This window comes from Micromonospora sp. U56 (genome assembly GCF_018070095.1).
GTDB classification, from domain to species: domain Bacteria; phylum Actinomycetota; class Actinomycetes; order Mycobacteriales; family Micromonosporaceae; genus Micromonospora; species Micromonospora purpureochromogenes.
Map to the genome: position 1 here is coordinate 1 of NZ_JAGPYL010000036.1, position 52,464 is coordinate 52,464.

Here is a 52,464-nt window from a genome sequence, read left to right on the forward strand (position 1 = left end):
CTACTACGACGAACTCCGCGCCCGCGAAATCGGACACAACGCTGCACTACGGCAGATCGGCAACCGCCTCGTCGGCATCCTCCACGGCTGCCTCAAGACCGCCACCCGCTACGACCAGACAACCGCCTGGTCACACCGAACCCAACCCGCCGCTGCTTGACATCCAAGCTCCTGGGATGTCTGACCCCACCCAACGCCCCCGCCCCCAGGGGCGAGCCGGGCACGGCCAGCGCGGGCTCCGGCCGCGGTGATCAAGACGTCTGCGTCGGGAAACCGGCCCGCCGAGACGGAAACTTCTTGATCACCGAGCGAGCCCGTGGAATGGGGCGACGGGACTGTCAGGCGCGGAGGCGGCGGACGAGTTTGCGGAGGCCGGCCTGCCAGCCGTCGGGGTCCTGGGCGCGGCGCAGGGCGTACGCGGCGACCTCGGGGTGCGGCAGGATCAGGAAGCGCTCCTCGGCCAGCCCGGCGATGGCCGCGTCGGCCACCTGATCGGGGGTGAGCACCGCGCCGGAGGCCGCGATCACCCGGGCGCCGAGGTGGCCGGCGGCCAGCCCGTCGGCGAGCATCGGCGTGTCCACTCCCTGTGGGCAGAGCGCGCTGACCCGGATGCCCTGGTCGCGGTAGGTGATCGCCAGCCACTCGGCGAACCCGACGGCCGCGTGCTTGGTGGCGGTGTACGGGGCGTCGCCCACGGCGGTCAGCACCCCGGCCGCCGAGCAGGTGTGCAGCAGGTAGCCCTCGCCCCGGGCCAGCATCGCCGGCAGCACCGCGCGGGCGGCGTACACGTGGGACAGCACGTTGACCCGCCAGGACCGGTCCCAGTCCGCGTCGGCCGCCGCCACGCCCCCGCCGGTGGCCACGCCCGCGTTGGCGCAGAACAGGTCGATCCGGCCGTACCGTCGCTCGGTGTCGGCGACCAGCTCGCGGACCTGGTCCTCGTCGGTGACGTCCACGGCGACGGCCCGGGCGATCGGGCCGACGCGCTCGGCCACCGCGCCGGTGGCGGTGGCGTCCAGGTCGGCCAGCACCAGCGCCGCCGCGCCCTCGGCGGCGAACCGGCGCGCCAGCGCCGAACCGATGCCGCCGGCCGCTCCGGTGATCACCGCCACCCGGTCGGTCAGGTTCACGCCCGCTCCTCCCCCGCCGGCCCGAGCCGGGCGATCAGGTCGCCCAGCGCGGCGGCGCCGCCGGACGTCAGCTCCGGGGTGGGCAGCAGCGCGAGCACCGGCACGTCCACCCCCGCCTCGGCGTAGCGGCGCACCTCGGCGCGGCACCGCTCGGGCGAGCCGTGCAGCACCAGCGCGTCGACCACCTCGTCGGGGACGGCCGCGCCGGCGCCCCGCCGGTCCCCGGCGGCCCAGGCCGTCCACATCGGGCCCAGCGCGCTCTCCCGGCCCAGCCAGCGGTGGAACTCGGCGTACGCCGGCACGGTCAGGTAGCTGGTGATCAACCGCCGGCCGAGGGCGCGGGCGTAGCCGGCGTCCTCGGTGGGGCAGACGAAGATCCGGGCGACCACCTCGAAGCCGGGGCCGCGTCCGCCCAGCTCGGCGAGGGTCTTCGGCACGTCGTCGGCGGCGAGCCAGTTGAGGATCACCCCGTCGGCCTCCGCGGCGGCCAGCCGGAGCATCCCGGGGCGCAGCGCGGCCAGCAGCACCGGCGGCGGCACCGCCGGTGGGCGTTCGAGGGTGAACCGGCGGACGGCGAAGGTGTCGAACGCTCCGTCCACCGTCTCCCCGCGCAGCGCCGTCCTGAGGAAGCGCAGCACGTCCCGGGTACGCCGGAACGGCTCGGTGAACGGGATCGCGTTCCAGTCGTCGACCAGCACCGGCGAGGAGGCGCCGATGCCGAGCGCGAAGCGCCCCGGGGCGGCCTCGGCGAGCGCGGCGGCGCTCATCGCCAGCAGCCCCGGCCCCCGGGTGAAGACCGGGGCGATCGCGGTGCCGAGGCGCAGCCGCGGCTGCCAGGCGGCGGCGAGGGCGAGCGGGGTGAACGCGTCGGCGCCGTTGACCTCCGAGGACCAGACGTCGGTGAACCCGGCCCGGTCGAGGGCCGCGTAGACCGCGGCGTGGTCGGCGAGGGGGACGCCGCCCAGCGGCACCGTCATGCCCCATCGGTTCGTCATCCGGTCGATCGTGCCCGCTCGCCCGCCCGGGAACAAGAGCCGGGAACACCGCGGCACTCGACGCGTTCCGCGCGCCCGCCGGGACGGACGGCGGTGCCCGCACGAGATCTGCTCTACCGGCCCGGGCCATCCCGGTCGGACCGGGCCAATGGCCAGAAGGTGGTGTGGGCCACTGCGGTCGGTGGCGTGAGCCATCGCCGGTCGGTGTTGTGGGCCACTCCGGTCCCGGGCGCCAGCGCGTCGCGTTCGGCGGGGACTCCCGGTGCCCCACGGCGACGCTAACCTTCACCGGTGACCTTCTCCCTCGTCGCCCGGTCCGCCGACGGCCGCCTGCACGGCGTCGCCGTGGCCAGCAGGTTCCTCGCCGCCGGCGCCCTGGTGCCAGGGGCCGAGGCCGAGGTGGGCGCGGTCGCCAGCCAGGCCCACGCCAACCTCTCCTACCGGCCGAACGGGCTGGCGCTGCTGCGCGCGGGCGCCCCCGCCGCCGACGTGATCGCCCAACTGGTCGCCGCCGATCCGGGCCGGGACGACCGGCAGCTCGGTGTGGTCGGCGCCACCGGCCCCGGCGCCACCTGGACCGGCCCGCGCTGCGGCGGCTGGGCCGGTGGCCTGGCCGGCGACGGCTGGGCGGCCCAGGGCAACATCCTGGCCGGCCCGCAGGTCGTCGAGGCGGTGCGCGACGGTTGGCTGGCCGGGGAGGCGCTGCCGTTCCCGCAGCGCCTGCTCGCCGCCCTGCGCGCCGGTGAGCAGGCCGGGGGCGACCGGCGCGGTCGCCAGAGCGCGGCCCTCCTGGTGGTCGAGCGCGGCGGTGGGTACGCGGGCACCGGTGACAACCTGGTCGACCTGCGGGTGGACGACCACCTCGACCCGGTCGGGGAGCTGCACCGGCTGCTCGACATCCACACCATGCTCTTCGGCAAGCCCGACCCGGCCACCCTGCTGGAGCTGGCCGGCCCGCTCGCCGACGAGGTGGCCGGTCTGCTGGCCGCCGCCGGCCACCCGGTCGGCGGCGCCGGGCTGACGGCCGCCGTCCACCCGGTGGGCGCCGCGGCGCCCGCCACGGTCGCGCTGGAGGAGGCGCTCGCTTCCTGGGCGGGCTGGGAGAACCTCGAGGAACGGCTGGTGCCGGGGCACATCGACCCGATCGTCCTGGCGCATCTGCGCCGCACGGTCGCCGCGGTCCCCGCGCCCCGCATCGGCGACTGACCGGTCCACGGCGACCCGCTGCCCTGCCCGGCACGCCGCTGCCCTGCCGGGCACGGCGACCCGCTCCTCTGCCCGGCAGGCGACCCACCTGCCCTGCCGGCGCGGCGACCGACCGCCCTGGGCGCGAGCCTGCCGCGGAGCCGGCGACCCGGCCGGCCGGCGGACGGGTCAGCCGGCGAAGGAGAGCCAGCGGAAATCCGCCGCCGCGATCTCGGCGCGCTCGGCCTCTGTGAGCGCCAGCCGCCCGGTGGTCTTGCGGATCAGGGTGAGTGGGTCCCAGCCCAGCCGCGCCGGCACGGGCCGGCCGCCGGTGAGCAGGTCGGCGACCACCCGGGCGGCGGTCGGGGTCAGCCACGGCCGCCGGTCCAGCGCCCGGGCCAGGTCGAGGCCGTGCACGCCGACCTCCACCACCCGGGTGACCAGGAAGTCGGACAGGGTCATCGCGTCGCCGTGCCGGGTGCGGACCACCCGGTCGGCGGGCTGCGCTGCGACGGCGGAGTCGGTGCCCCGCCAGGCGGCGGTGAAGGCCCCGGCCGTCGCCGCCGCGTCGGCCGGTCGACGGGCCTCCCGGCGGGCGCTGTCGACCCGCGCGGCGTCGACCTCCGGGGTGAACTTCGCCGCGCCGAAGTAGCTGGCGGCGTCCACCTCCGCCCGGGGCGGGGCCGGCGCGGCGAGCATGTCGACCAGGCGGCCGGCGCCGGTGCTGACGTGGGCGACGAGGTCGCGGACGGCCCAGGGTGGGCAGGGGGTCGGGCGGTCCAGGTCCGCCTCGGTCAGGGTGCGCAGCACCCCGTCGAGCCGGGCGCACTCGTCCCGGAACGCCGTTCGTACCGTCTGCACCGGGCCGGTCCTTTCCCGCGCGCGCCGTCGTCGTGCTCGTACCGTTACCTTTCAGTGCGCTCTAGCGCGCACGTGATCGGCAGTCCTACCTTGCGGTAGGGCGGTCCCGGTCTGACCCGCGGTCGCGGTGCCGGGTTGACGCTTCACAGCCACCGGCCCGCCAGAGCGGGTCTTACGGTCGGCTCCACGTCCAGCCACCGGGCCACTCCCGGCGGTGTCGAACTCAGCCGCCAGAGCGGCCAGGTTCAGGGCGGCGTTGTGGTCCCGGTCGAGGACCAGGCCGCACACCTCACACTCGTACTCACGCTCGGACAGGGCCAGCTTGGTTTTCACCGCGCCGCAGCCCGAGCAGGTCTTGGAGGACGGATACCAGCGGTCGGCCACGATCAGTCGGCCACCGTTCCACTGGGTCTTGTACGTCAGTTGCCGGCGCAGCTCGGCGAATCCGGCGTCGGCGATGCGTCGGGCCAGGCGCCGGTTGGCGAGCATGCCTATGACATTGAGGTCTTCGACCACGATCGTGCCGTGCTCGCGAGCTAGCCGGGTGGTGAGCTTGTGCAAGCCGTCGCGGCGTAGGTTCGCCACCCGGGCGTGAGCCCGGCCGAGCCGGGCTTGGCCGCGCTGCCACCGGTTCGACGGCCGGCGCCCGGTGCGCCGGTGCGGACCAACCTTGCGCGACACGCTCCGGCCGAGCGCACGCAGCCTGCGCTGCGCCTGGTCGAGGTGTCGGGGGTTCGGTTCGAGCTGCCCGGTGGACAGGACGGCGAGGTGCTTGACGCCGACGTCCACACCCACCACCGACCCGGGCCGGGCCGGGCGGCGTTGCGCTCGCTCTATCTCCACCGTGAATGCGACGTGCCAGCGTCCGCCGTCGCGCCGCACAGTGGCGGACATGATCCGGGCAGTGCCCGTGTCGAGACGGCGCGCGAGCTTGCGGGCCGACTCGTGCAGCTTCAACCGGCCCAGCCGGGGCAACACGACGTGCTTGCGGCCCGGCTCGACCCGGATCGCGCCAGTGGTAAACCGCACAGACGGCGTCGACCTGCGGCGCGACTTGAACCGGGGGAACCCGACCGGCTTCCCGGCCCGCTTACCCGAGCGGGAGTCGGACCAGTTCTTCAACCCGCGGCAAGGGCGTCCAGGCCAGTGTTGAACGCCTCCTTCGAGCACTCGGCCCACCACGGCGCCACCTCGGACTTGGCTGCGTTCCACGCCTTACGCAACGCGGGCAGCGACCACGACACGGCGGGGATCAGATCATCATCCGAGATCCCGTAGGAACGCTCGGCCGCCCGCTGATCCATCACGGCCTTGACCCGTGCCAGTGCCCAGTTGTGGGCGACACGTGCCGCCCCGGCGTGCGCCAGGACGGCACGTTCCTGGCCGGGCGTGAGGTCGAGCGCGAACCGGTATGCCTGGATCGTCTTCACCCCGGGTCGTCCCCTGTGGCGGCTTCGACTGCCCGGCGGGCACGGTTCGCGGCGGCGCGGCGGCCGTAAAGGCGGGCGCACAACGATGTCAGGATCTCCGTCACGTCGCGCACCAGGTCGTCGTCCACCTCGGCCGGGTCCACGACCAACAGGCGCCGGCCATGACCGACAAGCGCTGCCTCAACATACTCGGCCCCGAAGCGGGCGAACCGATCGCGGTGCTCGACCACGATCGTCTGCACGGCCGGGTCGCACAGCAGCGCGAGGAACTTCTTGCGGTGCCCGTTGAGGTCCGAGCCGACCTCGGTCACCACACGGGACACTGCAAGCTGCCGCCCGGTCGCCCACGCTGCGACCCGGGCCACCTGCCGGTCCAGGTCGCCGCGCTGGTCGGCGGACGAGACGCAGGCATACACCACGACCTGCCCAGCTCCGGTGGCCGCGGACGTGACAGGCTCCCCAACCATGATCAGGCGGCCGAGCCGGTACGTGGGAACGGGCAACGTGCCGGTCTCGTAGCGCCGACGCGCGGTCGCGTACGAGATTCCGGTCGCCGCCGCCCACTCCTTCAAGTTCACACCGCCATTATAGCCCACTGCTGAGCGCTAAAGCAGACTAACCCTGCCAACAGTTGCTGAACCTGCCACGTCGGTTTCGGCCGGCCGGTCGCGGGTACGCGCCGGGCCGACGAGAGGGGGCGGGCGACAGATGGCCGGCATCATGCTGCGTAGCACCGCGTTCAACGACCACGACCAGTTGCCGGGGCGGTTCTCGCGAGACGGTGGGAACGCGTCACCGCCGTTGCAGTGGTCCGACGTGCCGGAATCCGCGACCGAGCTGCTGCTGCTGGTCGAGGACCCGGACGCCGGGCGGAGTCCGTTCCTGCACTGGCTGGTCACCGGGATCTCCCCGACGTCCGGCGGGGTCGGGGAGGGCATGGTCCCCGAGGGCGGCCGGGAGTGGCCCAACGGCTTCGGCACCACCGGGTGGGGTGGGCCGCACCCGCCGCAGGCCGACGAGGCACACCGCTACTTCTTCCGGCTGTACGCCCTGGAACGCCCCGTCGACCTGGCCGGCGCCCCGCAGGCCGCCGACGTGCACGCGGCACTGGCCGGCCGGGAGCTGGCCAGCGGCACCATGGTCGGGACGTACCGGCGCTGATCAGCCCTTGTAGCGGGGCACCAGGCGGTGCATCGGGAGCAGCACCAGCGCGGCCGCCACCGCCATCGTGCCGGCGATGCCGGCGGCGCTGCCCGCGTACCCGATGAAGAGCGGGCGGCGGCTCAGCTCGTCGGCCGGCACCTGCTGCTGGTCGAGCAGCCAGGACAGGGCCAGGCCGCTGGCGACGACGGCCGCCAGGCCGCCCAGCCCGAGCAGGGCCGCGGCGAGCCGGTGGGCGTCCTCGGCGGAGACCTGCGCCTGCTCGCGTTGGAAGACCAGCAGGAACAGCCCGGCCAGCGCGGCCCAGACGCCGACCACGAGGAACGCCGCCACGGCGTCGCTGGGCCGGTGCCAGCCGGCGGAGAGGGTGGCCACGCCGGCGATGGCGGCGTACGCGACGCCGAGGAACGCCGCGAGCGGGCGCGCCTTGGGCGGCAGCACCAGGATCAGCGCCAGCGCCACCGAGGCGGCGATGGTGGCGTGCCCGCTGGGCAGGCTGTTGCCGGCGGCGTCCCGTTCCGGGTCGATGCCCAGCGCCGGCCGGTCGAGGACGTACTTGAGCAGTTGGGTGCTGACGTTCGCGCCCGCGATCAGCAGGGTGGCCGCGACGGCGAGCGCCTTGCGGCCACGGATCAGCGCGATGAAGCCGATCACGGCGGTGGCGGCGAGCAGCGACACCACCGACATCGCGTTGAGGATCCGGTTGACCGGCCCATCGATGCGGTCCTGGCCGATCTGGTTGCCGGTCAACGCGACCGTGTCCAGCCACTGGCCGGTCCCGGTGTGCACGGCGAAGCGCCACAGCACCATGAGAGCGGCCGCCTGGACCAGAGCCAGTACGACCAACCAGACCGCGGTCCAACCCCTTGCCGTCGCGCGCACCCGCACACCGTAGCGGCACTCCCGGCAGGTCGCTCGGCGGGACACCGGTGCGTCCCGGCTAGGTTGGGGCCGGACCACGGGAGGTGACGGTGGGCGGTACGGCGGAACGGGAGCCGGCGGTCGCGGAGCGGCCGGAGTCGCTGGCGGACCTGCTGGGCGGGCGGCGCGGTGCGGTGGACGCGACCCTGCCGCCGGTGGCGTTCACCCTCGGCTGGCTGCTGACCGGGCGGTCCATCGCCGGCGGGGTGGCGGCGGCCGTGCTGGTCGGCACGGCGGTGGCCGGGTGGCGGCTGCGCCGGGGCGACCGGCCCAGGTCGGTGCTGGTCGGGCTGCTCGCCGTCTGCGTCGCCGCGTTGATCGCGCTCTACACCGGACGGGCGGCCGACTTCTTCCTGGTGCAGCTCTTCTCCAACGCGGCCAGCGCGCTGGTCTGGGTGGTCAGCATCGTGGTGCGCTGGCCGCTGCTCGGGGTGGTGGTCGGGGTGGCGCTGCGGCAGCGGGACCGGTGGCGGCGGGACCGGGCGCTGCTGCGGGCGTACTCGCGGGGCAGCTGGGTCTGGGCGGCGACGTACGCGTTGCGGGTGGCGGTGTTCCTGCCGTTGTACCTCGGCGGTCAGGTGGTCGCGCTGACGGTGGCCCGGGCGGCGCTGACCTGGCCGCTGGTGGCGGCGGCGCTGACGGTGAGCTGGGTGCTCATCCGGCGGTCGCTGCCGGCCGGCCACCCGGGGCTGCGGCACCCGATCACCCCGGACGGAAGCTGAACCGGGGAAAATTAAGGGAGAGGCCGCCACGGGGGGAGCGGCCTCTCCGAGAAACACGGTACTCCGTCGCACGGCGTCGTGTGATCCCGCGACGCCCTCTTTTTTCGCGGCTTTTCCCCGACGCACGCCGCGGCGGGCGGTGGGGTGGGTCGCCCGATCCGCTGCGTCGACCGAACCGTCGACCCACCCCCGGCCCGACCGTGGGAGTCGGGCCGCCCGCCGACCGGGCGGTCCGCTCCCCCGGGCCCGGTCGGCCCCCGGGTGGGTGGCGCCGCGCCACCCACCCGGGAGGGTCACCTCACCCGTTCGGGAACAGGTTGCCGTAGTCGGCGTACGCCATGGCGACGTCGGCCTGGGCCCAGAACCGGTGGTAGTTGAAGGCCGGCTCGGCGCCACCGTTGAGGTAGGCCTGCACCTTCGGCCAGTCGGGGTCGTTCTTGTAGAACGACCGGATGTCCAGGAAGCTCTTGCCGGCGGCGATGGCGTCGCCGTTGGGCATCTTCCCGGTCCAGCCGGACGGGACGTAGAGGCCCTGTCCGTCGGCGGCGGTGTAGACGTCGTCGAAGCGCCGGTAGTCGCCGCGCTTCTCGGTGGTGGAGACGCCCTTGGCGTCGCTGGCCGCGTGGAGGGCGTCCAGCAGCCCCTTGGCGGTGTTCTTGGCCGACACGTTGCCCGACTTCGCCGCGTACGCGATCAGGGTGCGGGCGTAGGCGGCGGCGACGCCGACGTCCTGGCCCTTCACCGTCACCTCGACGTGCAGGTTGGTGTTCGCCTGCGGGTTGGCCGGGTCCCAGTTGTTGGGCTGGCCGGTCCACTTCATGTCGGACGGGATCGACCAGTTGGTGCCCACCGTGGTGTTGGCGATGGCCCACGGGACCCACTTGTCCAGCAGCGCCTTGGCCTTGGCGTTGCCGGTCTGCAGGTACAGCTCGGCGATCCGCTGCATCGACCAGGCCTGCATGCCGAACCACTGGTTGGACGGCGGGTCGTTGTAAACCGGGTCGACGTCGTAGTACATGCCGTAGAAGGTGGCGGTGCCGGCCGGCGGCTGGGCGTAGCTGCCGTCCCAGCTGTTGGTCGCGCCACCGGCGATGCCACCCTCGGCGGACTGGAGCCAGGTGTAGAACTCCAACTGCCGGTCGAAGCTCTTCTGCCAGTCGGCGACCGCGGTCGGCGACTTGGGCTTCAGCTCCGCCACGTTGGTCAGCGCCCAGGCCGCGAACGGGTTCTGGTAGCCGAAGTGGTTGTGGCTGGAGCCGATCCGCCAGGACCAGTTCTGGCTGGGGTCGTACGCGCCGCCCCAGGCGTAGTACCAGGACATCAGGTAGTGCGCCGAGTCCCGGCCGCTACCGGCCGGGCAGGTGCTGGCCCCGACGCAGTTGCCGATCTTCTTGAAGTACTTGTCGAACATCGCGTAGCGCAGGTAGTCACCCATTTTGGCGGCCTTCGCCACGGTGGCCGCGACGTCGGCCTCCCGGCCCTGGGCCTTGGCCCAGGTCAGCGCCCAGTACGCGGCCTGCACGGCGCGGGCGTCGGCGTCCGGGGCGTTGGTGTACTTCCACTGCTTCGCGGGGGCGCTGCCCTCCTTGACGAACAGGTCCAGGTAGCCGTACTGCCCGCCGTGGGCGAAGGTGTCGCAGGAGGGCTGCGGAATGGTCTCCCACACCGACTCCTGGGTGCCCCGCTGGAAGGTGTTGATGTACGCCGGCCGGGTGGTGCCGTCGCCGCAGCGGCCGAAGCCGTAGGTGTTGTCGACGTCCAGCAGCCAGTGCATGCCGTAGATGTCACCGGTGCCGTGGGTGCTCTGCAGTTCCGAGCGGAGCGGGTCCTGGCCGACCGCGACGGAGGGCTGCAGCTGCGACGGGTACTGGTTGGGCAGGTTGTACTCGGCGGCGTACTGGGCGGTGCCCGCCGCGCCGGCGGTGGGCTGGTCCGAATGATTCGGAATTATATATTTCTCCATGACGGTCCAGGCGTTGTTGAACGGGGCCCAGTTCTGGGTGACCCGGCCGTACTGCGCCTCCAGCCAGAGCCAGAAGCTGAACGCCTCCGAGGTGGTCTCGTGGCCGTGGTCGGGCGCCTCGACGATCAGCGTCTCCACCGAGTGGTACGGCACGTTCTCCGGGCTGAAGTACCCGGAGTTCTTGATCTTGCCGTACTGGTCGAGGAACCGCTTGATGTAGGCGTTGTCGCCGCCCGGGGTGTCGTTGTCGATCTCCGTGACGGCGATCGCCAGCGGCGCGAAGCCGGTGGCCGAGGCCGTGACGGTGGCGGTGCCGCCCAGGGTGTCCGCGTCCTCGGCCGCGGCGACGGTGGCCGTCACCCCGGTGTTCCAGTTGGCCGGGGTGAGCGTGACGGTCGCCGGGGTCACCGTGACGTCGGTGTCGCCGGTGCGGGTGAGGGTCACCGGCACGTTGGCGCTGGGCGCGGCGCTGAGCTTCAGGTTGACCGTGCCGGTGCCGCCCTCGGTCACGCTGACCGCCGACGGGGTGGCCACCAGCACCGGACCGGAGGCGGGGTTGACGGTGAACGCCTTCTCCGCCACCGCGACGCCGTTGGCGTTGTCGTACGCCTTGGCCTGCGCGGTGTAACTGCCGGCCGGCAGGTCCTCCAGCGTGTAGCCGTACGGGGCGGTGGTGTCGGTGTTGACCAGCAGGCCGTTGCGGTAGAACTCAACCTTGGCGATCGTCCCGTCCGGGTCGCTGGCGGTGGCGGTGAGCGGTACGTCGGCCGGCGCCTCGAACGGCCCGGTCGGCAGCCCCAGCGACACCGTCGGCGGCTGGTTGGCCGGGGTGCCGTTGCAGGCGATCCCGTTGAGGGTGAAGGCGGTGGGCTTCGGGTTGCTGCCGGAGTACGCGCCGTTGAACCCGATGGTGGTCGACGCGCCGGTGCCGAGGTTGCCGTTCCACGACTCGTTGGTCGAGGTGACCTCGCTGCCGGTCTGGCTCCATTTCGCCGACCAGCCCTGGGTGACGCGCTGGGAGCTGTTCGGGAAGGAGAACTTGAGCGTCCAGCCGGTGAGCGCGTCGCCCAGGTTTTTGACGGTGACGTTGGCGGTGAAGCCGGTGTTCCAGTCGTTGGTCGCGTAGACCACGTCGCAGGCGGGGGCGGCCTGCGCGGCGCCGGCCGGCAGGGTCACCCCGCCGATGGCCAGCGCGGTGGCGGCGAACATCGCCGTCCGGCGACGTCTTGCCCAGAGTCTCATGTGCGCGGTGTCTCCTTGGAGGAGGGCCGGAGCCTGACGGGGCCGCCGGCGAGGCGCCTCCACGCGAGCAGGGAACGCGGGGGGACGGAGGCGCCCGGGGAAGGTGGTCGGTGCGGAACTGCGCCGGTCTGCCCCCCTGGGGCGGCGGCGGTTCCTCGGGGTGCCGTCCGGAGATCCGGATGCCCTCGGCGACCCACGCTCACGCGAGCTGGCTCCGTTGCGTCGATTCGACAGTCTGCCATGGAAGCGCTCCCACGACAACACGCAGGTGGGACGGCGATCGATGTTTCGATCTCGTTTTGGGGCTTTCACAAACCCGTGACGGGCGTTACAGTCGCTGCATCGTCGATGGGAGCGCTTCCATCGACGGGGATGCAATTGTTCGACGACCGTGGTCGCCCGGCCGCGGCGCAAGCCAAGAGGCTGACGACGGGCCAGCCCGGACACCGTCGCCAGCCGACACCCGCCAGTGACGGAGGGAGGTGGAACCAGAGCCACTCGCGTGGCCCGGCTCCCGCGCGACACGCACGGCGGACGCCAATTCGACTCGTGCGTGTGTGCACCAAGGTGGGGACGGGGGTTGCCCTCCCCCGTCCCCACACTAAACCCCGGTAGTCGACGGGAAAAGAGGCCGACGGGACAGGCGCGTACGCCGCCCGATCGGCCTCGCTCGCTATCTGCGCCCCGCCCGGCGCGTCGGACGACCGACGGCGCCCGTCACATCTCACTTCCCCCATCCCGGCCGCCTCCGCGCGGCCCTCTAGGCTGGCGGTCCGCCCCCGAGGCGGCCGGAACGCCGCATGCCGGTGCTGGGAGCGCTCCCGGCCGTCGGGGTGGCCCGCACCCTGAGGAGAAACACCGATGTCGATGCTCACCCGACGGCGACTGCTGCACCGCGCCGCGCTCTCCGCCACCGCCGGGCTCTCCCCGGTCGGGGCCGCCGTGGCCGGCGCGGCCGCCGCGACCGCCGCCGTGACGGCCGGCTGCGACACCCCGCCGGACAGGAACCCGACCGCCACCCCCGGCGCGGGCACCCTGCGCTTCCCACGCGACTTCGGCTGGGGCGCGGCCACCTCGGCCTACCAGATCGAGGGCGCCGCCAAGGAGGACGGGCGCGGCGAGTCGATCTGGGACACCTTCAGCCGTACTCCGGGGCGGACCCGCAACGGCGACACCGGCGACGTGGCCGCGGACCACTACCACCGCTGGTCCGAGGACCTGGACCTGATGCGCGACCTCGGCCTGCGCAGCTACCGGTTCTCCGTCTCCTGGCCCCGCATCCAGGCCGACGGCACCGGCCGACCCAACCAGCGCGGCCTCGACTTCTACCGCCGGCTCGTCGACGGCCTGCACGAGCGCGGCATCGCGCCCATGGTCACCCTCTTCCACTGGGACCTGCCCCAGGCGTTGCAGGACGCCGGCGGCTGGGAGAACCGGGACACCGCGTACCGCTTCGCCGACTACGCCGACGCCGTGTTCCGGGGCCTGGGTGACCAGGTGCCGGTGTGGCTGACCGTCAACGAGCCGAAGACCGTGGTGCAGAACGGCTACCTCTGGGGCCACCACGCCCCGGGCCGGCGGGATCCGGACGCCGCGTACCTGGTCGCCCACCACCTCCAGCTCGCGCACGGGCTGGCGGTGCGCGCCCTGCGCGCCACCGGCTCCACCGCACGCATCGGGCCCGCGTTCAACCTGCACCCGTGCTACCCGGCCGACGACACCCCGGCCGCGGCGGCCGCGACCCGGCTCTACGACGGCTACGAGAACCGGCTGTACCTGGACTCCGTGCTCACCGGCGCGTACCCGGCCGACGTGCTGGCCGACCTCGGCGGGGACAGCCGGCTGGTCCGGGGCATCGCCGACGGCGACCTGGAGATCATTTCCAGCCCGGTCGACCTGCTGGCCGTGCAGTACTACACCCCGATCTACGTCACCGCCGACGGCGGCACCGTGCAGCGCTGGGCCACCTCGGAGGCGGAGTGGCAGCAGATCTACCCCGAGGGGATGTACGACATCCTGACCCGGGTCACCCGTGACTACGGCCCTGTCCCGATCACCGTCACCGAGAACGGCCTGCCCTGCCCGGACGTCCTGGGCGCCGACGGCACCGTCGACGACGCCGGCCGGATCGCCTTCCTGCGGGACCACTTCGCCGCCGCGCACCGCGCGGTCGCCGCCGGCGTGCCGCTGGAGAGCTACCACGTCTGGTCGCTGCTGGACAACTTCGAGTGGGCCGAGGGCTACGACCAGCGCTGGGGACTGGTCTACGTGGACTACGCCACCCAGCGCCGCATCCCCAAGCGCAGCGCCCACTGGTACCGGCAGGTGATCAGCGACAACGGCCTCTGAGCCACCCGCCGGCCGGGACCGGCGCACCGGACCGCGTGGGGGCGGTCCGGTGGTCCGGCCCGCCGGGGCGGGCGGGACCGGCCCGCCGAGGACGGCGGGAGCGGTCGTCGTCAGCGGGGCAGCGCCTGCTGCAACTCGGCGCGCAGCGCCGGGGTGAGCATCTCCCCGGCCTGCTTGGCGAGCCGGGCCATCTCGTAGCCGACCACGCCGATGTCGGCGTCGGAGGCGGCCAGCGTGGCGAGGATCGAGCCGTCGCGGATCTGCATCACCAGGAAGTAGCCGCGCCCCATCTCGACGACCGTCTGCTTGACGATGTCGCCGTCGAACATCTGGGCCGCTCCCGCGGTGATGCTCATCAGGCCGGAGGTCACCGCGGCGAGCTTGTCGGCGTGGTCGCGGGGCAGGTGCGCCGAGATCGCGACCAGCAGCCCGTCGGAGGAGACCACCACGGCGTGGGCCACCCCCGGCACCCGCTCCGCGAACGCGTTGACCAGCCAGCTGAGGTCCCGCGCCTCCTGGCTCAAGGTCGTCGTCACTGTCGTCCCCCTTCGCTGTGCCCACCCGACGGCGGCAAGATTATCTCCCGGGTCTCCTCGGTTTCGGCCCGGCGGACCCCGCTGTACAGCCGCGAGAGCATGCCACCGACCGCCTCCGGGTCCGGGTCGTCCCGTGTGGGCGCAACCTCCGGACGGGCCGGCTCGGTGACCGCGGAGAGCTGAGCCATCGGCACCCGCACCGGCAGGCCCCGTTCGTTGGTGCCCCCGATGACAGGCGTCGCGGGCGGCGCGGGCGTCACATCACCGGCCGGCACCGCGGCGGACGGCGCGGGCCCCTGGCGGGACCACCAGCCGCCGCCGGCCGCCGGGGCGCCCGCGGCCGGCGACAGCACGTCCTCGGCGCGGCCCGGCACCGGCCGCCCCTGCACGGGCACCACCGGAGCCGGGTCGGGACGACGGCCGGCCACCGGCAGCTCCGTCGGCGCCGGCGCACCGGCCGGCCGTCGCGGCCCGCCGGGCCGGGTCGCGCCGGCCACCGCCGTGGTCAGCATCCGCGGTGAGACCGGCCCGTCCAGCTCCGCGGGGGGCGCGGCGGCCAGCAGCGCGGCGGGCAGCTCGATCCGGGCGAGCAGGCCCTGGGCGCCGCCGCTGAGGCGGACCCGGATGCCGTGCCGGGCGGCGAGGTGGCTGACCACGAACAGGCCCATCCGCTCCGAGGCGGCCACGTCGGCGGCCGGCGGGGAGGCCAGCACGATGTTGGCCTGTTCCAGCGCCGCCGGGCTCATCCCCAACCCCTGGTCGACGATCTCCACCACCGCGCCGCCGCCCTCGGCCCGGGCGCCCACCCGGACCACGGTGTCGGGCCGGGAGAAGGCGGTGGCGTTCTCCAGCAGCTCGGCCAGCAGGTGCACCAGTTCGCCGACGGCGTGCCCGACCACGTACAGGTCGGCCACCGACTCGCGGCGGACCCGCTGGTACTGCTCGATCTCGGCGCTGGCGGCCAGCAGCACCGCCCCGAGACCGACCGGGCGGTTCCACCGTCGGGTGGACTCCGTGCCGGCCAGCACCAGCAGGCTCTCGTCGTTACGGCGCATCCGGGCGGCCAGGTGGTCCAGCTTGAACAGGTTCTCCAGCTGGTCCGGGTCGGCCTCCTCCCGTTCCAGGTCGTCGAGCAGCTCCAGCTGCCGCTCCACCAGCACCTGGCTGCGTCGGGCCAGGTTGACGAACATCGCGTTGACGGTGCGCCGCGTCTCCGCCTGCTCCACCGCGACGCTGACCGCGCTGCGGTGCACCGCGACGAACGCCTCGGCCAGCTCGCCGATCTCGTCGGAGGAACGGACGACCGGGGGCGGCACGTCGATGGTGGGCACGCCGCCCTGCACCGAGCGGAGCCGGTCCAACGCGTCCGGCAGCTCGACCTGGGCGATCCGCAGGGCCTGCCCGCGCAGGCGCTGCATGGAGTTGGCGATGGACCGGCCGATGAGCAGGGCGAGCAGCACGGCGAGCCCGAGCACCACCACGATGCCGCCGACCACCAGCAGGGTGGTGCGCAGCCGGTCGCCGCTGACCGTGTCGGCCCGGGTCACCGCGTCGTCCAGCACCCGCGCCTCCAGCTGGCGCAGCAACTCCTGGCGCTGCTCGCTGGCGGCCCACCACTGCGGCGCGGGCAGCACCTCCGCGCGGGCGCCGCCGGTGGGCAGGCTCTTCTCCTCCAGCCTCATCGCCGCGACGAACGCCGGATCGACCGAGGTCCGGTCGTAGAGCCGGATCTGATCGTTGGTGGCGGCGACCCGGAACGCGCCGAGCGCGGCCAGCTGCTGCGCCCGCAGGTCGGTGAGGGTCACCTGGTCGTCCAGGTCGTAGCGGCCGGCCCGGGCGGCGGCGTAGAGCTGCCCGCGAATCCGCGACGACAGCTCCTTGACCCGGGCGAGCTGCACGTACCGCAGCACGGCGTCGGTGAGCACGGGCTGCTGCTCCCCCGGCGAGGGCTCCGCCAGCAGGTTGAGCAGCGCCTCGATGGCCCGGTGGTAGTTGCTCAGGATGGTGTCGCTGTTGAGCACCGCCGGCGGCACCGCGGCCCGGATGTAGACCACCTGGTCGTACGCCTCCAGGGCCTCGCCGTACGCCACCCGCCAGGACGCGTCGGCGTCGGCCAGCGGCTGCGCGGCCCCGCGCAGCTCGCTGACGGCCTGGTCGGTGGCCGCCTGCAACGGCCGCAGCGCGCTGATAGCCGCGTCCCGGTCGGCCTCGCCCCCGGCCCGGCGCAGCTCGGCCAGCTCTCCCGCGGAGCGGTCCCGCTCCTGCTGGAGCCGGTCGACCACGCCTGTGATCTGCCGGCCGATGCCGACCTGCCGGGCGAAGTCGCTCAGCGCGGTGGTCTGCCCGACCAGCGCCGCGGTCTGCACGCCGGCCAGCACCAGGAAGGCCACCGACGGGATGACCAGCACGGTGGCGAGCTTGGTGCGCATCCGCCAGTCGCGCAGCCGGAACGGCGAGCGCCGCCGGTGGGGTACGACCCGGACGGCCCCCCGGCTCCGACCACCCTGCTCGCCCTGCCTCGGGTCGGGACCTGCGCCCACACCTGCCTCCTCGGTCCCCCGCCTCCCCCGCGTCAGGGAGCGGGGTCCATCCAACCAGGCCCGGGAGCTGTGTCAACGGGCTGTGCCACCGCTCCGGTCAGGAAGCGGCGCCGGAGCGCTCCGGAGCGCGTCCCTCTTCGGGCGGCTCGGTCATCGCCAGCCGCCCCGCCTCGGCCACCCGGCCCAGCGCCACCAGCGCCGCGCCGATCGCCCCGATCTCCGGCTCGGCACGGTGCCGCACCGGGCGGGGCGCCAACGCCGTGGCGAACGCCGAGCGCCACCAGGCGGAGGCCGCCATCGCTCCCCCACCCAGCACCACCTCCATCGGCGTCTCGACGGTGGACTCCAGCACGGCCAGATCGTCGGCGACCATCCGGCACAGGCCGGCCATCAGTCCGGCCAGGATCTCCACCCCGGTGGTGGCGAAGCCGACCCCGCGCAGCTCGCCGGCACCGGCCGGAGCGAAGCCGGGTGGCCGGTCGCCGCCCAGGCGGGGGTCGGTCGTCACCTCGCCGCCGTCCGGCGGCACCCGCGCCAGCGCGGCCGACAGCTCCGGGCCGTCGGGCAGCCGCAGCTCCCGCTTGGCCCAGGTGTAGAGGTTGCCACCGCAGGAGTAGGCCGCCCCGGTCACCACGTACTCGTGGTCGACCCGGTAGCGCCAGAGTTCCTCGGGCAGCGGCGGCAGCGGCTCACCGGCCGGCAGCCGATGCAGCAGCCGGACCGCCGCGGAGGTGCCCACGGTCACCGCCGCGCGCCGCCCGTCCACACAACCGGAACCCACGTTGGAGGCGGCCCCGTCACCGACCGGGACGGACCAGGCCACGCCGGCCAGCTGCGGCCACCGACGGGCGTGCTCCGCGCGCAGTCGCCCGTTCCACCCCGTCGGCGCCAGCTCGGGCAGCTCGCCCGGGCGGACCCCGGCCAGCTCGCAGGCCTCGGCGTCCCAGGTCAGCGTGCGCAGGTCGAGCAGTCCCGTGCCGGAGGCCATGGAGACCGACATCGGCGCGGTGTCGAGCAGCTGGCCGAGGACGTACTCGGCCAGGCCGACGAACCGGGCGATCCGGCTGCCGCACCGCGCCCGGAGCCAGGGCAGCCGGAGCGGCCAGTAGCCGCGGTGCCACCACCCACCGGTCCGTTCGTGGTAGGCGTCCGGATCGGCCGGGCCGGCGTTGCCGGGGGGCGCCATGGCGCGGGTGTCCAGCCAGGTCAGGACCGGCCCGAGCGGCGCACCCGCGTCGTCGAGCGGCACCACCGAGTGCCACTGCGCCGAGACCGCGACCAGGCGCACGTCGGTCAGGTGCCCGGCGGCGGCCAGCTCGTCCAGGCACTCCACCAGGCAGGCCAGGTACTGCGCGGGGTCGAGGGTGCCCGAGCCGCGGTCGCCGATGTCCACGTGCACCTTGCGCCGCGCCAGCGCACCCGGCCGCGGACCCGCGTCGGCGTCGAGCACGAGCCCGCGTACCGAGGAGGTGCCGAGGTCGAGAGCGAGAATGTTCATCGCCGGTCACGGTACCCGCCGACCGGCCCGGCGAAGCCTCGATCGCTGGCGAGCGGCGCGACGCGTACCTCGGACGGCTTCCGCGCCCGGCGGGGGCCGCGTAGGGTGGTCGACATGCTCGCGCACCTGTCCTGCTGGTGGCCCGCCGACCCGGCGGCCACCTTCCGCGCGTAGCTTTCCACGCGGCCGCCCGACGAGGCGGCCGCCGGTCTCTCCCCGGCTCCCGGGCCGCCCCGACGGGCGGCGCCGACGGCCCGGAGGAGACACCGAATGAACCGCCCGCACGACCTGCTCGCCGCCCTCGCGCACGACGCCGACCCCGGCCCGTTCGCGCTCGTCCGTCGCGAGGGCACCGCGCACCTCGACCTCTTCACGGGTACGGTCCGCACCGCCGACCGGCTCGCCGACCTGCCGCTGCCCGACGGGGCGGCCGGCCCGCGCACGCTGGCCCTGGTGCCGTACCGGCAGATCGCCGAGCGGGGCTTCGAGTGCGTCGACGACGGCACGCCGCTGGAGTACCTGGAGATAGCCGGGCACGCGCGGATCGCCCTGGCCGACGCGCTCGCCGCGCTCCCGCAGGACCCGGTGGTCACCGCGGGCGCCGCGTTCGACGTCCCCGACGAGGAGTACGCCGGCACCGTCGAGCGGGTGCTGGCCGAGGAGATCGGCCGCGGCGAGGGCGCCAACTTCGTCATCCACCGCACCCTGCGGGCGAAGGTGCAGGGATCGCCGCTGCGGGCGGGGCTGGCGGCGCTGCGCCGGCTGCTGCTCGGCGAGCGGGGCGCGTACTGGACGTTCCTGGTGCACACCGGGCACCGGATCCTGGTCGGCGCGAGCCCGGAGCGGCACGTCAGCGTCGACGACGGGCTGGTGATGATGAACCCGATCAGCGGCACCTTCCGGCACGCCGGCGCGACCCCGGACCGCGCCGCCCTGCTGCGCTTCCTCCGCGACCCCAAGGAGGTCGAGGAGCTGTACATGGTGCTCGACGAGGAGCTGAAGATGATGGCCACGGTCGCCGAGCACGGCGGCCAGGTGGTCGGGCCGTACCTGAAGGAGATGGCGCACCTCGCGCACACCGAGTACCTGCTCGCCGGGCGCGGCTCGAAGGACGTCCGGGAGGTGCTGCGGGAGACGATGTTCGCCCCGACGGTCACCGGCAGTCCGATGGAGAACGCCTGCCGGGTGATCGCCCGGCACGAGCACTCCGGGCGGCGCTACTACTCCGGCGTGCTGGCCCTGCTCGGGCGCGACGGCGAGGGCCGGCAGACGCTGGACGCGCCGATCCTGATCCGGACGGCGGAGATCTCCCCCGCCGGTGAGCTGCGGGTGCCGGTCGGGGCGACCCTGGTGCGGCACTCCACCGCCGCCGGCGAGGTCGCCGAGACGCACGCCAAGGCGGCCGGGGTGCTCGCCGCCCTGGGCTTGGCTGCGCAGGCGCCGGCCGCCGACCCCGCCCGGGCGGTACGGCTCGCCGAGGACCCCGAGGTGCGGGCCGTGCTCGCCGCGCGGAACACGCCGCTGGCCCGGTTCTGGCTCGACCAGCGGGTGCCCGGGGCGACCACGCTGGCGGGGCTGGCCGGCCGGCGGGCGCTGATCGTGGACGGCGAGGACACCTTCACCGGGATGCTCGCCCATCAGCTCGGGGCCCTGGGTCTCGCCGTGGACGTCCGGCCGTGGCAACGGGCCGCCCCGCTCGACGGGTACGACCTGGTGGTGGTGGGGCCCGGGCCGGGCGACCCGGGCGCGATCACCGAGCCGAAGATGGCGGCGTTGCGGGCGCTGCTGGCCAACCGGCTGGCCGCCGGCCTGCCCACGCTGGCGGTCTGCCTCGGCCACCAGCTGCTCGCCGGCCTGCTGGGGTTGCCGCTGCACCGGCGCGAGGCGCCGTACCAGGGACTGCAGCGGGACGTCCCGGTCTTCGGCACGTCCCGGCGGGTGGGCTTCTACTCCACCTTCACCGCCCTGGCCGACCGCGACCGGCTCGGCACCCGGTACGGGCCGGTGGAGCTGTCCCGCGACCCGGCCGACGGGGCGGTGCACGCGCTGCGCGGCCCCGGTTTCGCCGGGGTGCAGTTCCACCCGGAGTCCGTCCTCAGCCGGGACGGGCTGGCCGTCCTGGCGGACCTGCTCGGGCACCTACTGGCCCGTCCGGCGCTGACCGCGCATGGACCGGCCGATCTCGGGTAGGGGTTGCGGCGACCGGTGGACCGGACGGGCCGAGAGCCCCCGCCCGGCCACCGGTCGCCGGAGTCGATCAGCCGGCGGCCAGGCCGCGCTTGACCGCGGCGCCGATGCGCACCGCCCGCTTGGCGGTCAGGGCGGTGGCGCCGAGCGCCAGATGGTCCGGGGCGGTCTCCCCGTTGTTGCTGGTGTGCGAGGCGCCGTACGGGTTGCCCGCGACGAACTGGCTCGGGTCGGTGTACCCGGGGGTCACCACCAGGCCGCCCCAGTGGTAGAAGATCGTGAACAGCGACAGCAGGGTGGACTCCTGACCGCCGTGCGAGGTCGCGGTGGAGGTGAAGGCGCTGTAGACCTTGTCCACCAGGGCGCCCTGCGACCAGAGCGGGCCGGTGGTGTCGATGAACTGCTTGAGCTGAGCGGAGATCATGCCGTAGCGGGTGGGTGAGCCGAAGATGATCACGTCAGCCCAGGACAGGTCGTCGAGCCGGGCCTCCGGGACGTCCTGGGTCTCCAGGTGATGGGCCTGCCAGCCCGAGTTGGAGCGGATCGCCTCCTCGGGCGCCAGCTCGCGTACCTTGCGCAGGCGCACCTCGGCGCCGGCCTCGCCAGCGGCCTCGCAGGCCGCCTGCGCCATCTGGTAGGTGATGCCGGTCGCGCTGTAGTAGACCACCGCTACCTTGACCTGGCCGTCCATCGGCACGTCCCTCCTCGGTTCGGATCAGCTCCCGCGACTACCCGTCACATGCCGTGTCAAACTGCAAGATCGAGCGGCCGTGCGGAGCCTGCCCCGGTGGACGCCGGCATCCCGGCACCAATCCGGGACCCGGATCGATGGACTGCCCGCGGCCGCGACGGGAAGGAGAGGCACATGAGCATCGGAACGCGCCGGCCCTCGTGCCCGCCCTACCCGGAGGCCGACCGGCGATGAGCGACTACGGTCACCCGCTGCTCTTCGGATCGTTCACCACACCGGCGAGCGACGACCCGGCGGGCACCGTCGCCCTCGCCGTCCTGGCCGAGCAGGTCGGGCTGGACCTGGTCACCTTCCAGGACCACCCCTACCAGCCGAAGCTGCTCGACACCTGGACGCTGCTGAGCTACGTCGCCGCGCGGACCAGCACGGTCGGCCTGTCGGCGAACGTGACGAACCTTCCGCTGCGCCCGCCGGCGGTCCTCGCGCGCAGCGTGGCGAGCCTCGACCTGCTCAGCGGCGGCCGGGTCCGGCTGGGCCTGGGGGCGGGCGCGTTCTGGGACGCCATCGAGGCGATGGGCGGCCGCCGGCTCACCCCGGCGCAGGGGGTGCGGGCCCTGGATGAGGCCATCGACGTCATCCGCCAACTGTGGGACGCCGACGTGCGCGGCGGCGTGCGGGTCGACGGCGAGTTCCACCGGGTGCACGGCGCCAAGCGCGGCCCGACCCCCGCCCACCCGGTGCCGATCTGGCTGGGCGCCTACAAACCCCGGATGCTCGCCCTCACCGGCCGCCGGGCCGACGGCTGGCTCCCGTCGCTGGGCTACCTCCAGCCCGGCGACCTGACCACCGGCAACCGGACCATCGACGACGCCGCCCAGCAGGCCGGCCGGGCGCCGCGGGACGTCCGGCGGCTGCTCAACATCACCGGACGGTTCGGCGCGGTCGGTCGCGGCCCGCTAAACGGACCCGCTGAGCAGTGGGCCGAGGAACTGGCGGACCTGGCCCTGAGCGAGGGCGTCAGCGTCTTCATCCTCGGCAGCGACGATGCCGACGACCTGCGCCGATTCGCCGCCGAGGTGGCGCCCGCCGCCCGCGAGCTGGTCGCCGCCGACCGGCGCTGAACCGGCGGCGCCAACGGCAGGGAATTCCGGGATCCGGGCCAGCCGGGGCGGCTCTCCCGCGCCCGGCGGGGCGGGGTTTGCCCGGGTCGGGGGCGGGGTAGGGCGGGGCCATGGGAGCCGTTGCCGTGGCGCACCGGATCGTCGACGTCGACGGCATCCGCACGTTCTACCGGGAAGCCGGGCCGGTGGACGCCCCGGTGGTGCTGCTGCCGCACGGCTACCCGTGCTCGTCGTTCCAGTTCCGCAACCTGATGCCGGCGCTCGGCGACCGCTGGCGGCTGCTCGCCCCCGACCTTCCGGGCTTCGGCTACACCCGGGCCGACGCGGCGCCGTTCGCCTACACCTTCGACGGGTACGCGGACTTCCTGCGCCGGTTCACCGACGTCCTCGGGTTGCGCCACTACGCCATCTACCTGCAGGACTACGGCTCCCAGTTCGGGCTGCGACTGGCGATGAGCGCGCCGGAACGGGTCGCGGCACTGGTCATCCAGAACGGCGACATCTACGAGGACCAGCACGGGCCCAAGTACGCGCCGCTGAAGGAGATGTGGGCCGACCCCAGCCCGCAGGCGCTGGCCGAGGTGGCCGAACACGTCTCGGAGAGCGGGTTCCGCGCCGAGTTCCTGGGCGAGGTGCCCGGCGAGATCGCCGAGCGGATCAGCCCCGACCTGTGGACGCTCTCCTGGGCGCAGGTGGGCCGGCCGCCGGGCCCCGACCACCTCGTGCACCTGCTCGCCGACCAGCGGAGCACCGTCGACTGGTTCCCGCGTCAGCAGGCGTACCTGCGGGAGCACCGGCCACCCACGCTGATCGTCTGGGGGCCGCACGACGGGTACATGCCCGAGGGGGCCGCCCGCGCGTACCTGCGCGACCTGCCGGACGCGGAGCTGCACCTGCTCGACGGCGGCCACTGGCTGCTGGAGACCCACCTCGACGAGGTGGTGTCCCTGATGCGCGACTTCCTCGGCCGCGTCCACCATCCCGGCGCCGAGACGTAGCCGGCTCAAGATTTGCGCAAGTTCCCTGCGGGGAGGTGCCCGCCGGTCTCGCCGACCCGGGATCCTGGTCGCACGGGTGCCGGCGGCCCGGGACGCCGCCGACGCACGATGGACCTGAACGGGGGATCGCGCTCCGCCCGCGGGAGCGGGCGTAGCGCGATCAGGGCCCGTGTCAGCTGGGGGCTCCGCCACCGGGTCGGCGGCCCGTGTCCGGCTCAGTCGTCAAGTCGGTCGCGCAGGTCGTCGACCTGTTGCTGGAGGCGGTTCACCGCACCCTCGTCGTTGACGAAGGTGCTGATCCCGGCCGCGAGGGCCAACCCGAGCAGCACCGCCAGCACGCTGAGCACCAGCCCGCCGATCGCGACCCCCCGCCCGGTCACCCCCGGGCGGCGGCTCATCTTCAGCCCGAAGATCCCCAGGATCACCCCGATGATCCCGAGCAGCAGACCGATCCAGGCGAGGATGGCGGTCAGCACGCTGAACAGCGCCGCCACGCCGAACACCAGGGCGAAGGTGGCGGCGGCACTGGTCTTGGCCGGGGTACCCCCGGTGGAGCGGGCGCGCGGGGCGGGCTCACTGGACGCGGTCATCTCATACCTCGCATTCTTCGCTACGGTCCCGGACGGCGCATCCCCCGTGTCCCGACACTTATGCGTCCCCTCCGGCACCTGTCCTCCCGCTGCTGCTATCCACGGCCGTCCCCACGAATGTGCTTCGCGCGGGCCGGGTAGCCAGGTCGTGACCCACGAGAGGAAGGACGAACGATGCGACTCACCGAACAGCAGGTTCGCTCGCTGTACGGGCAGGACGTCCAGGACCGCTCGGGCGCCAAGATCGGCAGTGTGGGCCAGGTCTGGGCCGACGCCGCCGGCGAGCCCACCTGGGTCAGCGTGAAGACCGGCGTGATGGGCCACCACGAGTCCATGGCGCCGCTGGCCGGAGCCGGGATGGCCGAGGGTCGCCTGCGGGTGCCGTACGACAAGGCGACCGTGCGCAGCGCGCCCGCCGTCGAGTCGGGCACCGAGGCGCCGCTCGGCTCGGACCAGCTCGCCCAGCTCTACCGGCACTACCAGCTCCAGCAGCAGCAGGAGCAGCCGCAGCGGCGGCCCGGTGCGCCGGAGATGACCCGGTCCGAGGAGCGGCTGCGGGTCGGTACCCAGAGCGAGCCGGCGGGCAAGGCGCGGCTGAGCAAGCACGTGGTGACCGAGGACGTGCACACCACGGTTCCGGTCGAGCACGACGAGGTACGGGTGGTGCGCGAGCCGATCACCGCGGCGAACCGCGGCGACATCCGGCCGGACATCCGCGACGAGCAGCGGGAGATGGAGCTGCGCGCCGAGCGGCCGGTGGTCAGCAAGGACCAGGTGCCGGTCGAGCGGGTTCGGCTGACCAAGGACGAGATCGTCGAGGATGAGCCGATCGACGCGCAGGTCCGCCGCGAGCGGGTCGACGCGGACGTGCCGGAGCCGGCACGCCGGCGGCGCTGACCGCGACCGCCACAGGCGATGATCGTGGACGTCGGGCGGGTGGGCCACGGCCCGCCCGCCCGGCGGCGTGTCCGGATCGGTGTCGGTGCCGCCGCCTAGGCTGACCGTCGTTCCCGGGCGAAGGGCGGCACCGTGCGGTTGACCGGCGACGAGGCGTTGGCGTTACGGATGACCAGCCTGCTGTTGCGGGAGCACCCGCGCGGCCGGCCGCGGGACGTCGCCGGCGTGGTCGAGTGGTTCGGCGCGATGCAGGCGCAGGACGCGGCGAGCGGCCGGTGGTCGCTGGGCACCCGGCTGCCCGGGTGGACGGTGGCGGACGTGCGGGCGGCGCTGGAGCGCCGGGAGGCGTTGCGGACCTGGCCGATGCGGGGCACCGTGCACCTCGTACCCCCGCGGGACGCCCGCTGGATGCTCCAGGTGACCGGCGTGCGGGCGCTGAGCGGCGCGGCGGCCCGCCGGGCCGCGCTCGGCCTCACCGAGGCCGACGCCGACCGGGCGGCCGACGTGCTCGGGGCGGCGCTGGCCGGCGGTGGCCGGCTCACCCGCGCCGAGTGCCTGGCCACCCTGACCGCCGCCGGCCTCGACCCGTCCGGCCAGCGCGGCTACCACCTGCTCTGGTACGCGAGCCAGCGCGGCGTCACCTGCATCGCCCCGCACGTCGGGACCGAGCAGACCTTCGCCCTGCTCGACGAGTGGGCGCCCGAGCCGCGCCGTCCCGAACGCGACGAGGCGCTCGGCCTGCTGGCGCTGACATACTTCCGGTCCCACGGGCCGACCACCCGGCAGGACTTCGCCGGGTGGACGGGGCTGACCGCGGCGGACGCCCGGCGGGGCATCGCGGTGGCCGGCGACGACCTGGCCACGGTGGAGGTGGACGGGGTGCCGGCCGTGCTCGACGCGGCGCTGCTCGACGCGCCCCGCACCGCGCGCGACGACGTGCTGGCGCTGCCCGGGTTCGACGAGTACCTGCTCGGCTACAAGGACCGCACGCTGATGCTCGACCCGGCGCATCGGCAGGCCGTGGTCCCCGGCGGCAACGGCGTCTTCCAGTCCACGATCGGGCGCGGCGGCGGGGTGGTCGGCACCTGGAAGCGCACCATCGGCCGGGCCCGGGTCAGCGTGACCGTGCGGCAGCTGACCCCGTTCGACGACTCGGTGCGCGGCCGGGTCGAGGTGGCCCTCACCCGGTACGCCGACTTCCTCGGCCACGGCATCGAGTGCAAGTGGTGACGGAAACACCACCAGAAGGGATTCCAACCGCTTACTGAAGCGTGGGCCATCGGACGCACCAACGGCTGTCGACAAAGACGCCCTCTTAGCGCAGATCGTCGCTCAATCGGGCGCCGGCAGCGACCCTTACCCGGTCCAGACGCTCCTCATCAGCGTCGATGAGGGTCAGGATCTCGTAGGCGCAGCTCACCGCTCCCATGGTCAGGCCCGAAAAGACCTCGCGGTACAGCAGCCAGATGCCGCCCTGAGCGGCAGCAGCGCACTCGGCCGGAAGATCCCTGCCCTGGCGCGCGAGTTCGAACGGCTGACCTTCGCCAGCAATTATGAACAGCAGCGCCTTCAGGAACGTGAAGCGCGCTGCCAGGGAGGTCTTGTCGGCCAAGGCCGCCAGCGCCACGGAGACCATCGGCAGCGCCGGCTCCATGAGCACGGACGGGGAAACCATGAAATGGCCATCGAGCGCCACCCGGTCCACGTCACTGTCGGACTGTGCCCGGGCGAGCTTCAACAAGTCACCAGCCAGGTGCGCCGCCGACCTGCCACACCCGCACCGCAGGGACTTCCAGTCGTGTCCCGCGATCTCAAGTTCAACGATCTCCATTTTGTTGACCAGTCCCTCCCCTCCGGCGCGCCCATGGTGCCGCTGGAGCCCTGGGGCGGCAACGCGAGAGGGCCGGGGGTGCATACCCACCGGCCCCTCGGCGACGACCGTCAGTCGGCCAGCGCGCCCGCGGCCCGTCCCTCGTGCAGGGTCAGGTTGCGCCCGCTGGACGGGTCGAACAGGTGGATCTTCTCCAGGTTGAACCAGACCCGGCGGCTCGTGCCCTCCGTCACCGGGGACTCGGCCGACAGGCGGGTGACCAGGCTGGCGCCGGTGCCGGTGAAGTCGGCGGCGCCGGCGTCGGCGGCCAGCTCCTCCAGTTCGGCGGCGCTGGCCCGCTCCCCCTCGACGGTGAAGTAGACGTACTTGTCCGAGCCCATCGACTCGACGATGTCCACCGGCGCCTCGAACTCCATGCCCCGGCGGCGGGTCTCGTCGTCCACCAGCTCGGCGTCCTCGAAGTGCTCGGGACGGATGCCGAGGATCAGCTCGCGGGGAGCGTCGGCCCCCTCGAGCTGCCGGCGGAGCCGGTCGCCGATCGGCACGTCGCCGAGCGCCGTCCGCAGGGTGCCGTCGGAGACCGCCGCATGCAGGAAGTTCATCGACGGGGAACCGATGAAACCGGCGACGAAGAGGTTGCGGGGGTGGTCGTAGAGCTCCTGCGGCGGGCCGACCTGCTGCACCGCACCGCCCCGCATGATCACCACCCGGTCGCCGAGGGTCATCGCCTCGGTCTGGTCGTGGGTGACGTAGACGGTGGTGGTGCCGAGCTGCTTCTGCAGCCGGGACACCACGGTACGCATCTGCACCCGCAGCTTGGCGTCCAGGTTGGACAGCGGCTCGTCCATCAGGAACGCCTTGGGCTGGCGGACGATGGCCCGACCCATCGCCACCCGCTGGCGCTGGCCGCCGGAGAGGTTGGCCGGCTTGCGGTCCAGCAGCGCGGTCAGCTCCAGGACCTTGGCCGCCTCGTCCACCTTCTGGTTGATGGTCTCCTTGTCCAGCTTCTGCAGCCGCAGCGGGAAGGCCATGTTCTCCCGGACGGTCATGTTCGGGTAGAGCGCGTACGACTGGAACACCATCGCGATGTCCCGGTCCCGGGGCGCCTTGTCGTTCACCCGCTGCCCGGCGATGCGCAGCTCGCCGGAGCTGATGTCCTCCAACCCGGCGATCATGTTGAGGGTGGTGGACTTCCCGCAGCCGGAGGGGCCGACCAGGATGACGAACTCGCCGTCGGCGATCTCCAGATCGACGTCCTGCACCGCCACGGTCCCGTCCGGGAACCGCTTGCTCACCTTGTCGAGCACGATGTCTGCCACGACTACCACCTATCCCTTGACTGCGCCGGAGGTCAGTCCGGAGACGATGCGGCGCTGGAAGAAGAGCACGAACAGGATGATCGGAATGGTGATCACCACGGCGGCGGCGCAGATCGCCCCGGTGGGATCCTCGAACTGCGACTCGCCGGTGAAGAACGACAGCGCCACCGGCACCGTGCGGGCCCGCTCGGTGGAGGTGAGCGTGATCGCGAAGAGGAAGTCGTTCCAGCAGAAGATGAAGACCAGGATCGCCGTGGTGAACAGGCCGGGCGCGGCCAGCGGGGCGATCACCCGCCGGAACGCCTGGCCCTGGGTGGCGCCGTCCATCTTCGCCGCCTTCTCCAGGTCCCACGGGATCTGCTTGAAGAACGCCGACAGCGTGTAGATCGCCAGCGGCAGCGCGAAGGTGATGTACGGCAGGATCAGGCCCGGCCAGGTGTCGAAGAGGCCGAGCTGCCGCTCGATCTCGAACAGCGGCGACACCAGCGACACCTGCGGGAACATCGCGATCAGCAGGGAGACGCCGACCAGCAGCTTCTTCCCGGGGAAGTCCAGCCGCGAGATCGCGTACGCGGCCATCGCCCCGAGCACCACCGCGATCAGCGTGGCGATCAGCGCGATGCTGATCGAGTTGACCAGCGCCCGGACGAACTGGTCGGTGTCGAAGATCGTCCGGTAGTTGTCCAGCGTCCACTCGCGGGGGACGAACTTCCCGTCGGTGAGGGTGGCCGGGGTCTTGAACGACAGCGAGGCGATCCAGAGCACCGGGATCAGCGCGAAGACGACGACGATGACGTCCAGCAGACCCCAGCGCAGCTTCGCCCGGGTGGTGGTTTCGGCCATGTCAGCGCCTCTCCCCGTCGTCGCTGCCCGGGGCAGCGGTACCGAACAGCTTCACGAAGACGAAGGCGATGATCGCCACGGTGAGGAAGATCAGCACCGACATCGTGGAACCGATGCCGAGGTTGAGGCCCCGGATCAGGTTGTTGTAGGCGAGCATCGACACCGAGGAGGTCTCGTTGCCGCCCGCCGTCAGCACGAAGATGTTGTCGAAGACCCGGAACGCGTCCAGGGTGCGGAACAGCAGCGCGACCAGGATCGCCGGCTTCATCACCGGCAGCATCACCTTGGTGAACCGCTGCCAGGCGGTCGCCCCGTCGGTGGAGGCGGCCTTGAGCAGGTCCTCCGGGACCAGTGCCAGCCCGGCCATCAGCAGCAGGGCCATGAACGGGGTGGTCTTCCAGATCTCGGCCAGCATGATGATCGCCAGCGAGCTGGCCCGCTCGGTCAGCGGTGCGCTGCCGTCGAAGAGGTTGGCCAGGTAGCCGGTGCCGGGCGTCCAGGCGTACCGCCAGGAGAAGGCGGCCACGACCGTGACGATGCCGTACGGGATCAGCGCGGCGGTGCGGACGATGCCCCGGCCGACCAGCGTCCGGTGCATGATCAGCGCCAGCCCCATGCCGAGCACCAGCTCGACCGCGACGGTGACCACCGTGATCAGCATGGTGACGCCGAACGCGGTCCACCAGAATTCGTTGGTCAGCACGGTGACGTAGTTCTCCAGCCCGATGAACTCGCGCTGGTCGGGGAAGCGCAGGTCGAAGCGCTGCAGCGACAGCCAGACCGAGTAGATGATCGGGTAGGCGGTCACCAGCAGCATGACCAGCGCGGCCGGGGCGCAGAGCAGCCAGCCCAGCCGGCGCTCGGCCTTCTTGTTCTCGCTCAGCGGGGTCTTCGCCCGGCGGCCGGCCCGCTGGGCGGGCACCGCCGCGTGCCGGCCGGTGGGCCGCTCGGCCTCGGCCGCGACCTCCGCCCCGGTGGGAGTGGCGTTGATGCTCATGCCGTCACCTCCGGACGGTCGCCGCCACCGGTCGGCCGGCGGCGCTGGGTTCGCTGGGTCACGGCAGGACCCCCTTGGACTGGAGGGCGTCGGAGATCGCGTCGCGCAGCTCGTCGGCCGTCCGGTCCGGCTGGATCGCCGACGGCGGCGACAGGATCGCGGACATCACCGTGGAGATGCTCTGGTACGCCGGGGTCAGCGGTCGGACCGCCGGCTCCTTGAGCTCGTCGAGGATGGTCTCCTTCATCGGGTACGCCTCGGCCATCTCCGGGTCGTCGTAGACCTTCTCGATGGTCGGCGGCACGCCGTCGTTGATGGCGGAGAACTTCTGGTTCTTCTCGTTGCGGATGCACCTGGCCGCCTCGAAGGACTCCGTCGGGTGCTTCGAGTAGGCGCTGACCGCCATGTTCACCCCGCCGATGGTGACCTTGCTCGGGGTGTTCGCGTCGATGCCCGGCACCCGGGCCCACTTGACCTTCTTGGCCAGCTCCGGGTCCGCCTCCTGCAATGCCGGGTAGACGAAGGGCCAGTTGACCTGGAAGGCGCCGCCGCCGGCCTGGAACTCCAGCCGTACCGGGTCCTCGGTGGCGTTGCTGAACGACGGCGAGGCCACGCCCGACGTGGCGAAGCGCTTGAGCTGGTCCAGCGCCTTGACCGTCCCGTCGTCCATCACGGCCTGCTTGCCGTCGTCGCTGAGGATCTTTCCGCCGGCGCTCTCGGCCAGGGTGTTGTAGAGGACGACCAGTCCCTCGTACTGGGCGCCCATGGTGAGCACCTGGTACGGCTTGCCCTGTCCCTTCAGGTCCTGGGCTGCCTTGATCATGTCGTCCCAGCTGGTCGGCGCCTGCGGCACCAGGTCACTGCGGTACCAGAGCAGCTGCACGTTGGTGTTCTTCGGGGCGGCGTAGAGCTTGCCCTCGTACCGGGCGGTCTCCAGTGGGCCGGTCAGCGTGCCCTGCTCCACCTCGGCCTTGTCCTGGCCGGTCCACTCGCGGATCCAGTCGGCGCTGGCGAACTCCTGGGTCCAGGTGACGTCGAGGCCGAGCACGTCCATCCCGGGGTCCTGCGCGGCCAGCCGACGGACCAGCTGCACCCGCTGGTCGTCGGCCTGCCGCGGCAGCACCCGGTAGGCGATCCGGTAACGCCCCTGTGCCTGGGCGTTGCAGTCGTCGACCACCTTCTGCAGGTTCTGCTCCGGCGGGTAGTACAGGTTGATCGTGGGCGTACCGCCGCTTCCGCCATCGGAGCCGCAGGCCGCCAGTGGCGCGACCAGCGCCAGCGCGGCGGACGCCGCCCCGAGCCGGACGCCCGGACGGCGCCGATGTCGGGTCGCTTCGGGGTCTGTCGTCATCGCCCTCCCCCTTTCCTCGGCGAGAGACCGGGGGAAGGCCCGTGCCCCGGCGCACGGCGAGACGGCCCGGGCGGTAGGCGGTGGAATCGCGCCAAGTCCGGGCGTTTCGTGCGCCCACAGTGCCCGACCCGCGACGGCGCGAAACCTCACCGTGACGACGCGCATTGTCCGGGCGCGGGTGTACCGGAGATCACCGCGGTGCGGGTCCATCCGCCCCGCCGTAGGCTCGGCTGATGGATGCGACCTTCTTCTTCGACCCCGCCTGCCCGTGGACCTGGCGCGCCTCGCGCTGGCTGGTGCGGGTCGCCGAGGCCCGGGGGCTCAGCGTCGAGTGGCGGGCGTTCAGCCTGGCGATCCTCAACGAAGGCAACGTCCCGCCGCAGTTCGCCGACGCGCTGACCGCGTCGAGCCGGGCGCTGCGGCTGGTGGAGGCGCTGCGCGCCCAGGGCCGTCCCGAGGACGTCGCCCGCTTCTACGCCGAACTCGGCGCACGCAGCCACGACGCGGGCAACCCGCTCGCCGCGTCGATCGTGACCGCGGCCGTCGACGCGGCCGGGCTGGGCGAGGCGGCGCCGGCCCTCGACGACGAGCGCTGGGACGAGGCGGTACGCGAGTCGCACGCCCTCGCGTACGCGTCGGCGGGTCCGGACATCGGCGCGCCGGTGCTGATGGTGCCGGGCGCGGAGCGCGGCATCCACGGGCCGATCCTGACCGCGGTGCCCGAGCTCGACGACGCGCTGACCATCTGGGACTCGCTGCTGCCGCTGCTGCGGGTGCCGGCCTTCCACGAGGTCAAGCGCGGCCGCCGCTGACTTCCCCCGGCCCGCGGCTCACGGTTCGCGGCGTGTCGCGGTGTCCTGCCTGTGGGAGACCGCGACACGCCGCACACCGCGTGGATCATGAGGGTGGGTGGGGCGGGCTGATGTCGGGGTGGGCGGGCATGATGACCGGATGATCGCGCGCTTCAAGGACCTCTGCATGGACGCCGCCGACACCCGCTCGCTGGCCGGGTTCTGGGCCCGGATCCTCGGTGGCGAGGTGGTCGACACCGGCGACGGCGACTTCCGGGTCGACCCGCGGCCGGGCGGGGCCGGGCCGGAGTCGATCTGGGTCAACCGGGTGCCCGAGCCGCGTACCGGCAAGACCCGGGTCCACCTGGACCTGCGACTGGCCGACGCCGACCCGGCGGCACTGCTGGCCGCGGGCGCCCGGCTGGTACGGGAGCCCGACGCCGAGATCAGCTGGTGGGTGCTCGCCGACCCGGAGGGCAACCAGTTCTGCGCGTTCGCGCCGCGGGAGGGCCGGCGGTCCGGGCCGTTCGAGCTGGTGGTGGACAGCGCCGACCCGACCGCCCAGGCCACCTGGTGGGCGGGCGTGGTGGGCGGCCGGGTGAAGACCTCGGCGGAGGGCCACGTCTCGGTGGTCGGCGCGGCCGGCTTCCCGTGGGACTACTGGGTCTTCGACCCAGTGTCGGAGCGCAAGCGGGTCAAGAACCGGGTGCACTGGGACGTCGACCTGGCCGGCCCGGACGCCACCGCCCTGATCGCCGCCGGGGCGACGCTGCTGCGCGAGCCCGGCGCCGAGATCAGCTGGTGGGTGCTCGCCGACCCGGAGGGCAACGAGTTCTGCGCCTTCGCCCCGCGCCGGCCGGCCTGACCGGCGGGCGATCCCAGCAGGTGGGCGCGGTGGGGCTACCCCGCGCCCGCCCGGTCGACTAGCGTCAGGTGAGCTTCACCAGCCAGCGCGTCGCCGTCGAAGTCGATACGCCTCCGGCCGACCCCAGCCCGCCCGAACGGTTGGTTCTCGCGCGAACTTCCCTCCGCCGGTCCACCGGTTGGGCAGGATCGTCCCCACGAGGAGGTGCCGTCGTGCAGGACACCCGCGCTCTCGCCCTGACGTTCGAGGTGAGCGGCCTGCCACCGGTCAAGACCGAGGCGCTGTCCATCTTCGCCGCCGGACACCGGCAGGCGACGAGGGTCCGCGCCCTGCTCCAGGCGGCCTGCGCCGCGGCCCAGCGCACCGGCTGGACACCGCTGGCCGGGCCCGTCGAGGTCGACCTGATCCTGCGCTGCCCACCGGGGCACCGCACCTCGGACGCCAGCACCCTGCTCGGCGGGGTGTGCGCGGTGCTCCAGGACAAGAAGCGGGTCGCCAACATCGGGCTGGCCCATCTCGGTGTCCTGGTCGACGTCGCGCTCTACGACGACGACCGGCAGATCCGGCGGCTGTCGTACGCGGAGGAGCCCGCGGAGGACTTCTCGTACCAGGTCCGGGTGGCCGCCGTACCGGCCGGGGTTTGACCGACGACCGCGGTGGGGTACCGCGGACGCCGACGAAGGGAGCGCCGATGTCGGAGCCACATGTCACGCTCGATCCGAGCGCGCTGGATCCCGTGCAGGAGAAGCTGCGCGGCGCGCTGGAGGATCAGCTGACCTCGGCCCTGCAGGCGGCCACCGAACGGGTCCGGGCCACCTATGCGGGCGAGCCGGTCGAGCAGGTCTGCCAGCGGCTGCTCGACGAGACCCGCGCCGGGCTGCACCCGGACATCGCGGCCGGGTTCAACCCGGACATGGACGAGTTCTGTCGGGTGGCGGTGGCCATCGTGCGCGGCTCGACCTCCTGACGCAGGCGCCGTCCGACCGGGCCGGCCCCGCACCGGACCCGTCGGCCCGCAAGGGCGGTGTGCGCTGACGAGTCAGGACTCGGCGTCACCGCCCGCTGCAGCCCTTCAGGGCGAGATCGCCGGTGGCTGGCACTCCGAGCGGCAACCTGTCAGGCGGCCAGCGGATCCACCCGCCAACCGGTCAACGGATGCGCCGCGACGGGCGGCGCCGCGGTCAGTTCCGCGGCGTACTCCCGGACCAGCCCCGGCAGCCGGTACCGGCCGGGCTCGTCGCGGTGGACCAGGTGCGCGTCGACCAGCTCGTCCAGGGCGCGACGCAGCCGGGAGGCGGAGACGCCGAGCTGCCGGGCCGCCCGGTCGGGCTGGAGCGGGGCGTCGGGCGCCGCGCCGAGCAGCACCAGGAGTTGCCCGGCCACCTCGTCCTCGGCACGCACCGCCGCGACGACGGCCGCGAGGCTGGCCCGCACCGACAGGTCCTCGTAGTCCAGCAGGTCCAACTGCTCCCGCCCGTCGGCGAGCTGGCTGATCAGGGCCTCCACCGACCTGCCCGGCCGGGCCGCCAGGCGCATGCCGGCGATGCGCAGGGCGAGCACCGAACCGGCGCAGAGGCGTACCAGTTCGGCGGTGGCCGTCGCGTCGGCGACCAGCCGCTGCGGGCCGGCGAGCGTGCCGAGCAGGTCACGCGCCTCGGCGGCGCCCAGCGGGCGCAGCGTCACCCGCCGTACCCCGTCCAGGCTGCTCAGTCGGGTCTGGCCGACCACCAGGAGGGCCGGACCGGGCCCGGCCGGCAGCAACGGTCGCACCTGGGCGGCCCGGGTGACGCCGTCGACGACCAGCAGCAGCCGACGACCAGCGACCAGCGACCGGAACCAGCCGGCCCGCTCGTCGGTGTTCTCCGGTACGTCGGCGGGGGCGACCCCGAGCGCGCGCAGCACCCGCGCCAGCACCTCACCCGGGGTCACCGAGCGCTGGTGGCCGAGGTCGACGAAGACCTGCCCGTCCGGGAAGGCACTCGCGACGGTGTGCGCGGCGCGTACCGCCAGGGCGGTCTTGCCGCTGCCGAAGGCGCCGGTGACCACCACCGTCGCCGGTGCCGTACCGCCGAGGGCCGTGACCACCTCGGCGGTCTCCCGGGCGCGGCCGACGAAGGTGACCAGGGCCGCCGGCAGCTCTCGGGGGACGGTCCAGCCGACGCTCCCGGCGGGCCACGGCGCAGGCGTCGGCGCGTCGCCCGGCGGCGCCGGCGGCGCAGCGACCGGCACGGTCGTCGTCGTGACCGGGACGGCCGGCGGGGTGTACGCCAGCTCCGAAGCCCGGTCCAGCATCGCGCGGTGCAGGTTGGTCAGCTCCTCGCCCGGCTCGATGCCGAGCTCCTCGTCCAGTATGGCCCGGGCGTCCCGATACACCGTCAGCGCCGCCGGGACGTCCCCGCAGCGGTAGAGAGCGAGCATGAGCTGCCCCCAGGCACGCTCGCGCAGCGGGTGCGCGGCAAGGTGCACGCGTAGCTGGGGCAGGAGCTGTCCGTGCTCGCCGGCGGCGAGCCGCGCCTCGGCGAGTTCCTCGAACACCTGGAGCCGCTGCTCGTCGAGGCTCGCCCACCGGCTGTCCAGCACGGTGCCACGAGGCAGGCCGTCACCCGAAGCCCCGCGCCAGTGCGCGAGCGCGGCGGTGAGAGTGGTGACGGCACCGGCTGGATCGGCCGTGGCGAGCAGTGCCCGCCCTTCTCCCGCCAGCCGGTGGAACTCGGTGACGTCCAGCTCGTGCGGCGACAACCGCAGCTGGTACGCGTTGGGCCGGGCGACCAATCGGTCGCCCAGCTCCCGGCGCAGGCCGGCGGCGTGGGAACGCAGATTCGCCACCGCGGAGGCCGGTGGGATGTCGGCCCACACCATGTCTGCCAGCCGTTGCAACGAGACCGACTGGTTCGCCTCCATCGCCAGGCCGGCGAGGACGGCTTGCCGCTTGGCCGCGCCCGGCGTGACGACCTGGTCGTCCACGCGCAGCTCCATGCTGCCCAGAAGCCGAATCTGCAGTTTCATCGCCGCTCCCCCGTTGAACCCGAGCGCGCCCAGGTTAGGTGCACGGTTGCGGGTGCAACAAGGGAGAAATCGGGCAATGAAAGGTGACGAATATCAATGACCGGAGACGGTGTGTCGCGGTAACGAGAAGGGGGCCGGAAGCGCTCCCGCGCGCGGTCACACGGTGTGATCGTCCTCGCCGTGGGCTTGCTGGGTCACCGACCAGTGCACTGCCCAAATATTGCCAGCTCGAAACAACGACGAGAGCGATCCATATCAGTCCACACCGGAGAAGGCGGTCCGCCAAGCACCCGGACGGGCGAGGGACGTGCGACTCCGGTGTGTCACGATCTCCGTCCGGCCGGTCCGGCGATCCACTCGATGGGGCACCGTTCAACTTCGGTTTGGCCCGCGTCAGCCGATCGGTCGAGCCGACAATCCTCGCCACATCCATCGCGCCCGCCTGGGCGACTCGGTCGCCACCTGCACGGCGACGCCAGCGGGCGCAGCGGGGCGCAACACCTGTCGCCTTCGGCATCCGGGCGCGCCGATCACCGGCGGGTACTGATCAGCAACCGACCGCAACCTCAGGGCCGGCGCCGACTCGTAGGCTTGCCTGGTGACCGTCTACGACACTGCCGCCAAGTTGCCACCCGTCGAGGTGGTGCGCGACCGCTCCTGAGCCCTGGCGATGCTCGACTCCATCATCGATGGCGTCTACTACGACTACAGCCGCAGACGGGGCGAGTGCGAAGCGGCGTCGATGCGCAACGGCGGCGGCGAGGAGTACGCATCTCCTTCACCGCCGACTCGCGCCGGTAGCGGCCCAGATCAGGACTGTCGTATTGCCGGTAGCCACCCGCCCTCACCGGTCAGCTTCAGCCCGTCTCCACGAGCCCGGTCGACGAGCATCGCGATCAACTGCTCATACCTGACCGCACCCACCGGCTCCACGGCCGGCTCATGCTCGACGGTGGTCTCGGTCGTCATCTGGCATCTCTCCCTTGATCGGTAATCAGCCGTTATGTACACACCCCCTCTCCGGCGTCGAGAATGCGGCGGGCGATTCCGGCCATCATCTCGTCGAGATCGATCCCTTGCCATCCGCCCGCCGGGCCGGTGACACGCACCTCGGCCCGTACCAGGAACCACAACACGCTGATCAGTGCGGGGTCGACGAACCCCATCTCTGCTATCCGCCTGAGCGCCAGCAGGTCGGCGTTGACCGCTGGCCGGCCCCTGTCGAGATCGACGAGGAGCCCGGCTAGGGCCTTGCCACCGGGCCCGACCTCCCCGGTGATCTCCCAATGCGACCTCGCCGCGCCGAGTGTCGCCCACGTGCCCAGTCCGGGCATAAGCTGTTCGAGGCGGCCGACGTAGTCCGCACCGGCCGGTCCCAGCGCGCCGATCAGATGCAGGGCCGACTCCGACAGCGGTTCATCCGATCCGGCGTCAGGCAGCTCGGCGAGCACCGGTCCAACGTCGGCGGTGATCCGGGTGTACGCGCGAATGAGCTCGAGCCGGTCCACGCCCGGCACTGCGGATACCCGCTGGAACGCTGGTCGCAGCAGTCCGATCGGCACGTCGGACGCGCTCGCGCCGATTGCGGCGAGTGCGATGATCTCAAGGGTCGGGTCCTGTGTTGCCAGGCCGTCCACCAACACGGGCAGCGCTGCTTTGGCCTCCCGCCCCCACCCTGCGACGGTCCGTAGGAGCGCACGACGCTCGGGGCCCGCTGGCCTGCTCGCCAACCGCCGCACGACACCGGGAAGCAGCCTGTCGGACCACGCCGCCGCCTCCAGCAGGATCTCGTCGATGGACGGAAGGACGGGATGGGACACCGTCCCCTCGTACACCTGATGATGGCGGTATCCGAGGTGTTCAGACCGCAGGGACGACAGCAGGTGCGGCACACACCGGGAGTCGCCCATCCGGGCCAGTCCCCAGATCGCCGCCAGCCGCGGATAGCCGTCCGGGCCCCCGGCGAGCTCTGCGAGCCGATCGGCGTGCTCGGGCTCGCGCGACCTGGACACCGCGAGCGCGAACAGCGCTCTGCTGCTGACGGGCTCGTCCGGATCGTCCAGCGCGTGGAACCCTGCGGCGGCGACGTCCACCATCGGGGACCGCCACCTCGACGCGACGCGCATCAGCACCTTGAACGCTGCGGTCCGGGTCGCCGCGTCTGCCGAGGCAAGCAGCCCTTTCCCGAGGCCCAGGCGAAGGTCCCGGTCCTCCTGCAGCCGCTTGTCGACCCAGTACACGATCGACTGGCGCCGGCCGGGCACGCACCAGGTCCTCCGCCATTGTTCGACATCGGGCGCGCGGAGCGCGTCGAGAAAGACGCCGGCGCCGACCGGCTCGACCTGACGCAGCACGAAGGCACCCGCCATCCGCACCTGCGGCGACCCGCCCGACACGATCTCGGCCACCCGGCTGACCGCCGCGCCCCTCACGGCCACCGGGACCGCAGGCAGCAGGTCGGCGACGGCGGTCAGCTGCCCCAGCTGCGCCGGCTCGTCCCGCTCCGCCGCGCACACATGCAGCAACCGCTCCAGGAGCCGGTCCTGGTCGAACTCCGCCGAAGCCAGCGGTGACGGAGCGACGCGCCGCACCTCGACGTCGCCATCGCGCAGCAGATCGGCCATCAGGGGCAGCCTCCCACGCCACATCCGCGACCAGCGGACCTTCGTCTCCTGCTCCGGCCCGACCCGGGCGGCCTCCCAGGCGAGGTCACCGATCAACCGGACGATCGCCGGCCGGGCGGGACAGCTGCCTTCCGACACCATGTCCACGAGGATCGGGAGGGCTTCCACGGTCGCGGAGTACACCACGTAACCCTGGTGAACCAGCCGGTCGCGGAGCATCCCGACGATGTGTTCGGGATGCTCCGCTCCGCCGATCTCCCGCAGCAGCGCGGGAAGGTCCGCCGCGTTGTCGTACGCGTGCTCAAGCCGCGCCCACGCAACGTCCTCAAGTCTGCTGCTCAGATCCACCCGCGCGCCGGCCTCTCGAAGGGACTAAAAACGGATTCCAAGCGCTCGCAGGAGTCGTTGGCAGCCTTGACAGGGTCTCGCCCCGCTACCATGCTTGCCATTCAAATCCCCTACGTGCACCGTTCTCATGCTGCCGCCTCGGATGGATTCAGGATCACCGCCCGAGGCCTCGAATGCCTTTGCCAGACACTTGACCTCCGAACACATCAACGACGGGTGACCAACCTCCGGCAGCGCAGCCCGGAACTCCGGGGTGAGGTGGACGAACTCCGCGTTGTCCGCACGGAAAACGTTGCCGGAGGCCGACGTGTACTCGGAGGCAAATTGGGCACCTGCATCTTCGGCATCGTTCGCGACCTGCTTCAGGCTCGTGCACGGGCAGCCCGGGTCGTCACAGTTGTGCACGAGAACCGGCGTGTCGCCGGCGATCACATAGTACGTGTGGATGCCCTCGACGGTCAGGTTGTGGACTCGTTCGTGCCGGACGGTGCGGGTGATCGTGGTGATCTGCACCCAGGTGCCAGCGGCGGTCTGGAGCCACATGCCGGGCTTGAGGTCACCACCGGTGACCCACGTGCCGGTGTCGGGCAGCCAGATCAGGTGCGCCGCCGTGGAGGTGATCGAGCCGGTCTTCGACCCGGCCTCGCCGTCCACGTCGACCGTGATCGTCACCAGTGTCTTGCCGCCCTGGTGGCTGCGAACGTTGGCGACCGTACGACCCTGGTTCTCGCCCGACTCCACGTCGGTGCCGAGAACCTGGTCACCGACCTTGAGGTCCTCGATCGCCTTGGTTGCACCGTCGGCGAGGAGAACCTTCGTGCCCGGCACGAAGCTGTTGCACTGCTCTGGCTTCTTTGTTGTCGGTGCGGTGGGGTTGTCGGCGGGCTTGGGTTGCGGCGTGCCGGTGGGTGATGTTCCCTTGGCTCCGGCGGTGCCCGCTTCCGCGGCCTTGCGGGTGTCGTTGGTCGTGTCGATGCCGTCGGCGATCTTCTTACCCGTCTTGGCCAGCTTCGCCGCAGCCACCGCGTTCCCGGCCAGCGGAATAGCCGACGCCATCGACATCGCCGCGTCGACGTAGTTGCCCTCAGCCAGATACCAGATGCCGTTGGCCACATCGGCGACCTCACCGATCACCGGCACCATGCCCGCCACATCCAGAGCGGCGTGACCGACATCCGACCACGACATCCCGAACAGGTGCCCGTCCAACTCCACGAAACTGACCGGGTTACCACCAGCAAACGCATACCGGTTACCGGTGAACGGGTCCGTCGCCAGACCCATGTCCGCCATGGCCCCGCCATAGGAATCCCGCGTCAGGAACCGGTTCAGACCCGGGTCATAGTTACGGAACCCCATGTCGTACGTACCGGAGCCGGCATCCCAGCGGGAGGCGTTAAACCGGAACGCGTTGTACGGCTCCTCACCCTCTGCCTGCGCACCCGGCTTGTCCACACCGGTGAACTGCGACTCGTCATCCTTGCCGTACGCCGTGTAGCCGTACGTCGCCCGAGTCTTACCGTCCTCCTTCGTGATACCGACGACATCACCACGCGGGCGGTAGATGAACTGCGAGTACTCCCGCGATCCATCGTCCTTGTGCTTGATCTGCGTGAGCTGCTGACCCCACGGCGCGTACTGGTAGGACTTGGTCGCCTTACCCTCGACCTCTTCCCGCAGCACCTGGTTGTCCATCCCCAGGTACGTGAACGCCGTCGTCTTCGACCCCGTCGTCTTCGACACCGTCCGGTCGAACGGGTCGTACACGTAGGTCGTCGACTTCGCCGTCGCACCGATACCCGCGGTGGTCTTCGCCGTACGGTCGAACCCGTCGTAGTAGTACTTCTGCGCCCGCTGACCACCCATCGACACCGTGTCGAGGCGACCCAACGGGTCGTAGTTGTACGTCGACGTCACCCCACCGGAGGTGGTCGAGTGCAACCGGTTCCGGTCGTACTTACTGGTGCTGGTCGCGCCCTCGATCGTCTGCGCCACCGTGTTGCTGTTGGCGTCGTAGGTGTACGACTCCACCGAGCTGCTGTCACCGGTCTTGTCGAGCCGGCTGATCCGGTCCTGCGGGTCGTAGGAGAAGACGTACGTGTTGTCGATGTGGTCCGCCGAGTTGTCGGCGTTCATCAACTTCATGACATCCCGGGACGGGTGCCCGTTGGCCGAATACTCCAGGTTGTGCTCGGCGACCGTCGCCCCGCCGGAGGTCTTCTCCAGCTGACGCTTCGTGGCGCCGTCCAGGTAGTACTCGAAGTCCACCGTGTTGCCGTTGGGCTTGACCTGGTTGAGCATCTGCCCGCGGCCGGTGTAGGTGAACGTCGAGATCTGCTGGTTACCGGCGGTCGCCGAGTCGGCGTTGGTCACCTTGGCAACCATGTCCCGCTCGTCGTACTCGATCTTCGACCAGGTCAGGTCGTGGGTCGAGGTGAGCGGGTTGCCGTTCAGGTCGTACGTCAGCGACGTGGTGTTCTTCGGGGTGGTCGCCGTCCCGACGAACTCCTTGACCGAGTCGATCTGGTTGAGGTCGTCGTACCCGATCTCGTACCGGTCGATCTGCGCGCCCGGGCTGAGGTCCTTGACCTCGACCATCATCCCGTTCGGGTTGTACTTGTAGGTGAACTCCTTCTTCTCGTTGTCGACGTCGGTGGCGTTGTCCCGCACCAGCTTCACCGCGTCGGCGACCACCTTGCCCGTCGCCTGGTCGGTGAGGGTGACCTTCTGGACACCGTCCTCGACGAACGCGTACTTGCCGAGGTTGATCCAGGTGCCGGCGCCCTGGGTCTGGTTCACCGTCTTGGTGACGCTAGCGCCACCGCTGTAGGTGATGGTGAACTTGGCGTCCGTCGCCGCACCGCTGACCTGCGGATACCGCACGAACACGTCGTAGTCGCCGCCCTGCGGGATGTTCAGCTGCCAGTTGAACTGGGCCGTGCCGCTACCCGCCGGCGCGGTGGCCACGTCGTAGCCGTAGTTGCCCTGGGCGGCGCCGCTCGTCCAGGTGCCCTGGGTGGCGGTGTTGTGGCTGTCGGAGTTGTCGACCAGGACCACGTCCTTGCCGACCGGCAGGCCGTCCTCCGACCTACCCCTCTGGTTGCCGGACGGGAAGTAATCCCAGGTCATCGTCCGGGACTGCGACCCACCGGCCGAGGTCAGCGTGGTCTTGATCTGCTGACCCAGGTCGTTGTAGTCGTACGACGTGGTGATGTCCCACGGGTCGGCCGTGGTCTTGGTCCACCCGTTGTCGTAGTAGGTGTAGGTGGTGTCGTTGCGGACCGTCTGCCCGTCCGACGGCGGCGCGCTGACCTTCTCCAGGTTGCCCACCGAGTCGTACGTGTAGATGGTCTTGTTGGGCGTGTTGTAGCGGCTGTCGTCCTTGTCGTAGGCCGACCACTCCTCCGCGACGCGGTTGAGCTTGTCGTACACCTTCTGGGTGGCGAAATCGTCGGCGTCGACGGCGTCGTCGGTGTTCACACCGCGCGGGCTGATCACCTTCGTCGCGTTGCCGACCTGGTCGTACTCGTACTTCGTGGTGCGGTAGGTGATGGTGCCGGCGCCGTCCTTGCTGTGCGGCACCTTCGACTCGACCAGCGCGCCGCGGGCGTCGTACGTCGCCAGCGACTCGTTGCCGTCCGCGTCGGTGCTGCCGACGGTCAGGCCGTCCTTGTCGTAGCGGGCGGTGGTGAACTTGCCGAGCGCGTCCGTGGTCTTGACGACCCGGTGGTTCCAGTCGTAGTCGAACTTCGTGGTGAAGTCGACCGCGGCGCTGGCGTTCTTCTTGGCGTCGTAGAGGACCTTGACGTTGCCGACGTTGTCGTACTCCGAGCTGACCTTCTGACCGAGGCCGTTGGTGACCTCGATCGGCTGGTAGATCACGTCGTACTTCGTGGTCGTCGTGAAGTCGCCGACAGTCGCGGTCAGGTTGCCCTGCGGCTCCGTGACGGTCAGGACGTTGCCGACCTTGTCGTACGTCGTGGTGGTCTTCCGCTCCGGGTCGGTCGCCTCGTCCTTCGGGGCCAGCGTCTCGAGGACCTGGTCCGCCGGGTCGTAGACCGAGGTCGACGCCGTCCCGTTGGCCGCGTACGCCTTCGTGATGTTGTCGTTCTGGTCGTACTCCGGGGCCGTGGTGGTGATGAAGCGGCCGTTGGCCGCGTCCACCGGCTCGACCTTGGTGGTCGGGCGGCCGAAGGTGTCGTACGCCTGGGTGACCTTGGCGTTCTTGCCGTTCTTGACCTCGGTGACGTTGCCCCGAGCGTCGTACGTGAAGTACGACAACCCGTCGCCGGCGTCCTTGATGGTCGTCGGGTAGCCGCTGACGTGGAAGGGGCCGTACTGGGTGATGTTGCCCCTGGCGTCCTTGGCGGTGAGGAGCTGACCCCACTCGTCGTAGGTGTTGGTGCTGGTGTAGTCGCCGGCGGTCGCCGTGGTGTTGCCCAGCGGGTCGGTGACCGACTCGATGTCACCCTCGGCCGTGTACGTGAAGGTCGACTTGCGACCCTCCGAGCTGGTCTTGGTGATCGGCTCGGCCACGTAGCCGTTGAGCTGGCGCTGGTAGGTCAGCACCTTGCCCGGCCAGCCGTTCCTGACCGCCTCGGCGTCCTTCACCACCGTCGGGTAACCGGTCTTGGTGTCGTACTCCCAGGTGGAGACGGCGGTGTTGGCCTCCTCGAGCCGGGTGACGTTGTGGTCGTCGTCCCAGCCGAGCTTGGTGACCTCGTTCTTGGCGTTGGTGGTCTGGATGGACCGTCCGTAGCCGTCCATCAGGTAGGTCGTGGCGTGGTTCTCCGCGTCGGTGACCGTCGTCTGGATGTTGTTGGTGGCGTCCGGGTCGACGTAGCCGAACGTCGTCGGGTGGCCGAGCCGGTCGGTGTAGGACTTGGTGGTCCAGTGCCACTTCGGGTCGTCGCCGGCCTGCGGGTAGTTGTAGACCAGGTCGGTGGAGTAGGCCTGGCCGGTGGCGCTGGCTCGCGGGTCGGTGACCTTGACCAGCTTGACGTTCTTGTTGCCCTGCGTCATGTCGTAGCGGAACTTGAACGTCTTCGGCGTGCCGTTGGTGGAGCCGGCGCCGTCGATCAGCTCACCGAGCAGACCCTTGTCGGTGTAGGTGAAGGTGAGCTTGCGTCCGGAGATGTCGGTGATCTGTGAGACGTGGTCGATGATCTTCGGGTTGGTCAGGTTGGTCGCACCGGACACCCGGGCCCAGGTGGTGTCGTTGATGGCGATCTGGCAGCGTCTACCCGCCGCGACCAGCGACACCGCCGCCCACACTCACCGCGAACACCGCTCGGGACTCATCATCGAGCGTCGGGCCTGGACCGCCGACACCGCCGGCATCGAGTTCCCCGCCGCCGCGCAGGTCTTCCGGATCCGCCGCGACACCTACGACCTGAGCGACCAACGCCTGCACAAGGACATCGTCCACGGGATCACCAACCTGGACGCCCAGGGTCATTGCGTTGTCGGGTAACTGCTGGTCACGGCGGTGATGAGGTCGTGTGGGCGGCGGTTGGCGCGTCGGGCGACGCGGGCGACGTTGGTGTCGCCGTTGGTGCGGTGGTAGCCGATCGCGGTGTTACACAGTGTGGCGATGACGGCGGGTCCGATGCCGGTCCGGGCTTGGTGGAGGTCTTCACGGAACGTGACATCTCTGACGTGTGGATGGGGTTTTCGATGTGCCATTCGCGGCGGGCCCAGTCCTGTAGGTCGGCGGGTTGGGCCTGGTCGGCGGAAAGGGACACGGTCAGGTAGCAGGTCTCGCGGCTAATACGGCAGCCCGGGTTCGTTATGTAGATGGCCGGCGATGAGTTCGGCTCGGTCCGGGCTGGTCGGCGTGTCTGCGGGTAGGGAGACGGCCGCCGGTTGATCATGCACTGTTTGTGAGGACAGGTGAAGATCGTGCGGCGGCCGCTGGGCACAGCGTAGACGCCGAGAGTTGGTTGGCGGAGTTCGACACCGGGTTCGCGTGGATCGCGGGCCGGTTCGGGCGGGTGGAGCCGCGCCGGCAGGCCCGGTCGTTCCTGCTCGGATTGTTGTCTGATGTGGACAGCCGGTCGTGTTGGCAGTTGGCCGAGCACGCCGGGGACGCGTCGCCGCACGCGATGCAGCGACTGCTGGGTGAGGCGGTGTGGGACGCCGACGCGGTGCGTGACGACGTGCGGGGCTACGTGATCGACGCGCTGGGCGACTCATCTTGGATGACACCGGTGATCTGAAGAAGGGCGTGCACACCGTCGGTGTGCAGCGGCAGTACACCGGGACCGCCGGGCGGGTGGAGAACGCGCAGGTCGCCGTCTACCTCGCCTATGCCGCGCCGGACGGCTACACGTTGATCGACCGGGAGGTCTACCTGCCCACGGCATGGACCGACGACCCTGATCGGTGCGCCGCCGCCGGGGTCCCCGACGACGTCGAGTTCGCGACCAAGCTCGTTCTGGCCCGGCGAATGCTCACCCGCGCCCTCGACGCGAACGTGCCCGCGGCGTGGGCCACGGCGGACGAGGCCCATGGCGGTGACCGGCAGCTCCGCCGCGACCTGCAAGCCCGCGGGATCGGCTACGTCCTGGCGGTGGCCAAGAGCCACCGGGTCACCGCCCGCCCGGTCGACAGCCGGTCCGCGCTGACCGGCTCGCCGCCGACCTGCCGAGCCGGGCATGGAACCGGCTGTCCGCCGGCGCCGGATCGAAAGGCGCCCGCGACTACGACTGGGCCTGGATCAGGATCACGGCACCCGCGGACGAGACCGCCGGGCACCACTGGCTGCTGATCCGCCGTCGCATCAGCGAGGTGAGCTGGCGTTCTACCGCTGCTGGTCACCCCAGCCCGTCCCACTGCGAGTGCTCGTGCGGGTCGCCGGGACCCGCTGGTCGATCGAGACCTCCTTCCAGACCGGCAAGACCATCGGCCTGGACGAACCACAGGTACGCCGCTGGCACGCCTGGCACCGACACGTCACCCTCGTCATGCTCGCCCAGGCCATCCTGACGGTGATCGCCGCCCGCGAACGCGGCCATCGTCCCGCAGCCGATCAGACGATGATCCCGTTGACCCTGCCCGAAATCCGCCACCTCTTCGCGAAGCTGATCACCACCACCGTCCACCCGATCAGCCACTGGCTGACCTGGTCACACTGGCGACGCCAACACCAAGCACGCGCCCGAACCAGCCACTACCGCCGCCGCACCCAGCCGATCCATCCATCGACATCTACATAACGAACCCGGGCTGCCGCACTAAGCCGCTTCCGGTCGTTCCTATTTTGACAGGAACGTCACAGCTAACAACAAAATGAATGCAATTAGAGCAAGCCCGTTGAATATTGAAACTGGCGAGAAACGCGCGGTTTTCCGTCGGTCCGGAGCACCCAGGCGACCCTTGGCAAACGTAGCCGTAGGCGCAACGTACTCGACCTCCACCGTTCGCGCAGTACCTACTTCGATATCCGCCTGCACCCACCCGGCCTTGCGAGGGAGGATATACGGTACCCACGCCTGCACCCGATGCCGGCCAGCCTGAAGGGGAAGACGATGGGTCCCCCAGCTGAAGGCTTTCACTTCGTCGCCCTCTATCAGCAGTCGTGGCTTACTCGCGGCGTAGAGAAAGGCGCCCGTCGGACGGCTGAAGGTGATGGACAAGATCCCTTCATTCACGGACGGACTGACGTTTTTCATCACTGAACCCACTTCCCAAAGAACAACTTAAACTCGTCCACGGTCGAGGAGCAACATGCGCCTTACGTACGGCGAAGGGATATGATGTCGCGCCGCAGCAGGATGCCGCAGATCACGATTCCAGAACCCGTGACGAAAAAGGCAACGACGGACGTCATGGAGAATGGCCTTGCCCTGTTCCGGACAACATTTGTGGGATTATTGATCGAGTACTCGACTTCCATACGGTCACCCTCGTTCGGACATGAAGTGCCGCAGTAAACCCAAGCCTGATACCGTTTGCCATCGGCAAAATACTCGACCTCAGCCTCACCGGTTCGTCCGGAGGTCACTTTCAACACGGGAGCGGTTACAACCTGACCGTCCTCGAAGGTTCCGTTGCGAAACCAAAACGTACCCAGGACCGATGATGCCGCGACCATGAAGAGCATTGCCAGAATGGCAATCATGGCAACAAGCACCCTCGCCCTACGGTCGTTGACGTTACGCGCCATTCTCGGCCCCTTCATCCACTGCGGGGGGGGGTCGTTGGACGTTTCCGTCCAACGACCCCTACCTCCGTCATGCCATCAGCCCGAATAGGCTACTTTCCGTCAAGGAATCGGTTGAACAGCACTCCGCCCGGGTACAGCTGACCCGCGGTCCATGCCCCGGCTTGAGCAGCCGATCCAGCCATGAAGTGATTATACGGGGTGTCCCAGAACTTAGCTCCTGCCACACGGGAACCTGGGATCAGTGCGAACGCCGTGTCCATGGCAGCACCGGTCCCCGCCTCGACATAGTCCACCGTGGTGACGGTTCCTTCCTTTTCCTTTTGCCGGAGGTTGTAGCCACGGGACATGATGCTCGCGCCGGCCACTATGAGGGCGAGGCCGGTACAAGCGCCCGCCGTAATGACGATGCAGAGGCCAGCAGCCGCCAGGCCAACATAGCCACCGTATTTGTTCCACCAATCTGCGGCGCCCGCCACGAACTCGGAGTCCATCACCTGGTTGGCCACCTTTTTGGTGTCCTCCCAGGCCTGTCCGACATCCTCCTTCACATCCTCCCATGCGTCTTCGAGCGCCGGGGCCGCGGTTTCGTTCCACCACTCCGGAACATCCTCGGTCACAAATTCAGGAACAGTGTTGGTAACGAACTCGTCCACCGCGTCCACGGCGTCTCCAGCGCAGTCTCCCCATGTGGTCGGGTTCCAGCTACAGGACGAGTGGCCATCGTTTTCGATGAGCGAGATCGGGTTGCCGCCAGCAAACGCGTAACGGTTGGCATTCCACGGGTCCAGACCGAGCTGCATGTCGGCCAGGGCACCGTTGTAGCTGTCCCGGGTGAGGAACCGGTTAAGGCCGGGATCATAGTCACGGAAGCCCATGTCGTACGTGCCGGAGCTGGAGTTCACGCGCTTGGCGTTGAACCTGTACGTGTTGTACGGCTGTTTGTTCGGATTCGCCGGATCCATCTTGTCGATACCCGTGAACTGGGCAGCGTCATCATTACCGTAGGCGGTGTAGCCGTAGGTCGCCTGGGTGTTTCCGGCGCCATCGGTGATCTGTTCGACGTCGCTGTGTGTGTTGTACCCGTAGTAAGCTTGCTCTTTACTGCCGTCCAACTTATGCGTGACCTGCGAAAGACGTTCTCCCCAGGGCGAGTACTGGTAGGACTTGGTAACTGCGCCGGCCACCTCTTCGTCGAGCACCTCGCCCGAGAGTCCGAGATAGTTGAAGGTGGTGGTCTTCGCTTGGGCCGTACCGGCGTCGATCGTTTTCGTCGTGGTCCGGTCCATGGGGTCAAACGTGTACTTGGTGGTCGACGTACTGGTCCGGTTCTCGACGATGTGATCGAAGCCGTCGTAGATGTTCCGCTGGAGCGTCGTGGTGCCGGACGAGACGGTGTCGAGGCGGCCGAACGGGTCGTAATTGTACGAGGAGGTGAGACCGGAAGTCGTCGAGGTCAACAGCCGGTTGCGATCATAGTTGAAGTTCGTCGTGACGCCACCGACGCTCTGCGAGACGACATTGCTGTTGGCGTCGTGGATGTAGCTCTCAACGCCCGCACCGGTACCGGTCTTGGTGACCGCCGAGAGCCGGTCACGCGGATCGTAGGTGTAGTCGTACTGGGTGGTCAGGTTCACCGAGTTGTTGTCGGCGCTCATCTTGGTGGTGGTGTCCCGCTGACGGTTGCCATTGAGGTCGTACTCGATGACGTGGTCCGAGACGAACGTGCCATTGGCCTTCTTTTCGACCTGGGTCTTGGGCAGCCCGTCAAGATAGTAGCTGTAGTCGACGGTGTTCCCGTTGCCCTTAACTTGCCGTAGTTTCTCACCCCGGTCGGTGTACGTGAATGTGGTCGTCTTCTTCGCGGTATCGGTTTCCGATGCCCCATTGGTCACCGTCGCCAGCAGGTCACGGGCGTCATAGGTGTAGGCAGCATGCTGCCGGTCGTGCCCGGTGGTCAGCGGGGAACCGTTCTTGTTGTAGGTGAACGACGTCGTGTTCTTCAACGCGCCGCTCTTGTACTCCCGCACGAACTCGACCTGGTTGAGTCCGGTGTACGCAATCTTGTAGGTGTCAACCCTGGCGCCCAGACTGTTGTCCGTGATCGTAGTCTGGTTGCCGTTCACGTCGTAGCTGTAGGTAAAGTCCTGCTTCTCGTTGTCTGTTTCGGCGGAGTTGTCCCGCACGACCTTGATGGCGTCAGCCACGACGGTGCCGGTGGCCTGGTCCGACAGCGACACCTTATGGGTGTTGCCTTCGGCGAAGCTGTAGGAGCCGAGGCTGACCCAGGTGCCGGTGTTGGTGGTCTGGTTGACCGTCTTGACCGTGCCGCCGGCGCTGTGGTTGACCGTGTACTTGGCGTCGGTAGCCGCACCAGAGACCTGCGGGTAGCGGGCGAATACCTCGTACGTACCGGCCTGCGGCACGTTCAACTGCCAGGTGAAGGTGTTCGCGCCGGTCCCCGCCGCGCGGGTGGCGTAGTTGGTGCCGTACTTGCCGGTCGCCGTGGCGGCCGCCGCCCAGGTGCCCGTCGTGGTCGTGTTGTTGAAGTCGGAATTGTCGACCAGCACCACCTGCTTGCCGACTGGCACGCCGTCGTCCGCGCGGGACTTCAGCTTGCCGTTCGGGTGGTAGGTCCAGGTCATCGTCCGGTTCGACGAGCCGCCTGCGGACGTCACCGTGCGCGCGGTCTGGGCGCCCAGGTTGTTGTAGTCGTAGGAGGTGACGATGTCCCACGGATCGGTGCTGGCCTGCGTCCAGCCGTTGTCGAAGTAGGTGTAGGCGGTGTCGTTGCGGACCGACTCACCCGAAGATGGTGGGGCGGAGACAGTCGTCAGCCGGCCCACGGCGTCGTAGGTGTAGGTCGTTTTGTCCGGAGTGGTGTAGCGGGCGTCGTCGGCGTCGTACGCAGTCTGGGTCTCCTTCACCCGGTTGAGTGCGTCATAGACCGTGACCGTGGCGAAGTCGTTTGCGTCGTCCGTCGTTGCCACACCCCGCGGACTGATCACCCTGGTGCGGTTACCGACCTGGTCGTACTCGTAGCTGGTGAGCCGGTAGGTGATCGTCCCAGCGTCGTTCTTGTGCGGCACCTTGACCTGGGTCGGCTTGCCCCGGGCGTCGAGCGCGACCTCGGTGATGTTCCCGAGCTGGTCGGTCGTAGCCTTGACCAAGCCGTCACGGTCGTAGGTGCTGCTCGAGAACTTGCCCAGCGCGTCCGTGGTCTTGGTGACCCGGTGCGCGTGGTCGTAGGTGTACTTGGTGGTGTAGTCGGCGGGGTCTGCCGTGGCATTCTTCTGCGGGTCGATGACGGTGACGGCGTTGCCCACGTTGTCGTACTCGTAGCTGATCTTGTCGCCGTTGGCGTTCACCGTCGAGATGGTCTGGTAGATCTCGTCGTAGCCGTTGGTCGTGACGTAATCACCAGCGATCGTCGGGGTCAGGTTGCCCTTCGGCTCGGTCGTGGTGAGCATGTTGCCGACCTTGTCATAGGTGAACGACGTCTTCCGCTCCGGATCGCCGGTCACATCGACGGGAGCCAGCGTGTACGTCACCTGGTCGGCATTGTCGAACGACGCGTTGGTCACCGCGCCGTTAGCCGCAGTCGACTGGATGACGTTGTCGTTGACATCGTAGATCGGTGCCGGGGTGGTGATGAATTCGCCCGCCAACTGCTTCTTCGGGACCTTGTTTTCCAGCGGCCGGCCGAAGGTATCGTACGTTTGGGTGGTGTCCTTGCCCAGCGCGTCGGTGACCTTCAAGACGTTACCGCGCGCGTCGTAGACGAACTTTGTCGACTTCGTGAGCGCATCCGTCATGGTCTGCGGGTAGCCGTTCGGGTCGAAGCTGCTGTTGGTGGTGGCGTTGCCGTTGGCGTCCTTCGCCGTCAGCATCTGGCCCCACGCGTCGTAGGTGTAGGAGGTCTTGTAGTCGTCCGGGTCCGCCGTGGTGTTGCCCATCGGGTCGACCAGCCACGCGAGGTCGCCGTCGGTTTCGTAGCCGAAGGTGTGCTTGCGCCCCTCCGGGCTGGTCTTCTCGGTCAGGTCGGCGACGTAGCCGTTGAGCTGGCGCTGGTAGGTCAGGACTGTGCCCGGCGTGCCGTTCTTGACCGCCTCGGCGTCCTTGGTCTCGGTCGGGTAGCCGGTCTTCTGGTCGTACGTCCAGGTGGAGACGGCGCCGTTGGCCTCCTCGAACCGAGTGACGTTGTGGTCGTCGTCCCAGCTCAGCTTGGTGACCTGGTTCTTGGCGTTGGTCGTCTGGATCGGCCGGCCGTAGCCGTCCTGCAGGTAGGTCGTGGCGTGGTTCTCGGCGTCGGTGACCGTCGTCTGGATGTTGTTGGTGGCGTCCGGGTCGACGTAGCCGAACGTCGTCGGGTGGCCGAGCCGGTCGGTGTAGGACTTGGTGGTCCAGTGCCACTTCGGGTCGTCGCCGGCCTGCGGGTAGTTGTAGACCAGGTCGGTGGAGTAGGCCTGGCCGGTGGCGCTGGCTCGCGGGTCGGTGACCTTGACCAGCTTGACGTTCTTGTTGCCCTGCGTCATGTCGTAGCGGAACTTGAACGTCTTCGGCGTGCCGTTGGTGGAGCCGGCGCCGTCGATCAGCTCACCGAGCAGACCCTTGTCGGTGTAGGTGAAGGTGAGCTTGCGTCCGGAGATGTCGGTGATCTGTGAGACGTGGTCGATGATCTTCGGGTTGGTCAGGTTGGTCGCACCGGACACCCGGGCCCAGGTGGTGTCGTTGATGTAGTCGTAGGTTTGGCCCTTGGCGTAGTAGTCCAGGGTCAGGGTGATCCGGCCGGTCGGGTCGGTGATGTACTTGAGGAACTTGGTCGGCTTGTTGTTGCTCTTGCGCTCCTCGTAGGTGAAGAGCATTTCGTTGCCGTTGTTGTCGACCGTGCTGGAGAGGAAGCCCTCGCAGTCGTAGTAGAACTGTGTGCGGTCCGGCTTGGTCAGCCGCCAGGCCCGCCGCTCCTGCATGTTCGGCTTGCAGTCGAGCGCGGTGACCTTTTCCAGGTAGAGGTGCACACCCTTCGGGCTCTTCCACTGCGAGGTGGCCGCGTCCCAGGTGAACCAGTGGCTGGTGCCGTCGCCGTCGGTCAGGGTGACCTTCGTCGGGTTCGGGTTGGGGTGAAAGTCCAGCGGGGTGCCCAGGCGCATCATCGACGACGCCTGCAGCGACCAGCCGAAACCGGCGACCGAGTCGGTGGTGTCCAGCGAGTTGTAGGACATCCGGACGAACGTCGACAGGCCACGCGACGGGTTGTTGAACGCGTTGTACGACCAGACGGTGTTGCCGGCGAACAGGTTGTTCATCA

Annotated in this window: 38 protein-coding genes and 1 pseudogene; 15 read left to right on the forward strand and 24 right to left on the reverse strand. The window is 70.8% G+C overall.

Annotation, left to right across the window (positions count from 1 at the left end):
• Positions 1–338: 338 nt before the first annotated feature.
• Together KBX37_RS14745 and KBX37_RS14750 are read right to left on the reverse strand one after the other, a co-directional pair.
• The gene (locus KBX37_RS14745; protein ID WP_210776468.1) at positions 339–1,130 is read right to left on the reverse strand and encodes an SDR family oxidoreductase; all 792 of its coding nucleotides are present in this window, start codon (positions 1,128–1,130) and stop codon (positions 339–341) included.
• On the reverse strand, positions 1,127–2,107 hold the full coding sequence (locus KBX37_RS14750; protein ID WP_210776498.1) for an LLM class F420-dependent oxidoreductase: 981 nt from the start codon (positions 2,105–2,107) through the stop codon (positions 1,127–1,129). Before KBX37_RS14750 ends, KBX37_RS14745 begins: the two co-directional genes overlap by 4 nt.
• A 309-nt stretch (positions 2,108–2,416) precedes the next feature.
• Here KBX37_RS14750 and KBX37_RS14755 point away from each other — a divergent pair, with 309 nt between their 5' ends.
• A complete protein-coding gene (locus KBX37_RS14755) occupies positions 2,417–3,331 on the forward strand; it encodes a DUF1028 domain-containing protein (RefSeq protein ID WP_210776469.1) in 915 nt (304 codons plus the stop codon).
• Positions 3,332–3,499: 168 nt separating this feature from the next.
• Here the strand turns inward: KBX37_RS14755 and KBX37_RS14760 are convergent, their stop codons facing one another.
• Genes KBX37_RS14760 through KBX37_RS14775 form a run of 4 tightly spaced genes read right to left on the reverse strand, consistent with a single transcriptional unit; the run spans position 3,500 to position 6,179 of the window.
• Positions 3,500–4,171 carry a maleylpyruvate isomerase N-terminal domain-containing protein gene (locus tag KBX37_RS14760; protein ID WP_210776470.1) on the reverse strand — a complete coding sequence of 224 codons (672 nt, stop codon included), beginning with the start codon at positions 4,169–4,171 and terminating at the stop codon, positions 3,500–3,502.
• A 51-nt stretch (positions 4,172–4,222) separates the two neighbouring features.
• A complete protein-coding gene (gene tnpB, locus KBX37_RS14765) occupies positions 4,223–5,383 on the reverse strand; it encodes an IS607 family element RNA-guided endonuclease TnpB (RefSeq protein WP_307849078.1) in 1,161 nt (386 codons plus the stop codon).
• Entirely contained in the window at positions 5,290–5,601 is a 312-nt protein-coding gene (locus tag KBX37_RS14770) for a helix-turn-helix domain-containing protein (RefSeq protein ID WP_210776472.1), read from the reverse strand. The genes tnpB and KBX37_RS14770 overlap by 94 nt, the downstream gene beginning before the upstream one ends.
• Positions 5,598–6,179, reverse strand: coding sequence for an IS607 family transposase (locus KBX37_RS14775; protein ID WP_210776499.1), 582 nt, complete (start codon positions 6,177–6,179; stop codon positions 5,598–5,600). The genes KBX37_RS14770 and KBX37_RS14775 overlap by 4 nt, the downstream gene beginning before the upstream one ends.
• A 142-nt stretch (positions 6,180–6,321) precedes the next feature.
• Between KBX37_RS14775 and KBX37_RS14780 the strand changes: the two genes are divergently transcribed.
• A complete protein-coding gene (locus KBX37_RS14780) occupies positions 6,322–6,762 on the forward strand; it encodes a YbhB/YbcL family Raf kinase inhibitor-like protein (RefSeq protein ID WP_210776473.1) in 441 nt (146 codons plus the stop codon).
• Here KBX37_RS14780 and KBX37_RS14785 read toward each other — a convergent pair whose 3' ends face one another.
• Positions 6,763–7,650, reverse strand: a complete 888-nt coding sequence (locus KBX37_RS14785; protein ID WP_210776500.1) for a phosphatase PAP2 family protein — start codon at positions 7,648–7,650, stop codon at positions 6,763–6,765.
• 83 nt (positions 7,651–7,733) lie between these two features.
• Between KBX37_RS14785 and KBX37_RS14790 the strand changes: the two genes are divergently transcribed.
• Entirely contained in the window at positions 7,734–8,405 is a 672-nt protein-coding gene (locus tag KBX37_RS14790; RefSeq protein WP_210776474.1) for a DUF3159 domain-containing protein, read from the forward strand.
• A gap of 298 nt (positions 8,406–8,703) precedes the next feature.
• Here KBX37_RS14790 and KBX37_RS14795 read toward each other — a convergent pair whose 3' ends face one another.
• Entirely contained in the window at positions 8,704–11,610 is a 2,907-nt protein-coding gene (locus tag KBX37_RS14795; protein WP_210776475.1) for a glycoside hydrolase family 48 protein, read from the reverse strand.
• Between the two features lie 861 nt (positions 11,611–12,471).
• Here KBX37_RS14795 and KBX37_RS14800 point away from each other — a divergent pair.
• Positions 12,472–13,959 carry a GH1 family beta-glucosidase gene (locus KBX37_RS14800; protein ID WP_210776476.1) on the forward strand — a complete coding sequence of 496 codons (1,488 nt, stop codon included), beginning with the start codon at positions 12,472–12,474 and terminating at the stop codon, positions 13,957–13,959.
• Between the two features lie 110 nt (positions 13,960–14,069).
• Here KBX37_RS14800 and KBX37_RS14805 read toward each other — a convergent pair whose 3' ends face one another.
• From KBX37_RS14805 to KBX37_RS14815, 3 genes are all read right to left on the reverse strand, one after another.
• A complete protein-coding gene (locus tag KBX37_RS14805; protein ID WP_172894634.1) occupies positions 14,070–14,483 on the reverse strand; it encodes a roadblock/LC7 domain-containing protein in 414 nt (137 codons plus the stop codon).
• Positions 14,484–14,491: 8 nt separating this feature from the next.
• Complete coding sequence (locus tag KBX37_RS14810; protein WP_307849079.1) at positions 14,492–17,035, reverse strand: nitrate- and nitrite sensing domain-containing protein; 2,544 nt, start codon at positions 17,033–17,035, stop codon at positions 14,492–14,494.
• Positions 17,036–17,132: 97 nt separating this feature from the next.
• The gene (locus tag KBX37_RS14815) at positions 17,133–18,533 is read right to left on the reverse strand and encodes an FGGY family carbohydrate kinase (RefSeq protein WP_210776477.1); all 1,401 of its coding nucleotides are present in this window, start codon (positions 18,531–18,533) and stop codon (positions 17,133–17,135) included.
• A gap of 270 nt (positions 18,534–18,803) precedes the next feature.
• Between KBX37_RS14815 and KBX37_RS14820 the strand changes: the two genes are divergently transcribed.
• Entirely contained in the window at positions 18,804–20,723 is a 1,920-nt protein-coding gene (locus KBX37_RS14820) for an anthranilate synthase family protein (protein ID WP_210776478.1), read from the forward strand.
• Between the two features lie 67 nt (positions 20,724–20,790).
• Here the strand turns inward: KBX37_RS14820 and wrbA are convergent, their stop codons facing one another.
• Complete coding sequence (gene wrbA / locus KBX37_RS14825) at positions 20,791–21,411, reverse strand: NAD(P)H:quinone oxidoreductase (RefSeq protein WP_210776479.1); 621 nt, start codon at positions 21,409–21,411, stop codon at positions 20,791–20,793.
• Positions 21,412–21,641: 230 nt separating this feature from the next.
• Between wrbA and KBX37_RS14830 the strand changes: the two genes are divergently transcribed.
• Complete coding sequence (locus tag KBX37_RS14830) at positions 21,642–22,532, forward strand: LLM class flavin-dependent oxidoreductase (protein WP_210776480.1); 891 nt, start codon at positions 21,642–21,644, stop codon at positions 22,530–22,532.
• Positions 22,533–22,642: 110 nt separating this feature from the next.
• Positions 22,643–23,530: an alpha/beta fold hydrolase gene (locus KBX37_RS14835; RefSeq protein ID WP_210776481.1), complete on the forward strand. Its 888-nt coding sequence runs from the start codon at positions 22,643–22,645 to the stop codon at positions 23,528–23,530.
• A gap of 215 nt (positions 23,531–23,745) precedes the next feature.
• Here the strand turns inward: KBX37_RS14835 and KBX37_RS14840 are convergent, their stop codons facing one another.
• On the reverse strand, positions 23,746–24,120 hold the full coding sequence (locus tag KBX37_RS14840; protein WP_210776482.1) for a hypothetical protein: 375 nt from the start codon (positions 24,118–24,120) through the stop codon (positions 23,746–23,748).
• A 174-nt stretch (positions 24,121–24,294) separates the two neighbouring features.
• On the opposite strand from KBX37_RS14840, the gene KBX37_RS14845 reads away from it, so the two are divergent.
• Together KBX37_RS14845 and KBX37_RS14850 are read left to right on the forward strand one after the other, a co-directional pair.
• On the forward strand, positions 24,295–25,017 hold the full coding sequence (locus KBX37_RS14845; protein ID WP_210776483.1) for a YsnF/AvaK domain-containing protein: 723 nt from the start codon (positions 24,295–24,297) through the stop codon (positions 25,015–25,017).
• Between the two features lie 168 nt (positions 25,018–25,185).
• A complete protein-coding gene (locus KBX37_RS14850; RefSeq protein ID WP_210776501.1) occupies positions 25,186–26,247 on the forward strand; it encodes a winged helix DNA-binding domain-containing protein in 1,062 nt (353 codons plus the stop codon).
• 85 nt (positions 26,248–26,332) lie between these two features.
• On the opposite strand, the gene KBX37_RS14855 is transcribed toward KBX37_RS14850, so the two are convergent.
• The 5 genes from KBX37_RS14855 to KBX37_RS14875 form a co-directional block, all read right to left on the reverse strand.
• Entirely contained in the window at positions 26,333–26,848 is a 516-nt protein-coding gene (locus KBX37_RS14855; RefSeq protein ID WP_210776484.1) for a hypothetical protein, read from the reverse strand.
• A 110-nt stretch (positions 26,849–26,958) separates the two neighbouring features.
• Positions 26,959–28,167: an ABC transporter ATP-binding protein gene (locus KBX37_RS14860; RefSeq protein WP_210776485.1), complete on the reverse strand. Its 1,209-nt coding sequence runs from the start codon at positions 28,165–28,167 to the stop codon at positions 26,959–26,961.
• A 9-nt stretch (positions 28,168–28,176) separates the two neighbouring features.
• Complete coding sequence (locus KBX37_RS14865; RefSeq protein WP_210776486.1) at positions 28,177–29,010, reverse strand: carbohydrate ABC transporter permease; 834 nt, start codon at positions 29,008–29,010, stop codon at positions 28,177–28,179.
• Position 29,011: 1 nt separating this feature from the next.
• On the reverse strand, positions 29,012–30,007 hold the full coding sequence (locus tag KBX37_RS14870; protein WP_154936138.1) for a carbohydrate ABC transporter permease: 996 nt from the start codon (positions 30,005–30,007) through the stop codon (positions 29,012–29,014).
• 58 nt (positions 30,008–30,065) lie between these two features.
• Positions 30,066–31,358, reverse strand: coding sequence for an ABC transporter substrate-binding protein (locus tag KBX37_RS14875; RefSeq protein ID WP_210776487.1), 1,293 nt, complete (start codon positions 31,356–31,358; stop codon positions 30,066–30,068).
• 233 nt (positions 31,359–31,591) lie between these two features.
• On the opposite strand from KBX37_RS14875, the gene KBX37_RS14880 reads away from it, so the two are divergent.
• The 4 genes from KBX37_RS14880 to KBX37_RS14895 all read left to right on the forward strand — a co-directional run bounded on the left by KBX37_RS14880 (position 31,592) and on the right by KBX37_RS14895 (position 33,981).
• Positions 31,592–32,170: a DsbA family protein gene (locus KBX37_RS14880; RefSeq protein WP_210776488.1), complete on the forward strand. Its 579-nt coding sequence runs from the start codon at positions 31,592–31,594 to the stop codon at positions 32,168–32,170.
• 139 nt (positions 32,171–32,309) lie between these two features.
• The gene (locus KBX37_RS14885) at positions 32,310–33,014 is read left to right on the forward strand and encodes a VOC family protein (RefSeq protein ID WP_210776489.1); all 705 of its coding nucleotides are present in this window, start codon (positions 32,310–32,312) and stop codon (positions 33,012–33,014) included.
• Between the two features lie 212 nt (positions 33,015–33,226).
• Positions 33,227–33,658 carry a hypothetical protein gene (locus tag KBX37_RS14890; RefSeq protein ID WP_210776490.1) on the forward strand — a complete coding sequence of 144 codons (432 nt, stop codon included), beginning with the start codon at positions 33,227–33,229 and terminating at the stop codon, positions 33,656–33,658.
• A gap of 47 nt (positions 33,659–33,705) precedes the next feature.
• Entirely contained in the window at positions 33,706–33,981 is a 276-nt protein-coding gene (locus KBX37_RS14895) for a hypothetical protein (protein ID WP_210776491.1), read from the forward strand.
• A 149-nt stretch (positions 33,982–34,130) separates the two neighbouring features.
• Here the strand turns inward: KBX37_RS14895 and KBX37_RS14900 are convergent, their stop codons facing one another.
• The 4 genes from KBX37_RS14900 to KBX37_RS14915 all read right to left on the reverse strand — a co-directional run bounded on the left by KBX37_RS14900 (position 34,131) and on the right by KBX37_RS14915 (position 44,191).
• Positions 34,131–36,020, reverse strand: coding sequence for a BTAD domain-containing putative transcriptional regulator (locus KBX37_RS14900; RefSeq protein ID WP_210776492.1), 1,890 nt, complete (start codon positions 36,018–36,020; stop codon positions 34,131–34,133).
• A gap of 810 nt (positions 36,021–36,830) precedes the next feature.
• Positions 36,831–36,989, reverse strand: coding sequence for a hypothetical protein (locus KBX37_RS14905; protein WP_210776502.1), 159 nt, complete (start codon positions 36,987–36,989; stop codon positions 36,831–36,833).
• 32 nt (positions 36,990–37,021) lie between these two features.
• Positions 37,022–38,992 (reverse strand): HEAT repeat domain-containing protein, encoded by a 1,971-nt coding sequence (locus KBX37_RS14910; RefSeq protein ID WP_210776493.1) that lies wholly within the window; start codon positions 38,990–38,992, stop codon positions 37,022–37,024.
• A gap of 24 nt (positions 38,993–39,016) precedes the next feature.
• Positions 39,017–44,191, reverse strand: a complete 5,175-nt coding sequence (locus KBX37_RS14915; RefSeq protein WP_210776494.1) for a polymorphic toxin-type HINT domain-containing protein — start codon at positions 44,189–44,191, stop codon at positions 39,017–39,019.
• A 22-nt stretch (positions 44,192–44,213) separates the two neighbouring features.
• On the opposite strand from KBX37_RS14915, the gene KBX37_RS14920 reads away from it, so the two are divergent.
• On the forward strand, positions 44,214–44,465 hold the full coding sequence (locus KBX37_RS14920; protein ID WP_210776495.1) for a hypothetical protein: 252 nt from the start codon (positions 44,214–44,216) through the stop codon (positions 44,463–44,465).
• A gap of 469 nt (positions 44,466–44,934) precedes the next feature.
• Positions 44,935–46,209, forward strand: a pseudogene (locus KBX37_RS14925) (IS701 family transposase).
• Between the two features lie 518 nt (positions 46,210–46,727).
• On the opposite strand, the gene KBX37_RS14930 reads toward KBX37_RS14925, so the two are convergent.
• Both KBX37_RS14930 and KBX37_RS14935 read right to left on the reverse strand, forming a co-directional pair.
• A complete protein-coding gene (locus KBX37_RS14930; RefSeq protein WP_210776496.1) occupies positions 46,728–47,114 on the reverse strand; it encodes a hypothetical protein in 387 nt (128 codons plus the stop codon).
• 134 nt (positions 47,115–47,248) lie between these two features.
• Positions 47,249–52,378: an RHS repeat-associated core domain-containing protein gene (locus KBX37_RS14935; RefSeq protein WP_210776497.1), complete on the reverse strand. Its 5,130-nt coding sequence runs from the start codon at positions 52,376–52,378 to the stop codon at positions 47,249–47,251.
• Positions 52,379–52,464: the final 86 nt, after the last annotated feature.

What these genes read in the sequence shown, in the direction of transcription:
- KBX37_RS14820 (WP_210776478.1), top strand. Translation starts at nt 18,804, where the DNA reads ATGAACCGCCCGCACGACCTGCTCGCCGCCCTCGCGCACGACGCCGAC.
- KBX37_RS14855 (WP_210776484.1), bottom strand. Translation starts at nt 26,848, where the DNA reads ATGGAGATCGTTGAACTTGAGATCGCGGGACACGACTGGAAGTCCCTG.
- KBX37_RS14865 (WP_210776486.1), bottom strand. Translation starts at nt 29,010, where the DNA reads ATGGCCGAAACCACCACCCGGGCGAAGCTGCGCTGGGGTCTGCTGGAC.
- KBX37_RS14815 (WP_210776477.1), bottom strand. Translation starts at nt 18,533, where the DNA reads ATGAACATTCTCGCTCTCGACCTCGGCACCTCCTCGGTACGCGGGCTC.
- KBX37_RS14870 (WP_154936138.1), bottom strand. Translation starts at nt 30,007, where the DNA reads ATGAGCATCAACGCCACTCCCACCGGGGCGGAGGTCGCGGCCGAGGCC.
- KBX37_RS14935 (WP_210776497.1), bottom strand. Translation starts at nt 52,378, where the DNA reads ATGTCCTACAACTCGCTGGACACCACCGACTCGGTCGCCGGTTTCGGC.
- KBX37_RS14895 (WP_210776491.1), top strand. Translation starts at nt 33,706, where the DNA reads ATGTCGGAGCCACATGTCACGCTCGATCCGAGCGCGCTGGATCCCGTG.
- KBX37_RS14885 (WP_210776489.1), top strand. Translation starts at nt 32,310, where the DNA reads ATGATCGCGCGCTTCAAGGACCTCTGCATGGACGCCGCCGACACCCGC.
- KBX37_RS14840 (WP_210776482.1), bottom strand. Translation starts at nt 24,120, where the DNA reads ATGACCGCGTCCAGTGAGCCCGCCCCGCGCGCCCGCTCCACCGGGGGT.
- KBX37_RS14835 (WP_210776481.1), top strand. Translation starts at nt 22,643, where the DNA reads ATGGGAGCCGTTGCCGTGGCGCACCGGATCGTCGACGTCGACGGCATC.
- KBX37_RS14830 (WP_210776480.1), top strand. Translation starts at nt 21,642, where the DNA reads ATGAGCGACTACGGTCACCCGCTGCTCTTCGGATCGTTCACCACACCG.
- KBX37_RS14795 (WP_210776475.1), bottom strand. Translation starts at nt 11,610, where the DNA reads ATGAGACTCTGGGCAAGACGTCGCCGGACGGCGATGTTCGCCGCCACC.
- KBX37_RS14750 (WP_210776498.1), bottom strand. Translation starts at nt 2,107, where the DNA reads ATGACGGTGCCGCTGGGCGGCGTCCCCCTCGCCGACCACGCCGCGGTC.
- KBX37_RS14780 (WP_210776473.1), top strand. Translation starts at nt 6,322, where the DNA reads ATGCTGCGTAGCACCGCGTTCAACGACCACGACCAGTTGCCGGGGCGG.
- KBX37_RS14930 (WP_210776496.1), bottom strand. Translation starts at nt 47,114, where the DNA reads ATGATTGCCATTCTGGCAATGCTCTTCATGGTCGCGGCATCATCGGTC.
- KBX37_RS14850 (WP_210776501.1), top strand. Translation starts at nt 25,186, where the DNA reads ATGACCAGCCTGCTGTTGCGGGAGCACCCGCGCGGCCGGCCGCGGGAC.
- KBX37_RS14905 (WP_210776502.1), bottom strand. Translation starts at nt 36,989, where the DNA reads ATGACGACCGAGACCACCGTCGAGCATGAGCCGGCCGTGGAGCCGGTG.
- KBX37_RS14920 (WP_210776495.1), top strand. Translation starts at nt 44,214, where the DNA reads ATGGCGATCTGGCAGCGTCTACCCGCCGCGACCAGCGACACCGCCGCC.
- KBX37_RS14880 (WP_210776488.1), top strand. Translation starts at nt 31,592, where the DNA reads ATGGATGCGACCTTCTTCTTCGACCCCGCCTGCCCGTGGACCTGGCGC.
- KBX37_RS14875 (WP_210776487.1), bottom strand. Translation starts at nt 31,358, where the DNA reads ATGACGACAGACCCCGAAGCGACCCGACATCGGCGCCGTCCGGGCGTC.
- KBX37_RS14800 (WP_210776476.1), top strand. Translation starts at nt 12,472, where the DNA reads ATGTCGATGCTCACCCGACGGCGACTGCTGCACCGCGCCGCGCTCTCC.
- wrbA (WP_210776479.1), bottom strand. Translation starts at nt 21,411, where the DNA reads ATGGACGGCCAGGTCAAGGTAGCGGTGGTCTACTACAGCGCGACCGGC.
- KBX37_RS14900 (WP_210776492.1), bottom strand. Translation starts at nt 36,020, where the DNA reads ATGAAACTGCAGATTCGGCTTCTGGGCAGCATGGAGCTGCGCGTGGAC.
- KBX37_RS14845 (WP_210776483.1), top strand. Translation starts at nt 24,295, where the DNA reads ATGCGACTCACCGAACAGCAGGTTCGCTCGCTGTACGGGCAGGACGTC.